Source organism: Streptomyces sp. NPDC014006 (assembly GCF_043088925.1).
In the GTDB taxonomy this organism is placed as follows: Bacteria; Actinomycetota; Actinomycetes; order Streptomycetales; family Streptomycetaceae; genus Streptomyces.
Window position 1 is genome coordinate 1 of the sequence record NZ_JBICAJ010000020.1, and the last position, 45,380, is coordinate 45,380.

Consider the following 45,380-nt stretch of genomic DNA (forward strand, 5'->3'; position numbering starts at 1 on the left):
CCCGCCATCGACCGCCGCGCGGCGGATCCGGCGGTAGCAGTCGCCGGATCCGCTGCCAGCCCGCATCGCTCAACCCACCCCTGGACTCCACATCGTCAAACGATCATCTGATCCACGGGACACTGCCTAGTGGTGGTGTCCGCCGTCGCGGTGGTGGTGGCCCCAGGAGTAGTCGTCGATGAAGCGGGCGAGTTGAAGGTGGAGCCCGCTCGCCGGATCGGTCGACTTCCCAAGGCGGAACAGAAGGCCGAGGCGGAGAAGGCTATTAACGCCGTTAAGACCCCGCGTCAGCGGCGGCGTCAGCCCGAGGGCGAAGGAGCTGGGGCCCCCACCGTTAACGGCGTTAACACCCCCGAGGGTCCGGCCGGACCGAGCTCCGAAGGCTCGGCGACCGTTAACGGCGTTAATACCCAAGCCGAAGGCAGCCCGGCAGTCACCCCCGCCACCTGGGAAGCGTCCGGGCAAGGCGAGGGCGAGCAGCCGAGGCGACTGCCGTACGACGACGCGCTCTACGTTGTCCGGCACCTTCACTTGAAGATGGCTACCGAGCACTTCGTCCAGGGCGCGCGAGTGTGGATGAAGATTCTCCGCGAAAAGCACCCCGAGGAGTACCAGGCGCTGCTGATTGAACTGAGGCAACAGGAGCAGCAACCGGCCTGACCTCCAACGCAAAGAGGCCCGTACTCCCCGCGTGGCGCAGGGAGTACGGGCCTTCGCCGTTCTCAGCGATGGGTGTCAGGCTGCCCAGGTAGCGGGGGTGCCTTCGTCGGGGTTGGGAATGCCGGACGCGGCCACCGGGGCGGCCGGGTGCCGCATCGCGGTGATCGGGACAGCACCCGGCTCGTTGGGCGGTGCCCAGACCATGCGCCAGGTGCCTTCCCACTCGCAGTCGCATGGATGGTCGGGGTGCGGGTGCCGTAAGAAGACGCCGTGCGTGAGGACGGCGCGCGGGATGCGAGGGATGAGCACCGCCGGGTCGTCGCCGGGGTACAGATGCAGGTTCCGCCAGCCGTGGACCCGGGCCATGTACGCGGCGGCGGCCTCGATGAGGTCGACCCACCGCTGGTGTCCGAGGACGACGAAGCCGACCGGGTAGAGGTGATCATTGGTGGGGTCGTCGATTCCGGTGACGTACAGGCCCCGATGAACGATGAAGCCGTTCTCCACCGCGTCCTCGTCGGGCGTCCAGAGCTGTTCGGCGGGATGCATGGTGCCGTCGTCGCCCTCGCTGGTCACGAGGTCGTACAGGCCAGTAGTGGTCATGCGCTCGCTCCCGTGCTGGTGTCGGCCGCCTTGAGGACGCGCGGGAGATGGACGTGGAGGTGTTCGACCTCGACCTGGCGGCCGCGGGCCCGCAGTTCACGGGCCAGGAGCTCGGTGAGTCCCGATGCCCTTTTCCGGACTACCGAGTTGGGAGGCCGTAAACGGCGAAGGTTGCTGGTGGCAGCACCGTTGAACCCGGAAACCACTTGGCGGTGAGCCTGTTCTGGCGACAAGCTCACAACCATGGAACTCACAGTGCCGGTCAGTGGCGGCGAGGTATGGGCGGATGACACCGGAGGGGATAAACCCCCGGTGGTGCTCCTGCACCCGGGGGTTGGAGATTCGCGCGTTTGGGACCCGGTTCTACCGAAACTGACCGAACATCACCGGGTGATCCGCTACGACGTACGGGGTTATGGGCGTTCCCCAAAGCCGACCGTGCCCTACTCGCTCCGCGATGACCTGGCGACTGTTCTTGATCACTTCGAGCTGCGCTCGGTGCCACTGGTCGGATGCAGTATGGGCGGGGGTACGGCGATGAGCCTCGCGTTGGCTGCCCGGAAAGGGTGACCGCGCTCGTGCTGCTCTGCCCGGGCGTCACCGGCTACCCGTGGCCCGAGGAACCGGAGGTCGAGGCCGAGTACGAGGCGCTGGTCAAGGCGGGTGATGTGGAGGGATTGGTGGCGTTCGGGCTGCGCAAATGGGCGGCAGCCGGCGCCGATGAGTCCGCTATGGCCCAGCTGCGTGCCGCAGCTCCGGCCTGGCTCACCGAGGATGAGTACCAGCGAGTGGACCCGCCCGCATTTGACCGGCTCCGCGATCTGGACACGCCGACCGTGGTGATGGTGGGGGACCTGGACCGACCGCCACTGATCGAATGCAACGAACAGGTGGCTGCACGAATCCCCGGCTGCCGACTCGTGGAGATGCCCGGTGTCGATCATCTTCCGCCACTGCGTGTTCCTCATCAGGTTGCCAACACTGTTCTGGCGTACTGCGGCGCCAACCTGGTCTGACAACGCGCCCAGACAGAGCGTGTCCTGCCGGGGGCCGGAACTCGGGTCTGGCGATCTCGGCAGAGAATCCTGAAATCGCTTCCCTGCTCATGCGGTTGAGTCGGATTGATGTACTGGCGGGTCGGTGAAAAGGGGCATGCCGAGGTCGACCAGTTGGGGGCGGCCGTCGGCGGAGGTCCGGTTGAGGCTGGTGAGCTTGGCCATGGCGGCGTTGAGGCTGACCTGAAGTCCTTCGACCTCGCCGAGCCAGCCTCGGTGACGCGCTCTCGGAGGTTGCGGATGATCTCGATGAGGCGGGGCCGCTGCTGCGGATCGAGCTGGAGCACCGGACAACGGATGCCCCGTTGACTGAACGAACCACATTGATTGTGCAGTTCAGGGCACAGGTGGGGTTGTTGCCCAGTACGGTCTGCGGTCCGTGATGGACGATCGTGTGCCCGAGCGGGATCTGTCGAGGTTGGCCGTTCCTCGGTGGGGTCGGCTGGTGGAGACCGTCGACCGGTACGAGCCCTGCCGGCTCGTCGACGCCGACGGCGCGGCCGTGGCGCCGGTCGCGGTGTTCTTCCAGGAGTTGCTCGCAGCTGGGAAGGCGGCGGCGACCATCCGCTCCTACGGCATGGACCTGCTGCGGTGGTGGCGGTTCCTGCACGCGGTCAGGTGCCGTGGGATTGGCTTCGTTCACCTTCAGTGACAGCGTTTGTCGACCAGTTTGAGCAGCGGTTAGCGATCTCTGGGGCGATAAGTCTTCACGAGTTTTGACGGCGCTTCGCGTCAGTGATCTTGGCCTGCGGTCCGTGCGGAGCAGTCGTGTCCGTCGCCGGGCAGGCCCATGACGTTCAGCACGGGTTCCTCGCCCTCGGGGATCTCGAAGGTGAAGTTCGCTCCTGACGCGATCGCCGTGAGCGAGCACTGGTTGCCGAAGGTCAGCGGAGCATGCGGCTCCCAGGAACAGCCGGCCCTGTCCAACGCGGATACGACGTCCGTGTGCTTGAGCCCTGCCAGGAAGGTGCCCGTCCCCCCGGCAATCGACGGAGGGAGTTCGACAACGTCACGCCAGGTCTGGACGCAGATGAGGAAAACCTTGCGGCAGCGGCAGACACTCAGCTCAAGGTCTCCGTAGGCGAATAGCCGCGGCCACTTTCTGTTCCGGCTCATTGTTCCGATGTCCCACCGCTCGCCGAGTGCTGCGGTCACATCGTTCCAGTCGGCTCCGCTGAACACCGGGCCCAGCCGACCTGTCTTCGCCATGCTGGTCAGGACATCGAGAATCTCCACAGGGCGGAGCCTGACAGGTGCCCTGACCAGCAGTCCAGCGGTTTCAGGGGGTCAGCCCGCTGCCGGCTGCTCGGTTCGGGCTCGGGTGCTGGCGAGGCGGTAGCAGTCGGTGCCGGTCTCGATGATGGTGCCGTTGAAGGTGAGGCGGTCGACGATGGCCGCGCAGAGCCGGGGGGCGGTGAAGGTCTTCGTCCAGCCACCGAAGGATTCGTTCGAGGCGATCGCGACGCTGTTCTTCTCTTCGCGTTCGGTCAGGACCTGGAAGAGGAGTTCGGGCGCCGTGGCGGTCGAGTTCCATGTAGCCGAGTTCGTCGATGCAGAGGAGATCGACGCGGCCGTAGCGGGCGATGGTCTTGTTCAGCTGCTTCTCGTCGGCGGCCTCGACCAGCTCGTTGACTAGCTTCGTGGCGAGGGTGTAGCGGACGCGGTAGCCCTTCATCGCGGCCTCGGTGCCCAGGGCGATGAGCATGTGGGACTTGCCGGTGCCGGAGTCGCCGATGAGGCAGAGGGGCTGGCTCTTCTTGATCCATTCGCAGCTGGCGAGGGTATGGATGGTGGCCGGGTCGATGTTCGGGTTGGCGTCGAAGTCGAAGGACCGCAGGGACTTCTCCCGGGGGAAGCCGGCTGCCTTGATCCGCCGTTCGGAACGGCGGCGGGCCCGGTCGTCGCACTCGGCCATCAGCAGTTCGGCGAGGAAGCCGCGGTAGGTCATCTGGTCCTTCATCGCCCGGTCGGCGATGTCAGAGAGCTCGTTGCGGATCGACGGCAGCCGCAGCAGGCGGCAGGCGGAGTCGATCGCGGCGTCGGCGGCCTGCTCGGTCAAGCCTCGCTGGCGGGGCATGGTCACTGCGCTCCTCCCTCACGGTGGCTGCTGCCGCTGGTGCGGCGGCGTCGGAGCAACTGGTCGTAGTGCGACACCGAGGGCAGCGGCCTGGTGTCCGGCGGAAGATGCGCCAGGCGCCACTCGTGCAGGGACGTCACCGTCGCCGGCGGCTGGCCGAGGGTCCGGGCATTAGGCGCGGGCTCGGTCTCGGCCTGGGCGCCCTTGCGGGCCTCCAGGGCGACCGCGTCCGCGGTCAGGGCCCCGGCCCGCAGGGCTGCGGCCAGGCCGGCGACGACGTGTTCGTGTGACATGTGGCGTCCGAGCAGCAGCACCTCGATGAGCGCGCGGGTGCCGTCCCGCTCGCCGTGGATCTTCATGGCCTGGGTCCACCAGGCGTCGTGGACCGGGGTGAACCTGCCGGCCGAGCGGGCCTGTTCGAGAGCGGTGGAGCCGGGGAAGGCGCCGGGCTTGCGGACCAGGACTTCCAGGTAGTGGTCCAGCTCCAAGCGGACGGCGCCTCTGGCGATCAGCCGCTCGTGCCGGGCCACCTCCACGTTCTTGGTCGTAAACAACCAGGCCCCCGCCATCCGGCCTATTCGACCTGCCAATCCCCCCTTGATCATGGACCGCAGGCTAACAGCGCCGCAGAACCCGCCACAGTCGTACGAAGATCGCGCGCCCGCCAGAGACGAAGAAGCACTGGCTCTGTCCACGAGAACGGGTTCTGGCACGACTTCCGTGAAGCGGTCACAATTAGTGATCAGCGGGTGTTTCGAGTGCCTGGGGGATCTGTCGCACTTCCTGGCGCCACTGACTGGCGTCGGCGCTGTCCACCCAGCCGGTTGTCGGACAAGGGTGGGGGCGTGGCCCCGTCGTGCGGCGACGTCCGCTTGTTGGCGTACACGTTGAACTGCGGGCGCGAAGGAACCGGGTTGCGAGACGGTCGAAAGCTGCGGTCGAATCGGGCCACCTGTGCATCTGCCGCCCGGGCAGGGAGAGATCGGTTCATGGACGAGACGACAGCGCTGGACAACGTGCTGCAACAGGCACATGTGGTTCAGGTCAGCTCGGTGAACGGGGTCGGGGCCGGCGGGGAAATCCGGGTGGATCTCTCCGATCCGGCGGAGTCGGCCCAGCTCGGGGCGGCCATGGCCGTGGAGTCGCTGCCCGGGTTCCACTGCATGTGCCTCGGGGACGTCCGCTTCGAGGTGTTCGACCGGCGCGGTGAGCGGCTTGCAGCCGTCGTCCTGCACCACGGGGCGACACTGAGGTGGGAGGCGTGGGAGAGCGACGCCGTCCTCGCTGACGGCCGCCTGCTCCTGGCCTGGCTGGACGGGCACGGCATGCCCGGCCCCATGCAGCAGTTCGAGGCCACCCGGCTACGGACACAGAAAGGGACCGAAGAGGAGCGCAACTGGCTGGCTGCGATGCCCGCCGGGCTGGAAGGGCTCGCCGACCGGATCCTCGACCTCTCCCGCACCGGCGGCAGTCCCTCCCCCGAACTGCTCGCGGTACTCACCGACCAACTGCACCTGACGTTCCCGACCCGGTGGAGCGGGTGCTGGCCCTGCTCAACTGGTACGGATCCGGTAGCGGCCGCTGCTCCGGATACCCCGTCCACGAGGGCGTGCCCGGCGAGCTGCTCGGCAGGATGCCGATCGCCGACCCGCGAGCCGAGGAGCGGCACGACGCCGGGGCCGTGCGCCATCTGGTGGGCTGGAAGACCCGTCCACGCCAGAAGCGGGACGTCGCCCGCCTACCCGAACCGCTCCGCGCCCGCCTGCTGGCGCACGCCCGCCGCTGTGGAGACTCCGACAAGCAGGTCCGCGCCGAACGGTGGTTGGGACCCCCGCGGGCCTGAGAAGTCGGGCGACCCTGGCTGCCGACATGCGCACGGCCACCTTCAGGGTGGAGACGTGTCGCTGTACCTCACTGGCCACGTTCGGGTATACGCCGACAGCCGGCCCTCACCCGGAATCAGCGTCGTGGAATCATCGAGCGATGACTGAACCGAGCAGCGACGACGGCCGGACCTTCCGGCGCGAGACCGAGCGGGTCGTCAACGAGATCGCCCAGGGGCTCCGCACGTTGGACGCTGGTGTGAGGTGGTTCTCCGACCTCGCCCCGACACGCCAGCAGATGGTTCTACAGGAAGTCGCTGGCTATGCGATGCAGGCGCACATTACAGCTGCGGACGGCCGTGCGGGGGTGGCGCGGTCTGGTGTGAAGCCCACGGCTAACCCCTCGGTCATGATCTGCATGGATCCGCCCCGCTACGGGTTCGCGGGCTTGCCCTCCGCCGAACACGTCAAGGCGTTCCGCGTCCTCGTTTCCGTGTTCGCCGTTGCGGACACTCGCCGCCGCGAGAGGTACTGCAAAGGCGCCTGCGGACATGCATGGCACAACCTGCCGGCGGCGACCGAGCGGCCGTAGCATCGGCCGTTCCAGCTCGGGCTGGGCTGGTTATCGAGCGGCCCCTCCTGAGTGACATCCGTTCGCAGGTCAACGCGCTGCGGGTGGGGAGAAGTGTGAGCAGGCCTGGGAAACCTCTGAGCATCGGGTGGGGAAATCCAACGAGCCTCATCATCTCCCTGTCGTCCAAGTACGGAACGCCCCTGGTAGTTGGGAGAAGGCAGCAGCCGAGCTTCTTCGATACTGGCGGAGAGCACTTGTTCCGTTGCTGTCGTATTCCTGGCCAAGAAGACCCGTCAGACCCCTCGTACGTGCCCCTGGGCCGTGTGGTGACGGAGGTCGGTCCTGCTCCAGGAGGGCAGTTCAGCTCCGAGTGGGAGCTGATGCGCAAGGAGCACGTTAGCGTCCCCTCCCTCTCGCCCATCGCCGGTCTCGTCCCGCGCGTGCCGGGACTGGATAGTGCAGAGCCACCTCGCCGGCGTGCCCGCCCCTGAGCGTCTGTGCACCTATCCTCGCGATCTGTGGCCGGGCTTCTTCGGCCGGCTCGGAGAGATCACCGCACGCGTTCACGCGGTTGGGGGCCGCACTTCGGGCCGGTCGCCGGCCCCGGACACCGCAGCTGCTCGCTCGGGAACGCTCAGGCCGCGGCGCTGATAACGTTGTCGATCCTGCGGTGGCCATCCTCGAGGCCGCCGACACCGGCGCAGCGCGGCGGGCCGTGCTCGCACTGCGCCGGCTGGAGGGGATCGAGCACGCTGCCGTGAGACTCCTGAGCGCATTCGTTCTTTTGCTGCGTTGTGCTGGACGTCGGGGGGACGGTAGAAGCCGGCCCGCTTGTGCGGGTCCGAATGCGGGACGGCGCAGCAAGTCCTCACGTTCAACTCGCTGCATCGGGTGTCGGGAACACCGCCGCCAGCCGGTGAGCGCAGCGGAAAGGCTCGCGACCGGTGGGCTTCTACCGAGAGCGGGACGGGGGAACCACCTGGTTGGCGCAGTGTCTTCGGCCGGAAGCGGGGCACTGGTTGTGCAGTCCTGGGGTGTCTTCTCCTTGTGTGGCCCTGGGGCGGTGGTGCCGCGTCCGATCCCCGAGTACGGGGGCGGCACCACCGTGGTCGCTCCCATGGGCTCAGCGACCGGCGCGAATCGCGACCTGCGGGCCAGAAGCCCCACTGGGCAACCGTGCAAGGGCGGGCTCGATCACAGGACCGCGACGTCGTTCCGTTGCGCCCGCGGTGGTCATCGCGGTCACAGAGGTTTTGGAGCGGACGTCCGCGTCCTGCTCGCCAAGTGCGACGCGGGCTCTTGGCGCCACCCGAGGTGAGCAGGTGTCCACCGACGGGCTGGCCCGTTCCGGATGTATCGACGAGGCGCTGCGTTGACATCGCCGATTACAAGCTGGCGGGCAACCTCGTAATCGACACCCAGATGCTGCGCATCCGCCACCCCCACTACGGCGGTGCTGACGTCTTCCTCCCCACAGCCCAGGAGCAGGACCGGATGCGCAATCAGCACGGCACCTGGCTTTGCAGCCATCCGAGGGGTCTCTGAGTAACCCGGGATGGGTCGACGCGTCAGTGGGTCAACGTCTGCGAGGTGGGAGCGGGGTGGTAGCCAGCCACTCCTGCAGTTCGCGGTGGCGAAATTGGTAGGCGGGGCCTGCCAGACGCAGGAGGCCGAGGTCGGTGGCCCAGTCTAGAAAGGTACCGAGGCGGAAGGGCAGTATCCGGCAGGCCGTTACTGCGAATGCCAGGTGGAGTTGTGACAGGCCGCCGGTGAAGCTGACGGTGATGAGCGCTCCCTCGGCGACGGCGAGTATGGCGAGGTCATGGGCGTCGTGGCCCTGCCCGAAGGGTGAGATGAGACCCATCAACGTGCCGGTGACCACGCCTGCCACAAGATCGTCTCGCAGCACGCTGCGTGGGGAGCGGACCGGGCGGGAGGGGGTGACGTAGGTGCCCACCACGAGAACGTACAGCGGTAGGAGGGCGGTCGAGGACAGGCCGAAGTGCCAATTGTTCGCTTGCAGGAGGAGAGCGAGAGCGCTCAGTATCGTCAGTTGCAGGACGGTCCACACCGGCTGTGTCCACATTCTGGCGCCGGCTCCCAGGCTTCGCGGATTCCGCCAGAAGCGTGTGGACGCTGCGAGGAGGCCCGGCACACCGAACCCTAAGATTTTTTCTGTCATCTCGGCCGTCGCCGAATGATGCAGCGGGAGAAGGCCGGTGATGAAATCGACGCTCATCCAGCCCCCCACAATCATTATGTTCTGCATGAGCCGTGATTTTCTCGGCAGCATCCGCCAGAGCTCGTGCAGGGTCAGCACCGTGCGCGGCTCACCGTTGTCACCGCTGGTCTGCAGATAGTGGGCGAGTTGATGGAGCCAACGGTGAACGTCCGTCGGTGAGTGCCGCGGCGGATCGTTACTCGGCTGGGTGGGGTCCGGCTTCAGCAGGGCGGGTATGTACAGGGAGAGCAGGTGCTGGTCGAGCTTGCGAGCCGTATGGAACCTGGTGAGTTCGTCGGGGTGTCCTTCGGCGTCGTAGACGGTCGCCACGAGGCACAGGCGCCATGGGGTGGAGAGGAGACGGGCAAGCGGTGAGTTGGGCCGCGTCTGTAGGTAGGCGAGCAGTTCGCGCCAGCGCGCCTGGTCGGTGGCGCGCTCGGTGAGGTAGGTCAAAGCTGTGGCGCTCCGCACCTTGTTAACCTGCACCTGCGCGGCGTCGAGCAGCCGGCTGGACTCCGCGGAGCACCAGCCCGCAGCGAGTACGTCGTAGGCATCGCCACGGCAGGTGAGGATGACCGGGCCAGGCCGCAGACCTCGGTGGTGCCCGTTGATACCGCGCAGGGCCGCCCGTGCGCGGGGTGCGGCCGGGTCGGGTTTGCCGTTGGCCTGGGGAGGGTCCATCTCGTCCAGGCCGTCGAGTACGGGCAGTACCCAGCCCTCTTTGACCAAGCGTCGCGCTTTCCGCTCGGACCAGCGATACGTTTTGTGCAGAACGTCCGTCAGGAAGTCGGTGAAGCCCCTCCCGGTGGGCCAGTCGGCGAGAGGGATGCGTACCGGCACGGGATCCCCGGCCTGGCGCTCTTCAAGCAGCGTGATCATTAGCTCCATCGCGAGCACCGTCTTGCCCGCTCCAGCGGCCCCGGTGATGACCAGGCGGCCAGGATCGAGTTCACGGTAGTACCGGATGATGCCCGCGATGCCCTCCGCGTCGGCCAGCTGCCGACCGGTCAGCGCGGCGTTGCTCGCCTCCCGCCCGGGCTGGGCGACGCGGGTGTACTCCAGGTTCAATCGCTTGTCGGCATGCCCGAGCAATCGGCGGCACTCGGCGCTCTCCAGTTGGTGCACCTGCGCCGCGAGTTCCGCCGCCCACTCACGGGGCCCGGGGCGAAGGTTGCGGAAGGTCACCTTGGCCGTCTCGGCCTGGATGACCGGAGCGTGGAACTCCCCGCCGCTGATGCTGTGGACGGTGGGACCCGCCGGACGCCCGTTCCACGCACGCAGCACGCGTCGCCATCGCTCCATCACGCTCGGCCCCCTCCGCCCCGCATCCGATCAATCCGCTGACGGCCTGGCAGGCGGTGGAGCGGGGAGATTGAAGGAGATGTTGGAGAAGTCCCGGCCCTGCTGAACTGGGGCGTTGAAGGTGCCGCCGGAGATATGGCTGCTCGTTCCGTCGGCACCGGCCTGCAAGAGCTGCACCTGCGCCTGCTGGTGCCACTGCTGCAGAGCATCACGGAAGTCCGCGTCCAGCGCGGAGCGCACCGCCAGCGCGGTGCTCAGGTGCTGCGCTCGCTCGGGAACACCGGGCTCGCGCTCCAAGGCTACCAACTCCGCCTCGCCGGAGCTGAGCTCGGGCGCTGATGCCCCGTCACCCTGACGAAATGGGCGCCGCACCAAAGCTGACAAACCAGCCCAGATGCGTGTTCCGATCTCACCCGCGGCACCTTCAGCGAGCCTTGTCAGCAGGTCCACCGCGATCTGGTCCATGCGCACCTCCGGTCGTCCCCATCCAGTAGGTGACCTCACTGTAGGGGTGACACGGTTGCCGCTAGCCCAATTTGGACAACTGAGTGGACAACTTGGAACCAAGTTGATGGGCATGCACAACGGCGGCGCGGTTCCTTCGCCAAGGCTCGCGAGCGTGTGCTGCTTGAGGACGTGGGCCTCCTCAAGGTTGGTCACGTACTCGTGGTGGTAATTCGCCATGAACACCGACTCCGGGAGCTTCTCGTCGGTGCGTCACCTGGCAGATTTGACCCTGCCCGCCGAGGCGAGCGACCTTCCCTGACGACAGCGGACGTGCCTGCCCCCGGCTCGGCAACGTGACGGGCTCTGCGATGGCGTCGCCAGGTGCTGACGCTCGCCGGGATCTTCTCAGCGGTCGGCTTTTCGTCGTAGCCGCTCGAGGAGCAGCCGGTGGCAGACCTGCGAGAAGCAGACAGGCAGTGCTCGAGGGCGGCGGTGTGGCGGGGGCATAGTGTCCCCTGTCGTGAGCGTGATGAGACGCGCTGGCGCTTGCGACTGTGCGACTTGTGCCTTGCCGCACGGTTGCTTCAGGTGACGTGATGTGACTCGACCGTGATGAAGTGTCAGGGCATGGTGTCGGTAGTAGACGTGGGCCGGCCGATCAGTAGGTACCGCGCCGTTATGCCTTCCGGCGGATTTACCTTTGCTGCCGCCGGCGCGGGTGCGACCGCAAGGCGGCGGGGTGGCCAACATCGATGACGAGGCGGTGTTCGCGGCCATCATCTACGTCCTGGTCAGCGGCTGTGCCTGGCGGGCTCTGCCCCCGTGCTTCGGGGCGTCGAAGTCCACAGTGCACCGCCGGTTCCTGATCTGGTCGCGGGCGGGTGTCTGGGGACGGCTGCACCAGAAAGTGCTCGAACTGCTCGACGCCAGGGCCTGGTAGACATGTCCCGGGTGGTGCTCGACTCCACTCACGTCCGCGCCAAAAAAGGGGCGAACTTGCAGGTCCGTCGCCCGTGGACCGAGGCAAGCCAGGTTCCAAGATGCACGTCCTGTCCGACGCGAACGGACTGCCCCTACGCGTCGGACGCTCTGCGGCGAACACTCACGACAGCCTCGGGCTGAAGCCGATGGTCGCCCATTTCCACGTAGGAAACGAATCCCATAGCGACCATTCCAAGCCCCAGCGGCTGCATGCCGACAAAGCGTACGACGTTCCTGACCTGCGGCGATGGTTGCACAGCCAGCGGATCGGCGTCCGCATCGCCCGCAAGGGAATCAACTCAAGCGAACGACTGGGCCGCCACCGATGGGTCATCGAGCGCACGATCTCCTGGCTGACCGGCTACCGCCGCCTGTCACCGCGCTACGAGCGACATCCCCGCAACTACCTGGCCTTCCTCGGCCTCGCCGCAGCCCTCTGCTGCTACAAACGCCTGGACAAACTGACCATGTAGGACACGGTGTTAGTGGTGGATGACGGCTCGTTCGTCTTCGCGCAGTGGGGGCCCCTGTAGGTGAGGTGTACGCGGTCCGAAGAGCATGGGGATGAGCATGTCTTTGGAGAAGAGACGGGTGGCCGGCTTCTCCATGCTCATCACGTCCAGCAGCGCGCCCATGGCGCGCGGGTTGCGGGCACCGGTTTCGACGGCCTTGTCGACGAAGCGGGCCAGGAAGCGCTCCACGGGGGTGGGTGGGGTCTGCGCGGCGCCGGGATAGAAGGCGTCTTGGCCGACGGCGAGGTCCCAGGCGGCGGCAACAGGGCGTGCTGCGGCGCGCTGCAGTTGACGGGTTGTGCCGGGTGCGGTGATGTCTTTGGAGCGCAGGACGTCGCGGACGGCAATGGCGCCTTGAGCGGCGACGGTCAGGCCGTGGCCGTAGACGGGGTTGTATGCAGCGATGGCATCGCCCATCACTATGAAGCCGTCCGGCCAGTGCTTCATCTTCTCGAAGTAGCGGCGTCGGTTGGCGGTGCTTCGGGTGGTGATGACGTCGTTGACGGGCTCGGCGTTTTGAAGAAGCTGGCCGATGATGGGGTCTGCGAAGCCCAGAGCGAAGGGTACGAAGGCATCGGGATCGGCGGTGGGTTCGCCGCCCCGGGTTCCGGCCAGGGTGACGAGCCACTGGTTGTTCTCGATGGGGAGGATGATGCCGCCTTGCCCGGGTGCCTTGGCGGGGGTGGCCTGCACATTGACGAGGGGGTAGTTGTCGCCGGCACCGACCGGGGCTTTGAACAGGCGGGTGGCGTAGGTGACGCCGGCGTTTACTTCTCGTGTGGTGACGTTGGGCAGACCAAGGTCGGCAAGCCACTGCGCGGCGTGGGAGCCGCGTCCGGAGGCGTCTACGACGAGGTCTGCGGGGAGGGTGAACTCCTGGTCGGCTCCGTAGGCGCGCACGCCGGTGACACGTGTGGCATCGCCATCCAGACCCATTGCGGTTGCCTGCCGGAGGGTGACGCGTTCGTGGCTGAGCACGCGTTTCCGTAGAACGAAGTCGAGCAGGTCGCGAGAGCACACGAGGTTGCGGTGGTGGGTGCCAAGGAAGCGGCGGAACCAGACCTCGTTGGGAGCCCGCGAGATCATGTCGCCCATAATGCGGACGAGGCGGGCGCCCTGGTCGACGGCCGCATCAGTGACGCCTGGCAGGAGTTCGTTGAAGGCGTTGACTCCTCCGCTCCACACGAGGTGGGCGTGGCGTGTTTGTGGGACGCCGCGGCGTGGCTCTGGTCCATCTGGGAGTTGGTCACGTTCGATGATGGTGACATCGGCGAATTCTGTGAGCACAGCTGCGGTGAACAGTCCAGCTGCGCTGGCGCCTATGACGACTGCTGTGGACCGGCGGGTGGAGAGGCTGTCAGGCATGCGTGTTCGAGCTTTCTGTGGTGGTTACCCGCTGGCGGATGCGGTCGAGGGTGTTAGTGCGGTGAAGCGCAGTCGAGATGGCGCTGAGGTCTTCGGTGATGTGGGTGCTGATCTGCGGCGGCTGGTGGTTGCGGGGTGTCCTGCCTGTGTGGTAGCTGGCGATGGCGTCGCGAATCGCGATCGCGCCAGCGATGGCTCGAGCCTTGGCGTCGGGGTGGGTGTTCCCTGCCTTTGCGGACGCCTTGTCGTACAGCTCGGTATCGAGGTAGGGAGTCAGCAGTCGCAGTGCGTCGTGGATGCGTTGCTGCCGTTGCAGGAGGCGAAGGTCCAAGGGGACCCAGAGTCCGAAGCGGGTCGCTGCGGCGGCTGGTTCGAGCACCCGCAAGGCACGGTGTAGCGGTCGCAGCCGTAAGTATTCCCTCTGGTCGCGAGCCAGGCGCTTCATCGCGGGGCCGGCCTGCGGGATGATGAACCCGACCGCCACCAGGACCGCCTCCGTCAGGGCGAAGGGGGGTGCAGCTTTGGTGCTGAGCCAGTCCCAGTCGGTGCCGCACCAGCGGGCTGTGATCGCGGTCAGTTTGGCGGCGTCGAAGACCAGGCCACTGGCGAAACCGACCTGGAGCAGGACGACTCCGGACTTTAGCCATCGGTTCTCTACCTCGTGGAACCACTTCCACAACATGTAGACGGCGGTGAGGCAGGAGGCAACGTGCGCGACCAGATAGAGCAGGATGTGCTCACGCATCCAGGGTGTGCTGGCGTAGTAGGTGTCCAGGTCGTAGATCCGTTCCTGGGGCGTGTCCGCCAGGAGGAATGTCACCCACAGCGCGGCGATGATGCCGGCGTACATCCAGTAGATGCGTCGAATTCTGCGCCGGCGCCTGGCGGAAGGCTCTTCCCTCCACCGCATGATCATCGTCAGGCCGGTGGCGCAGGACGCGGTGAGGAACGAGTAGGCCCATGGTGCGGCGATGTTGGGTACACCGGTGAGTTCGTTGAGGCGCTCGATGTTGACCGGGATGATCACCACGAGGGCTGAGGTGGCCCAGAACAGCAGCAGGGTCGTGGCGAGCACTTCGGGATCGCGCCAGGCGCGCAGGAAGGTGGGGAGCTTTAACAGCAGTGCGACCGCGAGCAGGACGGTGGGGACCGCGTAGGGGACATGGAAGGAAAGTGTCATGACAGTATGCGGCCGCGGCGGTTGATGAGGGAGACGTTGATGCGTCCCTCGACTGTGGACTGGTTGACGGGGCCTTCTGCGTAGCGGCCTTTCATCCAGGTGCGGACCTCGCGGCCGAACAAGAGGCCGAAGGTTTCAGCGTCCACTTCGTGGTCGTCTACCGCGGCAGCTCTGGCGGCGACGGTGACCAGGGCGCCACGGGGTACTTCCTGTGAGGAAAGGATCTCTTCGACCGCCCGTTGCATGGCTTCGGGCGTGTGGTCGGCGGTTAAGGCTCGCGCCGCGGCCGGCATTCCGGCCACGTGATGGCCACAGTCGTGCTGCTCTTCGTGCCATAGCTCATGCCCGAGGATGACCAACTGCGCCTCTGGGACTGTGTGTTTCTCGACCACGATGATGGAATGGTCGCCGCAGTCCAGTCGCATACCGGAGACTGGGATGTCCGGCGGGAAGGGTCGGAAGATGAGCTGGATCGGCCGGTTGGTACGAGCGCTCATGGCACGGCAGAAGCCCTCCATCACCTCGCGCGGTTCGGCAGGGCGCTGGATGGTCCGGGCTGCCTCGCGTCCTAGGGTGGCCAGCAGTGCCTTCATAGCCTTGGACGTCACTGGTCGCGGCCTTCCCCAGGAGGCACTACTGAGCGAAGGACTCCTTCAAGAAGACGCTCCAGTTGGTCGCGGGTGAGTGAGCCATGCATACGCAAGTCGGTGGCGCGCACCCCGTAACGGCCCATCAGCGCCAGGACTGGGTCGCCGCTCTCCCGACTTTGCAGTTTGTCCACGATGGGAAGCAGAGCACGGTTGAGGGCCTCATCGGCCGGGGCCGTGAAGAAGGCCTCTCCTCCTTCGACGTTGAAGAACCGCACCAGCCCGTGCAGGAGTTCGACGCTAGGCATCTTTTTGCCATCGCATACCAGCCGCGCCCAGACCTCGGAGACACCGAGGCGCTCGGAGATGCGAGAGGCCAGATCGGACATCCGGCTACCAGTGCGCCCAAGGTGCGCGTACGCAAGTGTCCTGATACGGCTTCGGACACGGTCGTTGACGCTGTCGGCAGGAAGCGTTCCTCCTCCGTGCAGTAGCGCACGGACCGACGCTTCCGGCAGTGCCGTCTGCTCGGCGAGCTTCTCCGGGTCTAGCAGCGCGGAGTGGTCGAGTCCCTGCTCCTGGATGAGCCTATGGAGGCGCTGCAGCGTCTGGGACAACGGTGGGGCTGCTTCCACCTTGCACTCCGAAAAGTCGAGGGCCGATGGCTGTTGTGCACACGCCACTTTACGTGGTGATCCCCCGCACGCTCAATACGATCGTTAACTTTCCGAAAACCATCGTTGACAGGCGGTGATCAGCCATAGCAGTATCCCAGGGCAGTACAGGCGTTCTATCCGAACGCCAAGCAGCCTTGCCCGGGATGGCCAAGGTCACCGCTGGGCTCACGCCCTCGCGTCGACCGACGCGACCTTACGCACTGCCATACCCGCACAGACCTCCGCCTGGACTTCCCAGCGCCGGGCGGAGCCGGTCAAGGTCCCCGCCTGAGCTCCGAGTCCCCCTTCGGAGAGCGGCATGGGACCTTGGCACGGCTGGCGGCGCCTCGGTGGGGGCGGCGCCACCGGCCGCTTGACGGTCGCAACACTGCGCCTTCACAACCCCCATGACTCAGGACGGGAGGAACCCGAGGGGACAGTGCACCCAACCGAACACCATCAACAGTACGTCCGGGACCTTCCCCCGGGTGCTCTCTGACCCGTCACCTCCAGCGGAGATACGGCCATGCCCCGTCCCATACTCGTATTCGGCTCTCCAGGGCCGGCCCCCTACAGCGAGTTCACACTGACGCAAATCACCTCCGCTCACCCGCTCCTTCTGCTCGACACGTCAGTACCTGTATGGATGCGGCCCCACCTGGCAGGTCACATAAAAGCTGACCCCGCCGACCTGTCAGAGGCGGCCCAGGCAGTTCGACAACATGCGGCGCGTCATGATGTGAGTGGAGTGCTCACCTTCTCCAACCAGTACCTGGAAGCCGCTGCCGGCGTCGCCCTGATGCTCGATCTCCCTGCAGGACCAAGTGAAACGCTCGTGGCCAGCACAGACCGGGTGGTGTTACGGCGACTCCTAGAGCTACATCACGTCCCTGTGCCTCCATGGTCACAGGCCGACGATCCAGAGACGGCTGCCTACCAGAGCGACAGGCTCGGCTACCCGGTCACCTTCACAGGGAGGACAGGAACAGGCCCGCAGTCCGTTCAGGTGCGCAGCCGCAGCAAGGTGCCCGCCGCATTCGACCGGTTCTTCCTCGAGTCACACTCAGGCGTCTTCATTGAACAGGACGCCGCGGAGCCACAGGTATCCGCAGAAACTGTGGTGCTCAACGACGACATCCGGATCGTCGCAGTCACCCACCACCTGCTGGGACCGGCTCCAGCCCGCGCACCTCTGCGCCACATGGTGCATGCGCACGATCCCCTACTTCACAACCCTGTACTGAGGCGCATTATCGGGCGCGCGGTCCGCGCCTTGCGCATCAGTCACGGCGTGATCCACATCACCATGCGACTCACCACTCGAGGTCCCAGAGTCACAGATATCGCCGCACATCTTCCCAGCGACCTCATCCCGTTGCTGGTCAAACAAGCCACGGGCATTGACCTGCCCCAAGTGGCTGCGGACATCGCTACGGGCAAGACACCCACGCTGACACCCACGAGGCATCGCGCGGCGGCCGTCCATTTCGCCTACTCAGACCGCGGCGGCCGCCTCAAGCGCCTGCACGTTCCTCAAGCCACGGACGACCCGCTCGTCGAACGTTGCGCGCTCACCCAACAATCCGGTGCACGAATCAGGCCTTTGCCGCTCGCAGGTGTAGAAGACCGACTCGCACATTGGGTCGTCCTCGGGCCGAACAAAGCCAGCTGCCTCAACTCACTTGACCAAGCAGCGCAGCGGATCCAGATCACTCTCTCAGAGACTTTTGATCACTCTCACGCTGCTTGACAGGACATACCCATCCAGGTCTGCCTCGTCAGCACATGCATGATCTGGCCAGAGGACCACTCCCCTACGGCTCTCTGGATCGACCTCAGCCGCGAGTTGCCGTGACCTGCCCGGTGTGATCCGAACGCAGGCCCTGAACGAGCACCGAGGGCGCCCTCTGGCACAGGGGGCGCCCTCGGCGCCGTACGGCGACTGCCTCGAAATGAGTCGGGGGAAGGAGCGGACAGAACTGCTGTAGCGGGGGCGTGTCCTGCCAGAGACGAACAGCACAACCGACAGCTCGGTCTCCGCCGGACCGGATATGACCAGACCAACCGAGTCGGGGTCATGCACCCGAGCTCTGTCGGTCTCCAGTGGCTGAGGCCAGACCGCTTCCGCATCCCCCCAGGTCGGCCGGCCCACTTCGAGGCAATTAAGGCGCACATCATGGACGGCGACACGGTGGCAGTCAGGGCCCAGCCGGACACCGAGAACGGTGAGATCGTCGCTTCTAGCGGGGTCAACTGTCGTACAGCGTGATCCGGTGAGGGTCGGTGCAGCTCAGCTGCAGCGCGAAGGACGCTATCGCGTGCAACAAGTGTGGCGCTATCCCCCGTTCGGGTAACGGCGCGCCGTCTGTTTGCCCGGTTCCATGCCGTATAGCCACCACCGTGCCGCATCGCGCCGACGACGGCTCGGGCAGCAGGACCCCGAACGTTGCGCGCGCACGCGTCAGCCACGACGGGAGGCACCGCAGCAACATCAAGAACCGCGTCGGGAATGCTCACGTCTCCGTTGGTGAATGTCATGTGGGGGCTCAGCGACCATGTGCAAAACGACGATGTGCTTTTTAGGAAATGGGTGAGGCGCCGGTGACGACGAGCGGTGGGCTTCGACCGGGCCAGTCGATGATGTGGATGGTCAGTTCGTTCTTCCAACTGGACGGCGAACCCGTCGGAGCGTTCGCGTCGCAGGCCGGCCCTGGTCGTCAGCATGTGTTGGGCAGCACGGACCGAGTCGGCGACGACCCGCGTCTGCTCGTCGACTTCAATGAGGGGCAGCCCCTGCTGTCGGAACATGGACAGCCGGTGGGAGAGCGTCATGGGAACACCGTGCTGCTGTGGGAAGCGGAGTACCGCATCCGCCGTGCTCGATTCCGCAGGAAGCTGTACTTCTCCGTAACATCCGAAGAACGAACCGTCCTTGATGTCAGGGAGACGTCCCGGCCCGACCGCACTGTCCACACATACGTCACCCGCAGCGATCCCGCGCTCGACCCGGTTGCCGTGCTCGGCCTCATCCTGCTGGAGGCACGGCCCGACAAGATGTCGGTCCTCAACGAGCTGTTCGAGAGGGGACAGACGTAACGGCTTGTGCGGAGTCGGCCTCCAGGCCGGGGAAACCGGCGCGAGCCTGCGCGGCGCAGGGTGGCGGGTCGTGGCGCAGCGCAGCCTCGACCAGATCCCCTTGGTCAGGGCCGCGCGCCCCCACCTCCTCGACAGCGGCGCGGAGGACCTGGCTGTGCTGCTCACCCCGGCGCCGGGGCTGGGACTAGCGAGCTCGTGCACGGTAGGCCGTGAGACGTCTCGAGCTTTGGTGTGGCCCGGGTTCACGTCTGCCGTGTCGGCTTCAAATCCGCGCTCTGCTGGTGGGACAGCAGACCGGCGATCGCTTGGATGGTGTCGCTCATGTGCTCGCGGCGGCCGAGGTGGCGGGTCAGGGCCCGCCAGTTCTTCAGATGGGCGATGCCGTGCTCGACACGAATACGACGTGAGGAGTGTGCCTTGCGCTGGCGTTCGTGCATCTCCTCGTACCAGTCCGGGGCGTTCTTCTTGAACTTGCGGTGCGGTGGGGTGACCACCCGGCCGCCGGTCTGGGCGCCCAGTCCCTGATAGCCGGCATCGGCGAGAATCTCCACCGCGGGCCCGTCGATCAGGAGCCTGACCAGCCCTAATTGGCGGGCGTGGGTGATGTCCGCGCAGCTTGCAGGCTGTGCTGGGCTGCACCACAGCACGCGGCCTTCGCCGTCTGTGACCACCATGGACTTGACGGCGTTCTGCTTGTTCTTGCCGGAGATGAACTTGTCACGGTTCTTGTGTCCGGCGGCCGGGCGGCGAACCCGGATCTCCGTGCCGTCGACGATGCCGGTCGTCCCGCTCGAGCCGAGATGGTCGATGACCTCGGCCAGGGTCCGCAGCCGCACGTCGGGGCTCACGGTGCACCCTCGCTCGGCGAGCAGGGGCCGCACCTCACCGACGGCCCGGGTGATGGTGGAACGATCCACGCCGACCCAGCAGGCCAGCACGTCATGGGTGACCCCGTGACGAAGATGGACGAGCGTGGCCAAGAGCCGGTCGACGAACACCAGCCGGTGCTTCGCGCCGGCACCCACGGCCCGCTTCCGCACACGCGTGGCAAGCCTCGTTTGGTGACGCTCCTGCCACAACGGGCCAATTTCCTCGACGAGTTCCGCAATCACTCCGGCAGTCAGACCCCGTGATCCGCCGATTGCTGATCGGCGTGCTGGTGGGCGCGGGCGATCGTGGAGTCCACGCTGACGGCCCAGGTGATCAGGCCCTTCGCATCGGCCTCGGCCTGCAGTTGCTCGAAGATCCGCTTCCAGGTGCCGTCGCGCTGCCACCGTCGAAAGAGGTCGTAGGCCCGGTCCCACGGTCCGTACCGCTCTGGGAGATCACGCCACGGTGCACCAGTCCTGGTCCGCCACCGTATGCCGTCGATCAGCTGCCGACGTGTCCATGTCGGCGGCCGCCCTGGCTTCTTGCCCGTCGGCAACAACGGTTCAAGCCGGGCCCACTGGCCGTTCGTCAGATCACCACGCCCCACGGCGCGTGATCATTTCACGACCTTGATCCACTTTCGCAACACGTCCTAGTCGACGACGTCGAGGTAGCTCATCATGCCGTTGTCTTCGTGGGCCGCGATGTGGCAGTGGAACATGACCTTGCCGGTGAAGTCGGAGAAGGGGACGCGGATGACCACCTTGCCGGGCACACCGTTGACCGCGTGGGGCACCGGCACGATGTCCTGGCGGCCGACGAAGGACTGGGGTACGCCGTTGATCGAGATGACCTGGAAGGAGTCGGTGTGGATGTGGAAGGGGTGGTCCTCGCCGGCCTCGTTGGTGATGGTCCACTCCTCCACGGTGTTCAGCTTCGCGGGGGTATTGAACACCGAGGAGTCCATGCCGAACTGCCGGCCGTTGATGAGAAAGCCGTCCGAGTCGTTTCCGCTGAGTGTCACGCTGCGCTTCTGCGCGATGGAGGCGTTGGACAAGTCGGTAGGCGCGGAGGGCAGCGCGCCGGAGACGGTGGGAAGCCGGGGCTGTGAGCGACCGGCGACATTGACCTTGAACAGCGCGGTGTCGGGGTAGTTGTCACCGTCCGGCCCGTTGCTGAAAGCAAGGCTGCGCAGGGTGGTTCCGCCGGGCCGGCTGCCGGCGGTGACCAGCACGTCGTAGCGCTTCCCGGGGGGCAGCAACAGGGTGTCGGCCGTGGTCACCTTGGCGGCCGGAACGCCGTCCTGGCCGATGACTGTGAACCGGTATCCGTCGAGCTTGAGGTGGTACCAGATGTCAGCTCCAACGTTGCCCAGGCGCCATAGCTGAGTCTCACCGGGCTTGATGGTGAGCACGGGCAGCAGCTGTCCGTTGACCAGACGTACCGTCGGGGCGTCGGAGTCGATCGACGTGGTGGCGGTGTTCTGGACGATGTGACCCGTCTTGTCGAGCTGAACGTCTTTCAGGTTCATGGCGTGCGTGGTGATGTTCCGCAGGGCGGACGGGAGCAGGGCCCGATCATCTCCGACGACCATGGCACCGGAGAGTCCGGCGAAGATCTGGTTCTCCACGTCGCCGGGGGAGAAACTGGCGCCGGGTGACGGCGGCATCTCCATACCTGCCATGCTGGAGCTGTCCGAGGGGCAGGTCGTGCCCATGGAGTGACTGTGGTACCAGTACGTGCCGGCCGGGTGGTCGGCGGGCAGATCCAGGTGGTAGTGGAACGTGGTGCCCGGGGCGATGCAAAGGAACGAATCGTCCGAGTCGTTCGACGGAGAGACGTGCAGGCCGTGGAAGTGCAGGTTGGTCGCTACCGAAAGGTTGTTGACCAGGGTGATCGTGGCGCGTTCGCCCGGTACGAGATGCAGGGTGGGGGCAATGAACGAGCCGTTGTAGGACTGGCCCCACACCTGCTTTCCCGCCACCTCGAAGCGGGTGTCGTGCGCGTTGAGGGTGATCGTCATGTTCGGGCTGGTGGCGGTGTCGAGGACCGGCGGGTCGGCGAAAGGCTGTCCGGAGGTCATGCCCGCCTGCTGCTGGGCCGTCGACAGCGGCGGCTCCGTCGTAGACGCCGCGGTCGGGGCGGCCGATGCCCCTCGGGTGTACACGACCGCGGCGGCAATGACCAGGAGTGCGGCTGCCAGCGCCTGGACGGTTATGAGGTGCCGTCCTGGCCGGCGGCGGTTGGCATCCGGCACGTTGCCGGCTGAGTTGGACATCGGTTCCCCTGTTGGTTTGGTCCTGCGGTGCAGTTGGTCTGTCGCCGAACGCCGCACCCGGGCGTGGACGTTGGCCTGTTAGGGCACAGCGCTCGCAGAGCGGTCGCGTTGGGTGGTTGTGGTCGGACGAGTCTGGACGTCAGCAGAAGTCCGGCTTCACTGTGGCAGTGGCTGGTATCACTGCAGTCTCGTCGGCGTCTTGTGCTGCTCTGGCCGCCGAGGCCGCCGTGCTGTGCGGGATCGCCGGCTGTCGGCGTGTCCCGACGCCTGCCCAGAGCGGAGAGGGCGAGCGGTGCAAGACCGCTGATGGCGCCCAGGGCGAGAAAAGGCGGAAGCACCACGGGACGCACGATGCAGGGTCACAGTGACTCGTAGGACGGAATGGTCAACCGCCGCCTGCGTCCAGTCCGTGCGCAGGGCGACTTGCGGGTCCAGCTCCCAAGGTGATCAGCCCGACGGCGGTTCGGTCACCCCGGCCGGTGCATCGGTGGCGTTTCGAGTCCCCGGGCTGAGCCGCCGCCCCGGCCGCCCTGCCGCCCCGCCGCCCCGCCGCCCCGGCGCCCCGCCGCCCCGGCGCCCCGGCGCTCCGCCGCCCCGGCGTCGAATTCGCGCCATTGTCGCGCCAATTCGGGGCGATCACAAAGAGGAATCCTACTGATTCGGTAGGAAACATCGTCAAGGTAAAGGGTGGCAAAATTCGCAGGGGTGGCCTTGAAGCGCTTGCAATTCATCACCTAGGTTCCTGGCTTGGTTCATTCACCCGCCGACGACGCCGGTTCCGAGATCCGGACCCGCCGACCCTGGAGCGAGGATGCCCCACCCATCCGGCTCGCCCCTGTCCCTCTCCGACTTAGCCGAGTCCCTCGTCCACCACGACGAGATCTCCGCAGCCGCCCGCCTGCTGGCGGGACGCATCCGCCGCACCCCCGTGCTCCCGCTCGAGGGAAGCGAACTGCTGCTCAAGGCGGAGCATCTGCAACTGCTCGGCTCCTTCAAGATCCGCGGCGCGCTGAACGCCGTCGCCACCCTCCCCGAGGACGTCCGCGCCCGGGGAGTGGTCGCCTTCTCCAGCGGCAACCACGGCAAGGCCGTGGCCTACGCGGCCGGCCTGTACGGCATCAAGGCCACCGTCGTCATGCCGCACACCGCCCCCGCCGTGAAGGTCGACGGGGTGCGCGCACTCGGCGCCACCGTCGAACTGGTGACGCCCGAGCGGCGCGACGTGTACCCGTACGAACTGGCCGAACGCACTGGGGCGCACCTCGTGCACCCCTTCGACTCGCGCGCCGCGATCGCCGGGCACGGCACGCTCGCGCTGGAACTGCTGGAACAGGTCCCCGACGTCTCGGCCGTCCTCGTGCCGGTCAGCGGCGGCGGACTGCTCAGCGGCGTCGCCGCCGCCGTCAAGGCGCTGCGCCCGCAGGTCGCGGTCATCGGCGTCGAGCCGGAACTCGCCGGCGACGCCGCCGAGAGCCTGCGCCGCGGCGAGCGCGCCGTGTGGACCACGGCGGACGCCTACCGCACCTGCGCCGACGGGCTGCGCGCGACCACGCTCGGGACACTGCCCTGGGCGCACATACGGCGGCTCGTGGACGACATCGTCACCGTCTCGGAGGACGACATAACCGAGGCCCTGTCTTGTCTGGCCCGCCAGGGAAGACAGCTCGTCGAGCCGTCGGGAGCAGTGGCCCCGGCGGCTCTTCTGCGCGGCCGCCATGTGCCGCCCGCCACGGCGGGCCCGGTCGTGGCGGTCGTCTCCGGAGGGAACGCGGACCCCGCCCTGGTCGCTTCCCTGCTGACCGCACCGTCCCGAAAATCGATCCAGACCATGTGACCGCACCGTCCTGAAATCGATCCACATCATGGGGGAGCTTTGTCACCGCACGCTCGGACCTCACTGCCGGCGGCATGCACGGAAGCGGAATTCGCCTACCAGTCCTTATCGTTCTACCGGGAGTTGATCGATCGCCACGGTCTCGCGGAAAACGGACGGCTTCGCCTGGCGTCGGAGAAGGAATTCCGCGCCCTGCCCTTCACCGGAAAGGCGGATTTCCGTCGCGGATTTCCGGCCAAGGTGATCAACCCCGCGGAATCCCTGCCCCAACTGACCTACACCAGCAGCAGTTCCGGCACCACCGGGGACCGTCTGGTCACCGTGGTCCATCGGCCGCTCCTGGCCGAGCGCATGGCGGTCACCGCCGCCGCCCACCCGGCGCTCGCCGAGCGGCTCCTGGGCGCGGAGAACCGCCGAGTGGCCCGGCTCGCCGCGCCCAACTGCTCCGACGTGGAGTGCGCCACGCCGCTGTCCACCCGCGCCGACCGCACCCTGCCCGACGGAACCCTCGTCCTGTCCGTCTCCCACGACGTGCTCGCCACACCGGACGCGATGGTCGACCGGATGCTGGAGGAGATCACCGACCACGCGCCCGCCTGGCTCTACGCCGACCCCACGCACCTGGCCTTCCTCTGCCACCGGGCCCGCGCACGCGGCGTGACCCGCCTGCCGGTCCGGGCCGTCGTCCTGACCTACTCGCTGCTCACCCACGCCGCCCGCCGCGCGGTCACCGAGGCGCTGCCCGAGGACGCCGTGGTGGCGGAGGTACTGTCCATGTCGGAGTTCGGCTGGTTCGGGATCGAGTGCGCCCTCGGAGCGCGGCACCTGAACGAGGAGAACTTCCACCACGAGATCCTGCGCGAGGACGGCACCGAGGCCGGGCCGGGCGAGCTCGGCGAACTCGTCGTCACCAGCATCGGCGACCGGCTCTCACCGCACGTGCGCTACCGCACCGGCGACCTGCTGGAACCCGCCGGCGCCTGTGCCTGCGGAGCTGCGGGGCGCACCGTGATCCACCACGGCCGCGCCGCCTCCGGCCTGCTCGACGGCCCCGGCGGACGTGCCGTGACACCCCGCCAGGTGGACGACGCCCTCGCCGACGTGACCGGCGTACGCCACTACCGCGTCGACCAGAGCGAGCCCGGCACGGTCCGCTGCCGGATCATCACCTCCGCCGGCACCGACCCAGCCGAGGAGAGCGGCGCCGTACGGGACCGACTGCGCGCGCTGTTGCCGCACGTCGAACACGTCGAGGTGAGCACCGTCGCCCACATCGAGGCCGAGCGGTCGGGCAAGTTCGCCACCTGCTCGGGACCGGGCCGGGTCCGCGAAGGAGCGCTGCTGTGACCGCCCTCGCCGACCTGCGTGCCGACTTCCCTCTGCTGCAGCGCACCGTGGACGCCGGACGCCTGGTCTACCTTGACAACGCTGCCACCACGCTCAAGCCGCACTCCGTCATCGACGCGATCGCCGGCTACTACGGCACAGTCGGCGCGAACATACACCGCGGCAAGCACATCCTGTCCGAGGAGGCGTCCGAGCGGTACGAGCAGGTCAGGGCCCGGATCGCGGAACGGCTGGGCGTACCCCCGCGCAACGTGGTGTTCACGGCCGGCACCACCGAGGGAATCAACCTCGTCGCCGCGGGCCTGCCGCTGAAGGAGACCGACCTGGTCGCCCTGCCCGTCGACGCCCACCACTCCGCGCAACTGCCCTGGCGCGGACGGTGCCGCACCACCTGGCTGGCCGCGGGGGAGGACACCACCGTCGACGAGGAGTCCTTCCAGGCCGTCCTGGAGAGCCGGCCCCGTGTCGTGGTCCTCACCGCCGCCTCCAACGTCACCGGCCACACGGCCTACGTGGACCGGCTCGCCGCCCTCGCCCACGAGGCGGGCGCCTGGACCGTCGTGGACGCCGCCCAACTCGTTCCGCACCGGCTGCCGCGCGTCACCGCGGGCATCGACGCGCTCGCCTTCTCCGCGCACAAGATGCTCGGCCCCACCGGCATCGGCGTGCTCTGCCTCAGCGACCGGCTGATCGAGGCCCTCACCCCCGACCGGCTCGGCGGCGGCACCGTCGACTGGGTCGACCAGGCCGGCTACCGGCTGCGCCGCGCCCCGTACCGTTTCGAGGCGGGGACCCCCAACATCAGCGGCGTCTACGGCTTCGGCGCCGCCTTGGAGTACCTCGACCGGACCGGCGAGGACACCGTCGCCGCACGGGACGCCGAGCTGCTCACCGCACTGCTGGAACAGGTGCGCGACCGGCCGTACCTCACGGCGCTCGGCGGGCTCGGCGACCGGGGACGCATCCCCGTGCTCACCGTCACCCTGCGAGGCGTACCCGACCCGTCGGCGATCGCCCGCGCGCTCAGCGACTCCTACGGCGTGATGTGCCGGTCGGGCCACTTCTGCGCCCAGCCGTACTTCACGGCCCACGACCACACGGCCGGGCTGCGGATCGCGCCGTACCTGTACAACACGCGCGAGGACATCGAGTACGCCTTCACCGCCCTGGACGAGGTCCACCGGCTGCTGGCGCGGAGCGTGTGACATGACCGAGCACACCGAGAGCTTCCACGAACGCTTCCGTGCGGTCGCGACCGCCGCGCCCGATCGCACGGCCGTGATCGGGCCGGACGGCCGGCGCACCACGTACGCGGAACTGGCCGCGCTGACCGAGGCGGCCACCCGCTCCCTCGCCGCCCGGCTGCGCGCCGAGGACTGCGTGGTCGTGGAGGCCGAACGATCCCCGCGCCACCTCGCCGCCATGCTCGCGGCCTGGCGGCTGGGCCTGACCTACGTACCGCTGCGCACCCACGAGTCACCCGCCCGGCGCGAGCACGTCCTGCGGCAACTCGCCGGCCGGGCCCTGCTCGTCTCCGGCGACGCCTCCGCCGCCCGCATCGGCAGGGTCGACCGGCGCCGGCACGGCGAGCTGACCGAGCCGCTGCGCTGGCCCAGCGGCCAGGCGGCCTACGTCGTCTTCACCTCCGGCAGCACCGGCACGCCCAAGGGGACCGTGCTCACCGCCGAGGGCTTCACCGCCCGGCTCGACTGGAGCCAGCGGTGCTACCCGCTCACCGCCGACGACGTGTTGCTGCAGCACACCGCGGTCTCCTTCGACTTCGCGGTGTGGGAGGCAGCGGCCGCCCTGCTGCACGGAGCCGCCCTGCTGCTCACCGAGGACGGCCCGTACACCGACCCCGAGGAGGCGGTGGAGTCGGCCGTACGGCACCGGGCCACCGTGGCCCACTTCGTCCCCTCGGTGCTCTCCCTGGTCGAGATGTCCGGACTGCTCGCCGGGTGGACCTCGCTGCGCCTGCTCTACTCGGGCGGCGAGCAACTGCGCGGCACCCTCGCCCAGCGCGTGCTGCACCAGGCCCCGCACACCCTGCTGGTCAACCAGTACGGCCCCGCGGAGACCTGCGTCGACTCCACCCACCACTCCTGCACCCCGCCCCTGACGGACGGCCCCGTGCCCATCGGCCGGGCCATCGACGGCACCCGGCTCACCCTGCTGCCGGTGCCCGGCCTCGGCCCCGACGCCGGGGAACTGCTCATAGGCGGCCCGGGAGTCGGCTTCGGCTACCTGGACCCGGCCGACCCGGCCGGCGACCGCTTCGGCCACGACCGGCACGGCCGCACCTTCCGCACCGGTGACCTGGTGCGCCGGCTGCCGGACGGCGACCTGCTGTTTCTCGGGCGGGCCGACGACCAGCTGAAGGTCGGCGGCGTCCGGGTCGAGCTCGGGGAGATCGAGTCGATCGCCGCCTCGTTCCCCGGCGTGACCGCCGCCGTCGCCCTGGCCGTGCCCGGCCCGGACGGCACCGCGCTCGACCTGGTGGTGGAGAGCCGCCGTGCCGATCTCGACGTACGAGCGCTGCGCGGCACGCTCACCGAACGGCTCATGGGTCCGGTGGCGCCGCGCCGGCTGCGCGTCGTCACGGCCCTGCCCCGCACCGCGGGCGGCAAGGTCGACCGGGCACGGCTGGCGGCCGCGTCCCGCCCGGCCGGCACGCCGCCGGCGCCCGGCGAACCCGCGCAAGGGGCCTCCGTACAGGACACATCCGTACCGGTCCCTTCCGCGCCGGCCGCAACCGCCCACGCTTTCCGCGCACACGTCCAAGAGGAGATGCGTTGACTTCAGCGAACGACACCCGCGCCACGGATACCGCGGCCAAGGTGGCACAGGTCTGGACGGACGTCCTGGGCTGTCCCCCGCCCGGCGCGGACCAGCACTTCTTCGACGACCTGGGCGGCAACTCGCTGCTCGCCTACCAGGCGACCGTGCGGCTGCGCACGGCCCTGGACCGGCACGTGCCGCTCAAACTGCTCTTCACCGCCCCGCGGTTCGCCGAGTACACCGCACAACTGGACGCCACCGCCGAGGAGGAGCAGCCCGCATGACCGACGGCTCGATCACCCTCGACGACTGCACCACGCACGGCACGTTCCCGCTGATCGTGACCGCGGACGGCGTCCGGGACGCCACCGGCTGGGCCGCCGCCCACGCCGAGCCGTTACGGACCGCGCTGCACCACCACGGCGCGGTGGTCCTGCGCGGCTTCCCCGTGCCGGACGAGCGTGCCTTCGAGGACGTCGTCCGCGCTCTGAGCGGCGGTTCCTGGGCCGAGTACACCGAGCGCGCCACCCCCCGCTCGCATGTGGCGGGCAAGGTGTTCACCTCCACCGAGTACCCACCCGACCGCTCGATCTTCGTGCACAACGAGAGCTCCCACGTCCTGCGCTGGCCCCGCCATCTGTACTTCTGGTGCGGCACGCCCGCGCAGGAGGGCGGCGAGACACCGGTGTGCGACACGCGCCGCGTCCACCGCGCGCTCGACCCGGCGCTGCGCGAGCGGTTCACCTCCGAGGGGTGGATCTACCAGCGCACCTTCGGCACCGGCATCGGCTTCAGCTGGCAGTCCGTGTACGGCGTCGACACCTTCGAGCAGCTGGAGAAGTACTGCGCCGACCACCACATGGCGGTGCGCCGCGACGGCGACACCGTGCGAGTGCGCTACCGGCGCTGGGCGGCGATCCGGCATCCGCAGACCGGCGAGGACAGCTGGTTCAACCACGGCGTCTTCTTCAACCGCTGGAACCTCGAACCCGAACTGCAGGAGTTCGCCGAGGAACTGGGAGAGGACACGCTGCCGTACAACACCCTGTACGGCGACGGCTCCCCGATACCCCGCGAGGTCATCGAGGAGATACGCGCCGCCTACGACGCCGCGACCGTCGCCGAGCCCTACCGGGCCGGTGACGTCATGGTCGTCGACAACATCGCCGTGGCCCACGGGCGCAGGCCCTACCGAGGGCCTCGGCGCATCCTGGTCACGATGACCGACCCCACCGACGGCACGGCCTTCGCGCCACCCGCCGTCGTGGCCACCCCCGGCTGGTAGCCGGACGGCCGCCCGGCGCGGAGCACACCGGCCCGCGCCGGGCGACCGCACCCGCAGACGAGTACGACGACAAGGGAAGAACTTTCGTGAACATCGTGCTGTACGCCGTGATCGTGCTGTTCTGGGGCACGACGTGGATCGGCATCAAACTGCAGCTCGGCAGCGTGGATCCGGCGGTGTCGGTCGCGTACCGGTTCCTGCTGGCGGCTCTGTGCATGTTCGTGTGGACCACGGTCCGCCGGCTGCCGATGCGGTTCACGGCCCGCAGCCATCTGCGCTTCGCCCTCGTCGGCCTGCTGATGTACTCGACCAACTACGTGCTCTTCTACTACTGCTCGCAGCACCTCGTGTCGGGGCTGGTGTCGATCATCTTCTGCCTGTCGGTGGGCTTCAACATCGTCAACGGGCGCATCTTCCTCAAGCGGCCCATCTCCCGCACGGTCGTCCTCGGCGCGCTCGCCGGGCTGTGTGGTCTCGCCATGGTCTTCGCGGACGACATCGCCGGCACCGAGGCCGGCTCGGGGCTGGTGACCGGGCTGCTGCTCGGGCTCGGCGCGACGCTGCTGTTCTCCTTCGGCAACATCGCCTCCTCCTGGAACCAGGCCCGCGCCGGGCTGCCGGTCGTGCAGTCCACCGCCTGGAGCATGCTGTACGGCGGCCTGTTCACCAGCCTGGGCTGCCTGGTGGCGGGCAACTCCTTCACCGTCGAGCCCTCGTTCAAGTACGTGGCCGGTCTGGTGTACCTGTCGGTGTTCGGCTCGGCCATCGCCTTCGTCACCTATCTGACGCTGCTGGCCCGGATCGGTCCCGACCGGGCGGCCTTCGCGACCGTCGTCTTCCCGCTGGTGTCCCTGTCGCTGTCGACGATCTTCGAGGACTACCACTGGAGCCTGCTCGCCGTGCTGGGCGTCCTGGTGGTCCTGTCGGCCAACGCGGTCATCCTGGGCGGGCCGCACCTCAAGGCCGCCCTCGGCCGCCTCCGCCCGGCCGGCGCCGACGCGGGCGCGAACGGCGCTGCGGTGCCGGCGGGTGAGCAGGCCGCCGTACCCGAGAGCGGGCCGGGCCGTGGCTGACGGCCGGCCGGGCGCCGCCCGGCGCTACTACCTGCTGCCCTACGCAGGCGGCGGCGCCGGCGCCTACCGGCGGCTGACGGAGCGGTGGCCGGACACCGTCGAGGCCGTTCCGCTGGGCTGGCGGCCGGCCGAGTACCTCGGCACGGGCGGCATCCGCCGGCTGGCCGCCGACCTGGCGCGGCGGGTGGCCGAGGACGAGGCCCGCCGCCCGGCCGCGGGTTACGGCCTGTTCGGGCACAGCATGGGCGCGCTCGTCGCCTACGAGACCGCCGCCGCGCTGCTGGCCCTGGACTGCCCGCCGCCCGCGGTCCTCGTCGTCTCGGGCCGGGCGGCGCCCCAGTACGGCTTCCGCCCCGCCGTGGACCCGGACGTACCGCAGAGCACGGCGGCGTACCTGCGCTCGTGCGGCGGTGACCTGGCGGCGGCCGCCGAGGACCCCGAGTTCGTCGACCTGGTACGGGAACGGCTGCGGGACGACGTCCTGCTCGGCGGGGAGCACCTCCACCCGGACCGGCCGCCGCTGCCGCTGCCCCTCGTCGCCCTCGGAGGCCGCGACGACCCCCTCACCACGCCGCGGGAGACGGAGGGCTGGCTGCGGCACAGCACCGATCCGGGCGGCCTGTATATCTACCCGGGCGGCCACTGGTTCCTGTGGGACCACCTGCCGGCGGTCGCGGACCGGCTGACGGCGGAACTGCACACCCGCACGGAGGCGAACACCCCGGCCGGGGAGCCGCACCGGCACGGGTGAGCCCGCGGCAACTACGGGGTTGGGGGGCGGAGCCCCGGGGGTTCGCCCCCGGGGCTCCACGACTCTTCCGCGTCTTCCGCGTCTTCCGCGTCTTCCGCATTTTCCGCATTTTCCGCATCTTTCGCGAGTCGGTGTCGAATGGTTCGGCGGTCGGTCGAAGCGGACCACCGCGAGACCGCCCGGTGCCGGCCGGCCCTCGACGGCCGGCCGCACTGCGCGTCCGCCGAGACGGCGACCGAGAACGCCGATCACTCCAAGGCGGCCCTCGCCGCAGGCGAAAGAGCCGCACAGTCGGTGCTGACGGCAGTGAAGGACACGGACGTCCTGATCCCCGGGCCCGCGCGCCGCTCCGGTCCCAGTTGACGCCCCACCCCACACACCGGCCTACCATCCACCGAACCCGGTCCGGACCGTCAACCCCGCCATGCCCGCAGCCCCCGCCCCGGAAGAGGACATGACCTCACACGCACCTTCACACGCGACGGTCCACATACCCGATGCCGCTTCGTCACAGCGCCGCACCCTTCGGGTCCTGGTCGCCGCGCAGATCCTCAGCGGCGCAGGTCTCGCCGCAGGCGTCACTGTCGGGGCCCTCCTCGCCCAGGCCATGCTCGACTCCACCAGCCTCGCCGGCCTGCCCAGCGCCCTGTTCACGGCCGGATCCGCGCTCGCCGCCGTCGCCGTCGGCCGCATCTCCCAGGCGAGAGGCCGCCGCCCCGGCCTCGCCACCGGCTACCTCACCGGCGCCATCGGCTCGGTCGGCATCATCACCGCCGCCGTTCTGGACAACCCGGTCCTGCTGTTCCTCGCCCTGTTCGTCTACGGCGCCGGCACCGCCACCAACCTCCAGGCCCGCTACGCCGGAGCCGACCTCGCCGCCCCCGGCCACCACGCCCGCGCGGTCTCCACCGTCCTGGTGGCCACCACCCTCGGCGGCGTCTCAGGACCCAACCTCGCCGCCCCCACCGGCCATTTCGCCGAGCACCTCGGCATCCCGAACCTTGCCGGGCCGTTCCTCCTCTCCGGCGCTGCTTATGCGTTGGCCGCGCTCGTCCTCGCCCTGTGGCTGCGGCCCGATCCGCTGCTCCTGGCCCGCTCCATCGCCAACGCCGCCGAAGCTGACGCCAACCCGGCCGCCGCCCGAGCCACCGATGCGAACGAGGGTCGCGGAGGCGTGGTCCTCGGCGCCCTGGTCATGATCCTCACCCAGCTCGTCATGGTCGCGATCATGACGATGACACCGGTCCACATGCACGACCACGGACACGGCACCGCCGCCTCCGGTCTCGTCATCGCCCTCCACATCGGCGCCATGTACCTGCCCTCCCCCCTGACCGGCCGGCTCGTCGACCGCTACGGGCGCATGAGGGTCGCCGCCGTCTCCGGCATCACCCTGCTCGCCGCGGGTGTCCTGGCCGCCGTCGCGCCCGGCGACTCCGTCGCCCTCCTCGCGCTCGCCCTCGCCCTCCTCGGCGTGGGCTGGAACCTCGGCCTCGTCGCAGGCACCGCGATCATCACCGACACCGTGCCACTGGCCACCCGCGCCAAGACCCAGGGCCTGGTCGACGTCTCCATCGCCCTCGCCGGCGCCACCGGCGGCATGGCCTCCGGCATCATGGTCGCCGCCACCAGCTACCCCGCCCTCGCCCTTTCCTGCGGCATCCTCTCCCTCGCCCTCCTGCCCGCCGTCGCCGCCACCGCCTACCGCCGCTGAGCACCACCAACGCCGGCACCCCCACGCCGGACATCACCGTCGACGGCGGCGGGCTGCTCTGCGTCACTCTCCTGCTGCGCCTGCGCAAAGAGATCGACAGGGCCGGGCCGGGCACCCTCGTGCACATCATCGACACCGACCCCGCCGCACCGCCGGACCTCCCCGCCTGGTGCCACCCGGCCACCACTACCTCGGCCCCATACGACGTGCCGCAGACGCATGTGCATACGCCTTGCGGATCGCTGCCGGGGCCCTCCCCACCCGCGCAGACGCCCCGTGGAACGCGAATGATCCGGAGGGCTGACGAAAGGCTGACGGCCCGACTCCGCTCGGCAACCTGGCGTTCGACGATGCGCGCGCAGACCGGGCCGCGCAGCCACTCGGCGAGCCCCAGGTCGGGGTCGTAGGGGGGAGCCGGTGCGGGCCGCGCGCGGGGTGCGGGAGCGGTCGTCGTCACCGTAGCAGGCGGGGGCGGCAGTACAACTCCGCCGGGAGCGGTCGCCTCTGCGGACGACGGTGCCTCCACGACCACAGCCTGAACCCTCTGCGGACGCGGGCGGGTGTCAGTCTGTTCGGCTCGGTCGGCTTCCCCCGGGACCTGCAGAGGTCGATGGTCAGTGCCCCCGGTTGCGGGGTCGCCGAAGACGAACTCGCCGCCGTGCTTGGGCGGCCGGCCACCCTTGGGGTTGGTCTGGTGGAACTCCTTGCGGGAGGGTGTCGGCCGCCACATCACCCGGTCCGAATGGAGCCGGCCGAGAATCTGGACGGGCAGGTCACCCAGCAGGCGTGTGCGATACCCCGTGCCTCGTTTCCGGCGTCCACACCACGAGGAGCGACTGGTCGCCGTCGGCAAGTGGCGGCCGGGCTCACCGCTGAAGTGCGAAAACGCGCGTCAAGTTCGAGCCCCGTCCGACACTGGTCGTTGAATGACAAGCTCAGGCCTGACCTGCCGTCACTAACACCCGTTCACTGACACCAGACCGGCACACCCACTGAGGCCCACGGATCACTTGTGGCATGTGATGTTGATCGCAGCTCGTCGAGCGGGGCAGGCCGTTGGTCGGCGGCGACTGGCAGACGGTGGCGACACCGGGAAGCAGCAACGGCACCGCATGGGAAGTGGCGACATTGCGTCTCAAAGTGATTCTCGGAACCCGGGACTTCGACGGCGTCGACTGGTACTTCACCAAGCCAGGTGAGAAAGTGCCCAGCCTCGTGAAAGACATGCCGAAGCCCGACTGGGCCCAGTGACACCGAGAACCCAAGGACAGGAAGAGCACAGACAATGCCGGAGTTCGTACGAGAGAGACGTCTGTTCCGGGTGGTCAGCTTCGCGGCGTCGCACCGGGTGCTGCTGTTGCGCAGCGAGCCCACTGCAGTCGATGGAACGGACACCCGTGTCGAGGTGTACTTCGGCCACGTCGAGCTGATGCTGCTCAAGCCCATCTATGAGCGGGGCATTCACGTCCGCCGGGCGTCGGAGGCGGAGTTCGCTGTGCTGAAGGAGCGTCACCGCCTTCCTGCGGAGGATGCGGCCTTCACCTGGATGCTCGAACCGGACGGGGACAGCTTCGTCGTCTCCGGCGATCCCGCGTGGCGTGAAGCAGCCCGCGAGTTCGAGGACCCGTCCTTGTTCGACTTCACCCAGCCCTGGCCACCGGACTTCCCCGCGCAGTACGGCAGCATCGACTGATACGCACAACATGCTGAGGCGCCCCCTGCCACAGGAGGCGCCTCAGCACCAGGGTGTCTCTTTGGCTTCGCTCGGTGAGACGGATGCGCCTGAGGTTGCGACACAACCGGCGCGGCGCGGCCAGGACGACTGGTGGACAGCCAACTTCGCCGCGGCCGAACAGTTCCGCGCCCGGGGAGAGGCACCTGCACGTACCCTGCAAGCACGTCGAGACCACCGACGGCACCGGGCACAAACCCGGGGCATGATCGGACAACACCCGACGCCGAGCCGACCGGCTCGCCCCGGAACGCCGCGCCGAGATGGACGCCCTCGGCATGCGCTGGTGACACCGGCGCGCAAAAGACCACACGGAACCAGCACAGCCCGCGTGCCGGATGCGGGGACCGGCGGGCGGGGCGATGGAGCCCACAAGCATCTCCCGCATGCCGATCACGCCTCCAGTTCGCGATCAGCTGGCTCAACTCACGCATGCCCGCATCGTCGCACCCGCACCGTGCGTCCTTCGGGCAGGTCGCTTGGACGAGGGACATGATCCGATGGAGATCCGGCCGGCGCCGCTGTTCACTGACCTTGCTCATCAATCAGTCGAGTCCTCAACAGTCGCACCCCCCGCCAGTACGCGGCATGGGCCCGGGTGGCGATGGTGACGGGGTCGTCATGGCCCAGTACCCGCGCGCGGTCAGCGAGGAGCTCGGCGAAGGCGGCCGCTGCTCCGGCCGCATCCCCCCGCCTCAACCTGGCACCAGGCGAGATTGTGCCGGGTGGTGAGGGTGGAGGGGTGGTCATCACCCAGTGGGCGTAGCCGGGCGCCGCGTGCGGCCGCCCAACCGGATGAGAAGACCGCAGGCCTGCACCGGATGGCCTGTGCAGGCCTGGGGCGGTGACGTTGGAGTTACTCAGCGACGCCCCGCTCTATCCGCTTGCTCGCCTGGTCGAAGAACCGGTTCGGCAACGGGATGTCGTTGGCGGTGATCCTGACGTAGTCGGCATTCAGCTCCCGCGCCCTGGCAGACAAGTCCGCAGGACGGTCTCACCCATTTCGTCTGCTCATGGTCAGGGCGCGGCAGGCTCGCTTCGTGCTGGTGGCCAGTCGGGGATGAGGCGCGGGACGTTTCTCACGAGCCACCGCCCTCGGCCCGGCGTGCGGCGATCGCTCAGCCAGCCGCTTGGCTGCCGTCCCTCTCCGGCGGTGGGCCCAAGGTAGGCATGCCGAGGTCGGTCGGCGCTGGTGCCGTGCGGCAGGCAGGTGTCCGGCGTCGGTGAAGTACGCCGAGGACTCCGAGCCCGGCTGCCACGGCCAGGACTGCGAGGGCGGGTATCCAGAGCGCGCCGATCGCGGAGGTTGACGCCGATTCCGCCGAGGACGGCGAGGAGCGGCCCCGCGCAGCACACCGCGCAGGCGGCGATCGCGGCCGCGCCGGCGCCGAGCGTGCCCCAGGGCCGGGACGGACGGGCAGAGGAGGCAGTCATGCGGGTGCTCCGAAGAGGTCGTCCAGCATGCCGGCGGCGGACTCGGGGGCCCGCACGTCCAGCTGGAGAACGGTCGGGGTCAGGTGCAGGGTGAAGTCGAAGAACGCGCAGCAGCCCTGCTCCGCCGCAGCCAGCTTCGCGAGGTCACCGGCCAGCTCAGCGTCTGCGGGGAAGGACAGTCGAAGGCCGTCGGTGATCTCCTCGTGGCTCGTGGCCTTGGCGACCAGCTGCTGCCACTGTGCGGTGCGCTCGCCCAGCTCGGCGCCGCCCAGGGTGCAGGCCACCGGGACCTCCCGCCACGGCTCGGTGCCCATGGAGAAGCGTGTCGGCGACAGCTCGATGGGCACAGCCTCGGCCGCCGGCGCCAGGCTGGTCGTGGTGCAGCCGCAGTCCGGCCCGCACGCCCCCGTCGGAGCCGGGCCGGACAGGTCGGCATGGACGCGAGCCAGGTGGGCGGAGAACGCACGCAGCTCGGCGATCCGGCCGTCGGTCTCCGCGATCCGCCCCGAGATCAGCGGCAGCATCCGTGCCCGGACGGAAGCGCACACCCCTTCCTCGCGGACGTCCAGGAGCTCGCGGATCTCGTCGAGGGCAAGGCCCAGGAGCTTGGCCGAGGAGATGAAGGCCAGGTGCTCCACCGCGTCCTCGCCGTACACCCGGTACCCGGACGGCGTGCGGTCAGCGGGCAGCAGACCGGAGTCCTCGTAGAAGCGCAGCGTCGTGGCCGGAACGCCGGAGCGCTGGGCCAGCTGCGAGATGCGGTAGCTCGTCACACAAGCGACCGTAAACCTTCGACTCGACTCGAAGGTCAAGTCGGAGCAGCCGAAGAGCCTCCGCTCGCGAAAGGACCTGCTCAGCACACCTGGCGTGCCCCTCTGCCAGGACAACTAGCGTGCTCAAGCGCCAACATCGCGCTCAGTCTCAAGAACCCTGCATCATCAAGGTCGCCAACAGCTGGATCATCACGAACCCCGGCGGCGGGCCCACGGATGACAAACCCGACGTCGTACTGCGCCGGCAGGAGGACCCCCACACCGCCTCCAGCTTCCTGAATGTACGGGTGGCGGATATCCACGGCTTCTACGCGCCAGCCTGCGCCAAGGGAGCCGAGTTCCTCACCCCCCGCCCATCGACCGGCGCGCCGAGCTGCGCTGTTACATGCGCGACCCGGATGGCTACCTCATCGAGGTCGGCCAGTCCACGGGCCGGCTCAAGCGCATCCTGGCGCGCACCGATACCGAAGCCTGACCACTGCACCGCGCTGCACTGCTGACCGAATTCGTCAGATGCGACGGACCGGGTCCGTGATTCCGCCGGCGCACGCAAGCGCCGCGATGTCCCATCCGGCGCGTCCGGCCCCGGCCTGGTAGGCGCTTTCGTAGAAGGCGAGCACGGCGGCACGTGGATCGGCCTCGGCGCGGGCCGCGTCGTAGCGCAGTACGGCCAGGTGGCTGTCGCCGCGCGCGACCCACTGCGCGGACGCCGGGCTGAGCGGTGCTTCGGCCAGGCCGGCGGGCTCGGGGGCGGTGTACGAGTAGAACGCGGGCTCGGCAAAGGTGTCGTCGCCGAACCAGAAGCCGAAGCTGATCACTTCCGAGGAGTACGCCTCCCGGGTGACGGGGTCGGCCTGCCTGGGCTGGTCGACCCGGCGCCCGGAGAACCGGCTGTGGGCGATGTCGAAGGTGTGCCAGAAGTGGTGCACCGGGCTGGCCTTTCCCGAGAAGCCCGCCGTGAACTCCTCCAGCACGGACGCCACCTGGCTCAGCACCCGCCAGTAGCGGTTTGCGGCCACCGGGTCGTAGGTCGCGTGCTCGGTGTCCTCGGCGAACGGCCGGTCGGCGTCGGATAGGTCGAAGGGCCTGGGAATAGCGATGTTCGCCCGGACGCCCAGCGCGGCCAGAGCGGCCAGGGTCTGGTCGTAGAAGGACGCGACGGACTGGCCCGGAAGCGGAAAGGACCGCTCTTCGCCGTCCAGCGTCATGACGGCGAGCCGGTGGTCGACGAAGTCGAAGTCGACCGTGAAGATCGGATTCCCGTCGACCTGACCCATCGGACGGGTGGTGATGCCGCGCCCCGTGACATGGAACGGGACGTTCCACCAGTGGTTGCGCCGGGAGCTCGCGGCCAAGCGGATCTTGCCGACAATCTGCGCGAAGCGGTGCAGCGTCTCCTTCGTGTCCCGCCACTCCGGCAGCGGTGCCGGCGGGAACAGCTCCATCGCCTGCCCCTTCCCGCCCGGCGCTCCCGCGGCGGCCGGGCCGTCTCATCATGACCCCGCAGGGGGACATCCCGCACGCCGCCGAGGGAGCGGTTCAGCCCAGCCGCCGCACGGGCCGCCACCCAGGTTCCGCCGTCGTCCGGCCAGCGGCGGGAAGCTGGCGGGCGCATACGGCGAGTTGCCCCCAACTTCAAGCCCCAGGTCAAAGGGCTGGTGGGATCATCTCCGACGCCAACCTGCACGACAGTCAGGCCCTGATCCCACTGATGCGTGGTCTCCCGCCGATCCGGTCCCGTTTTGGCCCCCGGCGTCGCCGCCCTGCCAAGCTGCACGCGGACAAGGGCTACGACTTCGACCACCTGCGCGGATGGTTGCGCCGTCGGAAGATCGTGCCACGCATCGCCCGCCGCGGCGGGGAAAGCTCCGGCCGCCTGGGCCGACACCGCTGGGTCATCGAGCGGACGATGCCCTGGCTGAACGGCTGCCGCCGCCTGCACCGCCGCTACAGCGCAAAGCCGAACACTTCCTCGGGTACGTCGGCATAACTCCCAGCTCCAGATCGCGGACTGGGCAGCAGGAGCGGTACGGCAATGGGCCGCCCACCTGGCAGTTGGCGGTGACCGGTTCTCGGAGGAACTGGCGGACGTGGTGAAGCCCTGGGTGGTCGGCGCTGTATGGCCGACAGGGACCGTCGTTCTGCGCGCGTCCGGGCCGGGAGGGCGGTGCCCGCGCTGTGTTCCGGGGCCAGCGTGACAGCCGAGCGAGCGGGTGTGCGAGCGAGCGCTGCCACGCGCACAAGCGCAGCGTGTACGGCACTCCCCCTGGGACCTGAGCGACTGCAGGACACCACGCGGGGCGGACCGCGGGGCGGATGCCAGTGCCGTGCGTTGCACGAGGAGCCTGCTGCTCTGCGCGCCCCGTTTGCGGCCCGTGCAGCCGGAGGACGTGTGGAAGAAGAGCTGCTCGCCTCGGCACGTATGGGCGAGGTACTCGGGGAACTCGCGGCCACCTACGAGGTGGTGATCGCGGATACCGCACCGTTGCTGCCGGTGGCCGACACCCTCGGACTTGCTCTCCTGGTCCAGGGGACGCTGCTGGTCGTCCGCGCGTCCAAGACCAACCGTGAACAGGTGCACACCGCCGTTGAGGCGTTGGAACGCGTGCGCAGCCGCGTCCTCGGCACCGTCTTCAACATGGCTGTCCCATCAAAGAGCGACGGCTACGGTAGCTACGCGGCATATGGCGAGTTGCTCGCGCCCCGTGTGTCCGTCCTGCAGGAAGAGGTGGGTGGGTCTTCCCTGAAAGATCTGGCAAAGAAGAAATGAACCGGCGGCGGGCTCGCGGTGGACAGGTGACGACCTCCGCGACGTCGCGTGGCACCCCACCTGCTCCCGCCCGTGCACACGGTGATGCGCCGGGCAGAAGGCCCGAGCCCCGTGCCCGGCACCTCCTATTGCGATCTTCAGTGGCTCATTCTTCACTGGAGAGGTCCGTTGACATTGGAGAGGATCGTTTAGCTCCGCCAGCGCTCCACGGCCCGGGTGTGGGAGCGCCCAACGGCCAGGTGGGTGCCCGTCACCCAAACCAGCTGCGCTGCGTGCCCGGATGATGTGTCCACCTTCCTCCGGTGCCCTGATGCCACTCTTGGTCACCGGTGTCTGGCCCCGGGTTCGACGCCCACGGCGGGACTCTACGATCATTTGCCGTCCGCCGACGTCCGGGTGAGCCGTCGCGGCGTCTGTCGTCCCGCCCACTGTGGTCGGGCATCACACGTGGAGGCGGACCTATGGGGCCCACAAACCCGCCCGGACAGTATGCGGCCGATGACGAGGAACGCTTTCGGCTGCTGGCAAAGAATTCCCCGGACATGGTCTTCCGGCGGACGATCGACGGCGTATACCAGGAAGTCTCCGCAGCGGGTGCCGTCCTGCTGGGCAGGCCCGCCGCGGAGGTGGTGGGGAGGTCGGCGCAGTCCTGGGTTCACCCGGGCGATGTCGAGGACTTCGAATGGGCGGAGCGGGACCTCTTCCGTGATGGCCGCGTGGTGGTATGCCTGCGCCTGCGGCACGCCGACGGCCACTGGATATGGACGGAGACAACGTCCTGGGTGGTGCGGGACGCAGCGGGCAAACCGCTGGAGGTACGTGGGTTCGTGCGGGAGGCGGAGGGTCAGCGGCGACGGGAGGAAGCCCTGCGGTTGCTCCAGGATCAGGCGCGTTCCGTCATCGAGACGGCCCGGGACGCCTTCGTCTCGATAGACGAGGACGGCTTGGTCATCGACTGGAACCAGAGCGCCGAAAGGCTGTTCGGGTTCTCGCATCGGGAGGCGATGGGCCGGCCACTGAAGGACACGATCATTCCTGAGCGGTTTCGCGCCGCGCACGTCGCCGGACTGCAGCGGATCCTGGCCGGCGGGGAGTCCCATATTCTGGGCAGCCGGATAGAACTGCAGGCCCTGCACCACGACGGTCACGAGATACCGGTCGAAATGGAGGTGTGGCGGCTGAAGTCAGCGAAGGCGCGCTGCTTCAACGCCTTCATCCGCGACATGACCGAGCACAAGCGGACCGAAGCCGCCTTGGCCGAAGCCCGCGACCAGGCGATCGCCGCGTCCCAGGCCAAGTCTCAGTTCGTCGCCACCATGAGTCACGAGATCCGCACCCCCATGAACGGGGTCATCGGACTGAGCAATCTGCTCCTGGGCACGCAACTCGACGCGGATCAGCGCCGCTATGCCGAGGGCATCCAGACGGCCGGCTCGGCCTTGCTCTCACTGATCAACGACATCCTTGACCTGTCCAAGCTGGAAGCGGGCAAGCTCGAGCTGGATGAGGTCGCTTTCAACCCGCAGGCCCTGGTCGAGGAGGTCATTTCGCTGGTGGCGCAGACCCCTCAGGCTCAAGGGCTGGAACTGCTCAGTGACTACAGTCCGGATCTGCCCGTGATGGTGCTCGGAGACGCTGGACGACTGCGGCAGGTACTGCTCAACCTGACTTCCAACGCGGTGAAGTTCACGGAGTCCGGAGAGGTCGTTCTGCGCCTCCGCCCGGATCCCGGCCCGCCCGCCGCGGTGAGCGCGCCGTGGCTGCGCTTCGAGGTCGCCGATACCGGGATCGGAATCGCCAAGGCCGACCAGGAACGGATGTTCGACGCCTTCACTCAGGCTGACGCCTCCACCACCCGCCGGTATGGAGGAACCGGCCTGGGGCTGGCCATCTGCCGTAGGCTCGCCGACGCCATGGGCGGGTCCATTGGGGTCAACAGCCGGCTCGGTCGGGGCAGCGTGTTCTGGCTCACCCTGCCGGCGCGCACGCCCGAAACTCCCCGGCAAGAGCCCGAAACTCCCCTGCCTGTCGTGCTTCGCGGGCTGAGAGTCCTGGTCGTCGACGACAACGACACCAACCGGATGATCCTCAATACCCAGTTGCGCAGGTGGGACATGCAACCCACCACGGTCGGCGGCGGTCCCCAGGCGCTGGTGGCTCTGCATGAGGCGGCAGCCGCGGGCAGCCCCTTCGACCTGGCTCTGGTTGACATGCAGATGCCGGACATGGACGGGCTCGAGCTCGCCCGCCGGATCACCACCGATCGGACCATCGGCAGGGTACGGTTGCTGATGCTCAGCTCCGGCATACCGCTCTCCGCGGCAGAACTGACAGCTGCCGGCATCGCCCGAAGCCTCCCCAAGCCCGTCTCTCAGTCACAGCTCAGAGACGCCCTGATCGAGCTCATCATGCAAAGGCCGTCGGCGGCTCCTCCAGCATCGGCACCGGTCCCTTCCAGTCGCCCGCCGACACACCGCGCTCATCTGCTGTTGGTGGAGGACAACGAGATCAACCAGATGGTCGCGCAAGGCCTCCTCACCAGCCTCGGCTACAGCGTCGACATCGCGGCCGATGGCATCGAGGCCCTCCGGATGACCCAGGAGCGCAGTTACCCTGTGGTTCTGATGGACTGCCAGATGCCTCGGATGGACGGATACGGCGCCACTCGAGAGCTGCGCCGCCGGGAACGTGGCACCGGTGGCCATGTGCCGGTGATCGCGATGACCGCAAGTGCCCTGGCCGAGGACCGGGAACGATGCCTGGACGCCGGCATGGACGACTACATCTCCAAACCCATCACCGCCGATGAGCTGGAACAAGCTCTCTCCCGCTGGACGCCACCAGCAGACGATGACCCCAGTGCCTCCATTTCGGCTCGGCTGACCGAACTGCGCGGGACCGGCAGCCAGGACGAGCTGAGGCTGGTGGAGCAGTTGGTGGACCACTTCCTCACGCGGGCCCCCGAGATGACGAGCGCCCTCTTCCACGCACTGGACCGCCACGACGCCCATGAGATCGCAGAGCTGGCCCACAGCCTGAAGGGCGCTGCCGGCAACATAGGAGCCCACAGCCTCGCCGCCAGCTGCCAGGAACTCGAACAGCACGCCGGTGCCGGGACGCCTGCACGGCTGACCGAGGCAACCCCTCGTCTCCAGGCCGAACTGGACCGCACCTGCCGGGCCCTTGAGCACCTCCGCTCCCAACTCCCAAGTACCTGACCGGTGTGAAGCCCATTCGCTGACCGACCCTCAGGGGAAGCGGGAAAGGAGCCGCCGGAGGCGGTACGGATCAGTGTCTGCCGGCCGCGTCGCAACCGCTTGGGCAGTTGGGCCAGGGCCAGCTTGGTTGCCTCGATGTGGTCGGCGGCGGTGTTGGATCAGCCGGGGTTCGGAAGGGCGTGGAGCCGGTCTAGGGCGTCGGTGATCACGTCGGTCCAGGGCCAGTGCCTGGCGAGGCGGAGGATGCGGCGGCGGCCGGTGGTGATGAGCTGGGCGGCGGCGGAGACAGCTTCCCACCGGTCGGCCTGACGGGCCGAGAGGGTGCGGTGGACACGCCGGTTGGCGACCTTCAGCCATGCCTGCAGCTGGGTGTTGAAGTCGTCCGGTCCGCTGAAGTGCCGTCCGGGCCGGAACGACGTCTCCAGATAGCCGTTCGCCCGTTCCACCAGTCCCTTCGCCTCCGGATCCCTTGGGCGGCACAAGTAGATCCTCGTAGCGAGCAGGCCCGCGAAAGCGGCGAACTCGGATGTCGGGCGGCCGCGGCCGACGCCGGCCTCGTTGTCCCAGACCAGCGTCCTGGGGACGGCGCCCCATTAGGTCAGCAGCCGCCAGTGCCCGTCGATCAGGTCGCCGGTCCTGCGGGAAGGCAGCATCCGGGCGGTTATCACGCGAGAGTAGCCGGACACCATCACCAGGACCGGCGGGCGTCCGCTCTGCCCATAGCCGAGAGGGATGTCCGCGTCGGGGAACCACAAGTCGCACTGGGCCAACTCGCCGGGCCGATAGACCGTGCGCGAGACCGGATCGATGGGGACATAGGCCGGCCGCAGTTCCCGGATCCGGTCCTTGAGGATGGTCATGCCCCTCTCCCAGCCGATCCGCTCGGAGATCACCGTTGCGGGCATCGTCGGGGTCTCCCGCAGCAGTTCCCGGATCTGCACCTCGACAGCGTCGACGGCCGATCCTTTGGCCGGCCGCTGGTACTGCGGCGGCCGATCATTCGCCAGGGCCCCGCTTGACGGTGTTCTTCGAGATGCCCAGATGCCGGGCGATCGCCCGGATCGGCATCTGCTCGGCCCGGTGCAGCCGATGGATCTCTGCCCAGTCCTCCACGAGGATCACCTTCCCTCCTGACCTTGATCACCGAGGCCAGAGTCAGACGAAGATCACCAAGTGGGTCACTTTTGATCCGCCGTCAGAGGGTCAGCGTTCGGCCGTCGTCGAGATCGCCGCCTGGCAACACGCCGCCGCCATCGCCCATGTATACGGCGCAGATCCTGAGGTATCGCGCCGAGTCCGAGAAAGTGTCCGACGCCCGTGGGGACAACCAGCCGCGCCCGCTCTCCCTGGCCTCCGCTCACATCTTCCTGGTAACACCTGTCGGCGAGCAGGTGCTCGCCGACGGGGTGTTGCGGTGCCCCAAGTGGTCGGCCTCCCTCCTGCGCCCAGACCCGCCTCAGCGCGGCCGGTTGGTGGAGATCCGCGACAACCTTCAGATCCGGATCTCGTCTCTTGCTCACATGACGAGCCCCGCACCAAGGGTGCGGGGCATCGTGGTTCTCACTGGTCGTCGCGCTTTTCGAGAGGCGGCTCGAGTGGACGCCCATGCCTCCACTCACGGGTGTCCTTACGCCATAGTCCGCTCGTTCCTGACGTGGCGCCGGAATCCGCTTTCGTCCGCCGTGGGTGATCGATTCCGCGCCGGGCCGACCGGCCTCACGGGAGTTTGCCCCGTTGAGGGCAAACACCCCGCCCAGCATTTCCTGCGCGACATCGCCGTCCTTCTACGTGCAGCCAAGCTGCCATGCCGGCGAACTTACCCGTGAGCGTTGGGGGCACGCCGCGAACGCGCAGGTACGCCAGCCTGTGATGCAAGGGCCAGGCCTGGATTGTTCCGGCCCGGCCCGTTTCGCTGTGGCGGCTGGTGGCGGTGCTGGTCGTCCGAGGATCCAAGCACCGGCCCGGTACGGCGGCCGCCAGGACCGTCTCGGCGGGCGCGCCCTTAATTCCAGCCGACGCGGTCGTTCCAGAACTCGCTCCATACGTGGTTGTCGAACCCGATCACAAACAAGTCGAGGTTCCCAGTAGCACGGGACACCGCCGCCAACTGCTGCGTCGCACGGTCGAACACCGCCCCACCCGGCAACGGGAAGAAATGACCGTTCTGCGGGTCACCCCACCCATCATGGTCATTCCAGTACGTAGTCCACACACGGTTGTCGAACCCGATCACAAACACATCGAGATTCCCAGACGCACGCGAGACCGCCGCCAACTGCTGCGTCGCACGGTCGAACACCGCCCCACCCGGCAACGGGAAGAAATGACCGTTCTGCGGGTCACCCCACCCATCATGGTCATTCCAGTACGTAGTCCACACACGG

General features: G+C 68.3%; 34 protein-coding genes and 9 pseudogenes. 24 read left to right on the plus strand and 19 right to left on the minus strand.

The features are described from left to right. The first annotated feature begins 132 nt into the window (after positions 1-132). Complete coding sequence (locus ACF1GV_RS38945; RefSeq protein WP_391691181.1) at positions 133-660, plus strand: hypothetical protein; 528 nt, start codon at positions 133-135, stop codon at positions 658-660. Positions 661-735: 75 nt separating this feature from the next. Here the strand turns inward: ACF1GV_RS38945 and ACF1GV_RS38950 are convergent, their stop codons facing one another. Then, positions 736-1,263, minus strand: coding sequence for a hypothetical protein (locus ACF1GV_RS38950; protein WP_391691184.1), 528 nt, complete (start codon positions 1,261-1,263; stop codon positions 736-738). Between the two features lie 243 nt (positions 1,264-1,506). On the opposite strand from ACF1GV_RS38950, the gene ACF1GV_RS38955 reads away from it, so the two are divergent. The 3 genes from ACF1GV_RS38955 to ACF1GV_RS38965 all read left to right on the plus strand — a co-directional run bounded on the left by ACF1GV_RS38955 (position 1,507) and on the right by ACF1GV_RS38965 (position 2,970). Continuing rightward, positions 1,507-1,833, plus strand: coding sequence for an alpha/beta fold hydrolase (locus ACF1GV_RS38955; protein WP_391691187.1), 327 nt, complete (start codon positions 1,507-1,509; stop codon positions 1,831-1,833). Next, positions 1,830-2,279, plus strand: a complete 450-nt coding sequence (locus tag ACF1GV_RS38960) for an alpha/beta fold hydrolase (protein ID WP_391691190.1) — start codon at positions 1,830-1,832, stop codon at positions 2,277-2,279. The genes ACF1GV_RS38955 and ACF1GV_RS38960 overlap by 4 nt, the downstream gene beginning before the upstream one ends. A gap of 484 nt (positions 2,280-2,763) precedes the next feature. Then, positions 2,764-2,970, plus strand: coding sequence for a hypothetical protein (locus ACF1GV_RS38965; protein WP_391691193.1), 207 nt, complete (start codon positions 2,764-2,766; stop codon positions 2,968-2,970). A gap of 80 nt (positions 2,971-3,050) precedes the next feature. Here ACF1GV_RS38965 and ACF1GV_RS38970 read toward each other — a convergent pair whose 3' ends face one another. The 3 genes and pseudogenes from ACF1GV_RS38970 to ACF1GV_RS38980 form a co-directional block, all read right to left on the minus strand. After that, positions 3,051-3,554, minus strand: coding sequence for a hypothetical protein (locus tag ACF1GV_RS38970; RefSeq protein ID WP_391691194.1), 504 nt, complete (start codon positions 3,552-3,554; stop codon positions 3,051-3,053). A gap of 51 nt (positions 3,555-3,605) precedes the next feature. Beyond that, positions 3,606-4,401 (minus strand): annotated as a pseudogene (gene istB / locus ACF1GV_RS38975) (IS21-like element helper ATPase IstB). Continuing rightward, a complete protein-coding gene (locus ACF1GV_RS38980) occupies positions 4,398-4,949 on the minus strand; it encodes a hypothetical protein (RefSeq protein WP_391691197.1) in 552 nt (183 codons plus the stop codon). The pseudogene istB and the gene ACF1GV_RS38980 overlap by 4 nt, the downstream one beginning before the upstream one ends. 977 nt (positions 4,950-5,926) lie before the next feature. On the opposite strand from ACF1GV_RS38980, the gene ACF1GV_RS38985 reads away from it, so the two are divergent. Next, positions 5,927-6,238: a hypothetical protein gene (locus ACF1GV_RS38985; protein ID WP_391691200.1), complete on the plus strand. Its 312-nt coding sequence runs from the start codon at positions 5,927-5,929 to the stop codon at positions 6,236-6,238. Positions 6,239-6,378: 140 nt separating this feature from the next. Further along, positions 6,379-6,810 (plus strand): DUF5958 family protein, encoded by a 432-nt coding sequence (locus tag ACF1GV_RS38990; protein ID WP_391691203.1) that lies wholly within the window; start codon positions 6,379-6,381, stop codon positions 6,808-6,810. 1,558 nt (positions 6,811-8,368) lie between these two features. On the opposite strand, the gene ACF1GV_RS38995 is transcribed toward ACF1GV_RS38990, so the two are convergent. Beyond that, entirely contained in the window at positions 8,369-10,315 is a 1,947-nt protein-coding gene (locus tag ACF1GV_RS38995; protein ID WP_391691316.1) for an NACHT domain-containing protein, read from the minus strand. A 30-nt stretch (positions 10,316-10,345) separates the two neighbouring features. After that, the gene (locus ACF1GV_RS39000; RefSeq protein ID WP_391691206.1) at positions 10,346-10,780 is read right to left on the minus strand and encodes a hypothetical protein; all 435 of its coding nucleotides are present in this window, start codon (positions 10,778-10,780) and stop codon (positions 10,346-10,348) included. Positions 10,781-11,462: 682 nt separating this feature from the next. On the opposite strand from ACF1GV_RS39000, the pseudogene ACF1GV_RS39005 reads away from it, so the two are divergent. After that, positions 11,463-12,216: pseudogene (locus ACF1GV_RS39005) on the plus strand (IS5 family transposase). Positions 12,217-12,225: 9 nt separating this feature from the next. Here ACF1GV_RS39005 and ACF1GV_RS39010 read toward each other — a convergent pair. The 4 genes from ACF1GV_RS39010 to ACF1GV_RS39025 are packed head-to-tail and all read right to left on the minus strand — an operon-like array spanning position 12,226 to position 16,004. Beyond that, complete coding sequence (locus ACF1GV_RS39010) at positions 12,226-13,620, minus strand: NAD(P)/FAD-dependent oxidoreductase (RefSeq protein WP_391691209.1); 1,395 nt, start codon at positions 13,618-13,620, stop codon at positions 12,226-12,228. Continuing rightward, the gene (locus ACF1GV_RS39015) at positions 13,613-14,800 is read right to left on the minus strand and encodes an MAB_1171c family putative transporter (RefSeq protein ID WP_391691212.1); all 1,188 of its coding nucleotides are present in this window, start codon (positions 14,798-14,800) and stop codon (positions 13,613-13,615) included. The genes ACF1GV_RS39010 and ACF1GV_RS39015 overlap by 8 nt, the downstream gene beginning before the upstream one ends. Further along, positions 14,797-15,393: a toxin gene (locus ACF1GV_RS39020; protein WP_391691215.1), complete on the minus strand. Its 597-nt coding sequence runs from the start codon at positions 15,391-15,393 to the stop codon at positions 14,797-14,799. Before ACF1GV_RS39020 ends, ACF1GV_RS39015 begins: the two co-directional genes overlap by 4 nt. Before the next feature lie 11 nt (positions 15,394-15,404). Continuing rightward, complete coding sequence (locus ACF1GV_RS39025; RefSeq protein ID WP_391691218.1) at positions 15,405-16,004, minus strand: hypothetical protein; 600 nt, start codon at positions 16,002-16,004, stop codon at positions 15,405-15,407. A 787-nt stretch (positions 16,005-16,791) separates the two neighbouring features. On the opposite strand from ACF1GV_RS39025, the gene ACF1GV_RS39030 reads away from it, so the two are divergent. Together ACF1GV_RS39030 and ACF1GV_RS39035 are read left to right on the plus strand one after the other, a co-directional pair. Continuing rightward, the gene (locus tag ACF1GV_RS39030; RefSeq protein WP_391691220.1) at positions 16,792-17,793 is read left to right on the plus strand and encodes a hypothetical protein; all 1,002 of its coding nucleotides are present in this window, start codon (positions 16,792-16,794) and stop codon (positions 17,791-17,793) included. Positions 17,794-18,629: 836 nt separating this feature from the next. Next, entirely contained in the window at positions 18,630-19,139 is a 510-nt protein-coding gene (locus ACF1GV_RS39035) for a hypothetical protein (RefSeq protein ID WP_391691223.1), read from the plus strand. Between the two features lie 242 nt (positions 19,140-19,381). Here ACF1GV_RS39035 and ACF1GV_RS39040 read toward each other — a convergent pair whose 3' ends face one another. The 3 genes and pseudogenes from ACF1GV_RS39040 to ACF1GV_RS39050 all read right to left on the minus strand — a co-directional run bounded on the left by ACF1GV_RS39040 (position 19,382) and on the right by ACF1GV_RS39050 (position 22,287). Beyond that, positions 19,382-20,251 (minus strand): transposase family protein, encoded by an 870-nt coding sequence (locus tag ACF1GV_RS39040; protein WP_391691225.1) that lies wholly within the window; start codon positions 20,249-20,251, stop codon positions 19,382-19,384. A 38-nt stretch (positions 20,252-20,289) separates the two neighbouring features. Then, positions 20,290-20,616 (minus strand): annotated as a pseudogene (locus ACF1GV_RS39045) (IS5 family transposase); the annotation flags it as partial. A 45-nt stretch (positions 20,617-20,661) separates the two neighbouring features. Beyond that, on the minus strand, positions 20,662-22,287 hold the full coding sequence (locus ACF1GV_RS39050) for a multicopper oxidase family protein (RefSeq protein WP_391691228.1): 1,626 nt from the start codon (positions 22,285-22,287) through the stop codon (positions 20,662-20,664). An 811-nt stretch (positions 22,288-23,098) separates the two neighbouring features. Here ACF1GV_RS39050 and ACF1GV_RS39055 point away from each other — a divergent pair. The 9 genes from ACF1GV_RS39055 (at position 23,099) to ACF1GV_RS39095 (ending at position 33,069) form a co-directional block, all read left to right on the plus strand. Then, positions 23,099-24,121 (plus strand): threonine/serine dehydratase, encoded by a 1,023-nt coding sequence (locus ACF1GV_RS39055; RefSeq protein WP_391691231.1) that lies wholly within the window; start codon positions 23,099-23,101, stop codon positions 24,119-24,121. A gap of 240 nt (positions 24,122-24,361) precedes the next feature. After that, positions 24,362-25,468, plus strand: a complete 1,107-nt coding sequence (locus tag ACF1GV_RS39060; RefSeq protein ID WP_391691234.1) for a hypothetical protein — start codon at positions 24,362-24,364, stop codon at positions 25,466-25,468. Then, the gene (locus ACF1GV_RS39065) at positions 25,465-26,673 is read left to right on the plus strand and encodes an aminotransferase class V-fold PLP-dependent enzyme (RefSeq protein ID WP_391691237.1); all 1,209 of its coding nucleotides are present in this window, start codon (positions 25,465-25,467) and stop codon (positions 26,671-26,673) included. Before ACF1GV_RS39060 ends, ACF1GV_RS39065 begins: the two co-directional genes overlap by 4 nt. A 1-nt stretch (position 26,674) precedes the next feature. Next, the gene (locus tag ACF1GV_RS39070; RefSeq protein WP_391691240.1) at positions 26,675-28,264 is read left to right on the plus strand and encodes an AMP-binding protein; all 1,590 of its coding nucleotides are present in this window, start codon (positions 26,675-26,677) and stop codon (positions 28,262-28,264) included. After that, positions 28,261-28,530 carry a phosphopantetheine-binding protein gene (locus tag ACF1GV_RS39075; RefSeq protein ID WP_391691243.1) on the plus strand — a complete coding sequence of 90 codons (270 nt, stop codon included), beginning with the start codon at positions 28,261-28,263 and terminating at the stop codon, positions 28,528-28,530. The genes ACF1GV_RS39070 and ACF1GV_RS39075 overlap by 4 nt, the downstream gene beginning before the upstream one ends. Then, positions 28,527-29,531, plus strand: coding sequence for a TauD/TfdA family dioxygenase (locus ACF1GV_RS39080; protein ID WP_391691246.1), 1,005 nt, complete (start codon positions 28,527-28,529; stop codon positions 29,529-29,531). The genes ACF1GV_RS39075 and ACF1GV_RS39080 overlap by 4 nt, the downstream gene beginning before the upstream one ends. Positions 29,532-29,617: 86 nt before the next feature. Beyond that, positions 29,618-30,604: an EamA family transporter gene (locus tag ACF1GV_RS39085; RefSeq protein ID WP_361621991.1), complete on the plus strand. Its 987-nt coding sequence runs from the start codon at positions 29,618-29,620 to the stop codon at positions 30,602-30,604. Further along, entirely contained in the window at positions 30,597-31,355 is a 759-nt protein-coding gene (locus tag ACF1GV_RS39090; protein WP_391691249.1) for a thioesterase II family protein, read from the plus strand. Before ACF1GV_RS39085 ends, ACF1GV_RS39090 begins: the two co-directional genes overlap by 8 nt. Before the next feature lie 454 nt (positions 31,356-31,809). Beyond that, positions 31,810-33,069 carry an MFS transporter gene (locus ACF1GV_RS39095; RefSeq protein WP_391691252.1) on the plus strand — a complete coding sequence of 420 codons (1,260 nt, stop codon included), beginning with the start codon at positions 31,810-31,812 and terminating at the stop codon, positions 33,067-33,069. Positions 33,070-33,685: 616 nt separating this feature from the next. Here the strand turns inward: ACF1GV_RS39095 and ACF1GV_RS39100 are convergent. Beyond that, positions 33,686-33,917 (minus strand): annotated as a pseudogene (locus tag ACF1GV_RS39100) (transposase); the annotation flags it as partial. A gap of 199 nt (positions 33,918-34,116) precedes the next feature. Here ACF1GV_RS39100 and ACF1GV_RS39105 point away from each other — a divergent pair. Next, a pseudogene (locus ACF1GV_RS39105) lies at positions 34,117-34,320 on the plus strand (polymorphic toxin type 27 domain-containing protein); the annotation flags it as partial. Between the two features lie 34 nt (positions 34,321-34,354). Beyond that, positions 34,355-34,762 carry a hypothetical protein gene (locus tag ACF1GV_RS39110; RefSeq protein WP_391691255.1) on the plus strand — a complete coding sequence of 136 codons (408 nt, stop codon included), beginning with the start codon at positions 34,355-34,357 and terminating at the stop codon, positions 34,760-34,762. Positions 34,763-35,657: 895 nt separating this feature from the next. Here the strand turns inward: ACF1GV_RS39110 and ACF1GV_RS39115 are convergent. After that, positions 35,658-35,780 (minus strand): hypothetical protein, encoded by a 123-nt coding sequence (locus tag ACF1GV_RS39115; protein WP_391691258.1) that lies wholly within the window; start codon positions 35,778-35,780, stop codon positions 35,658-35,660. A gap of 451 nt (positions 35,781-36,231) precedes the next feature. Beyond that, positions 36,232-37,008: a heavy metal-responsive transcriptional regulator gene (locus ACF1GV_RS39120; protein ID WP_391691261.1), complete on the minus strand. Its 777-nt coding sequence runs from the start codon at positions 37,006-37,008 to the stop codon at positions 36,232-36,234. Between the two features lie 149 nt (positions 37,009-37,157). Between ACF1GV_RS39120 and ACF1GV_RS39125 the strand changes: the two are divergent. Continuing rightward, positions 37,158-37,483: pseudogene (locus tag ACF1GV_RS39125) on the plus strand (VOC family protein); the annotation flags it as partial. Positions 37,484-37,517: 34 nt separating this feature from the next. Here ACF1GV_RS39125 and ACF1GV_RS39130 read toward each other — a convergent pair. After that, a complete protein-coding gene (locus tag ACF1GV_RS39130; protein WP_391691264.1) occupies positions 37,518-38,453 on the minus strand; it encodes a DUF5996 family protein in 936 nt (311 codons plus the stop codon). Between the two features lie 221 nt (positions 38,454-38,674). On the opposite strand from ACF1GV_RS39130, the pseudogene ACF1GV_RS39135 reads away from it, so the two are divergent. From ACF1GV_RS39135 to ACF1GV_RS39145, 3 genes and pseudogenes are all read left to right on the plus strand, one after another. Next, positions 38,675-38,968, plus strand: a pseudogene (locus ACF1GV_RS39135) (transposase); the annotation flags it as partial. Between the two features lie 432 nt (positions 38,969-39,400). Beyond that, the gene (locus tag ACF1GV_RS39140) at positions 39,401-39,778 is read left to right on the plus strand and encodes a tyrosine-protein kinase family protein (protein ID WP_391691267.1); all 378 of its coding nucleotides are present in this window, start codon (positions 39,401-39,403) and stop codon (positions 39,776-39,778) included. Positions 39,779-40,239: 461 nt separating this feature from the next. Next, on the plus strand, positions 40,240-42,996 hold the full coding sequence (locus ACF1GV_RS39145; RefSeq protein WP_391691270.1) for a response regulator: 2,757 nt from the start codon (positions 40,240-40,242) through the stop codon (positions 42,994-42,996). Between the two features lie 158 nt (positions 42,997-43,154). Here ACF1GV_RS39145 and istA read toward each other — a convergent pair. Continuing rightward, a pseudogene (gene istA / locus ACF1GV_RS39150) lies at positions 43,155-44,118 on the minus strand (IS21 family transposase). Positions 44,119-44,998: 880 nt separating this feature from the next. Then, positions 44,999-45,380: pseudogene (locus ACF1GV_RS39155) on the minus strand (hypothetical protein); the annotation flags it as partial.

Excerpts from the sequence above, each read along its gene's own strand:
- ACF1GV_RS39050 (WP_391691228.1), bottom strand. The coding sequence starts at position 22,287 with ATGTCCAACTCAGCCGGCAACGTGCCGGATGCCAACCGCCGCCGGCCA.
- ACF1GV_RS39070 (WP_391691240.1), top strand. The coding sequence starts at position 26,675 with ATGACCGAGCACACCGAGAGCTTCCACGAACGCTTCCGTGCGGTCGCG.
- ACF1GV_RS39000 (WP_391691206.1), bottom strand. The coding sequence starts at position 10,780 with ATGGACCAGATCGCGGTGGACCTGCTGACAAGGCTCGCTGAAGGTGCC.
- ACF1GV_RS38950 (WP_391691184.1), bottom strand. The coding sequence starts at position 1,263 with ATGACCACTACTGGCCTGTACGACCTCGTGACCAGCGAGGGCGACGAC.
- ACF1GV_RS39055 (WP_391691231.1), top strand. The coding sequence starts at position 23,099 with ATGCCCCACCCATCCGGCTCGCCCCTGTCCCTCTCCGACTTAGCCGAG.
- ACF1GV_RS38990 (WP_391691203.1), top strand. The coding sequence starts at position 6,379 with ATGACTGAACCGAGCAGCGACGACGGCCGGACCTTCCGGCGCGAGACC.
- ACF1GV_RS39020 (WP_391691215.1), bottom strand. The coding sequence starts at position 15,393 with ATGAAGGCACTGCTGGCCACCCTAGGACGCGAGGCAGCCCGGACCATC.
- ACF1GV_RS39035 (WP_391691223.1), top strand. The coding sequence starts at position 18,630 with ATGGGTGAGGCGCCGGTGACGACGAGCGGTGGGCTTCGACCGGGCCAG.
- ACF1GV_RS39130 (WP_391691264.1), bottom strand. The coding sequence starts at position 38,453 with ATGGAGCTGTTCCCGCCGGCACCGCTGCCGGAGTGGCGGGACACGAAG.
- ACF1GV_RS39095 (WP_391691252.1), top strand. The coding sequence starts at position 31,810 with ATGACCTCACACGCACCTTCACACGCGACGGTCCACATACCCGATGCC.
- ACF1GV_RS39080 (WP_391691246.1), top strand. The coding sequence starts at position 28,527 with ATGACCGACGGCTCGATCACCCTCGACGACTGCACCACGCACGGCACG.
- ACF1GV_RS39145 (WP_391691270.1), top strand. The coding sequence starts at position 40,240 with ATGGGGCCCACAAACCCGCCCGGACAGTATGCGGCCGATGACGAGGAA.
- ACF1GV_RS39110 (WP_391691255.1), top strand. The coding sequence starts at position 34,355 with ATGCCGGAGTTCGTACGAGAGAGACGTCTGTTCCGGGTGGTCAGCTTC.
- ACF1GV_RS39010 (WP_391691209.1), bottom strand. The coding sequence starts at position 13,620 with ATGCCTGACAGCCTCTCCACCCGCCGGTCCACAGCAGTCGTCATAGGC.
- ACF1GV_RS38995 (WP_391691316.1), bottom strand. The coding sequence starts at position 10,315 with ATGGAGCGATGGCGACGCGTGCTGCGTGCGTGGAACGGGCGTCCGGCG.
- ACF1GV_RS38955 (WP_391691187.1), top strand. The coding sequence starts at position 1,507 with ATGGAACTCACAGTGCCGGTCAGTGGCGGCGAGGTATGGGCGGATGAC.
- ACF1GV_RS39015 (WP_391691212.1), bottom strand. The coding sequence starts at position 14,800 with ATGACACTTTCCTTCCATGTCCCCTACGCGGTCCCCACCGTCCTGCTC.